Below are 57671 nucleotides of genomic sequence, written 5' to 3'. Positions count from 1 at the left end.
ACTCGATTTGAAGAGCTGAGTTTCCAGAGCTGTAGCACCATTTCAAATGCGATCGCAGAGGCCGCCACAGAGCCTGCGAACATCAGCAACACCTGTTCAGCCGATGCTGTATCGCGTATCAGAACGAGATTGTTGTAGGCATAAGTCTCTTTGCCCCAAACAAGAAAGCAGGCAAAAGCAAGCGCTGCGAGTGAGAAGATCAAGGGAGATTTGTTGCGTGGGAGAACGCGCGCCCGCCATTCGGTCGACTGGAAAAGCAAGAATCCCAGACAGAAGAACGGGAAAGTGTATCTTATCAAGGGCAATATCGAAAAGGTGACGGGCAAGATTGCGACCGCAATTGCAGACATGCCTATGATCCACATTGATCGACGACGGCAAATCGTTAGAAGGACCTTTATGACAAGGAAAGATGCAAATGCCGCCCATATGAACCAGTATGAGCCAATAAAATCCTTCAAAATGTCTGCGTAAGTTATACTGTTCGAAGGCGAAAATGCAGCTACCTTAGCTGTCTCCATAAAGGCGCACCAAAACAGCGTTGGCAGCAATAATTGTATCGCGCGCTCATTGATACTACGAATGAGCGATTTTCGCAGGAGAGCTCTCGAAGACAGATATCCGCTTATCGCCATAAACAGAGGCATATGAAACATGTAGATCGACTTGAAATACGGCGAATACCAATAATCATTGTTTCGGTAGATGACATATTGCAATAGATGTCCAACGATCACCAAGACAATGAGTATGCCTTTAGCAAAATCAAAGCTTAGATCTCGGTTGTCTGCTCCGGCTGAGTGCGAGCCGTGCCCCGTCGATAGAGTTGTGTGACAAAGCATAAAACCTCTAGACTTGGTTGTGCCCCTGTACGGTTAGCGGACGATTCGTTCTTTGAATATAGCTATGCGACCTCTTGGGCCGACTATGAAGCGGTGGGCTGTGTCAGGGCTTTCGCAACTCCGCTCGCTAATCGGTCCGGTCACGTGTCTCGTTTCTTCGCCATTGCGAGCGACGGTCCGCCAGCCGCTGCGACCTCGCAATGGATGATGGCATAGGCATGGACATGATCGGCGCAGGTTCCGCATACTAGGAGCGGCCTCGCACGCGCTAAGTGGGTGAGCAAGGACGTCTGCTTCGTTGCGGCGGCTCTGAAAACAAAATCGTCGAACATTGTTTGAGCTGGCAAAGAAGTTTCCCCTGCTCACCCGTGGCCATTTTCGCGCAATCCTGTCAACAATGGTTCGGACCGGGTGCATTGGTACAGCCTGCAGCGCACGACGCCACTGTTCGATCCGGCACGAAAGGACGAATGGTCGATCCCCGGCGAACTAGAATAGGGGCCTGTATCAAGCCGTGAAGCCAGAACGAAAGCCGCCAGGTTCGGGCAGCAGGGGCATGGCGGATGACGACAATCACGACCTGCGTGACCAGAGTCCAGCTTTCGACAAGGTCGAATGGTGCCCTAGTTGAGCTATGTCAGAGAAATAATCTCTCTTGCGGCAAGCGCATCTAGAACCTGATCCGCCAACTGTTCTGGTGGCTGGCCCAAGGTCTTCAAGTGTACCTCCGGCGCGCGCGGCGCTTCGAACGGGGCGCCGATGCCAGTAAAGTTCTCGATTTTGCCTGATTTTGCCCTCGAATAAAGTCCCTTTGGATCGCGTCGGACGCACTCATCTATTGGCGTGTCCACAAAGACCTCGACGAATTCGCGCTTCCCAACGAGCTTGCGTACCAGGTCCCGCTCGGTCATGTAGGGCGAGATAAACGAGCAAATGACCATCAAGCCGCTGTCGAGCATCAGTTTCGCCACTTCACCGGCTCGTCGGATGTTCTCGATCCGATCCGCGTCAGTGAAGCCGAGATCGCCATTGAGGCCGTGACGGAGGTTGTCGCCGTCCAGCAGCATCGTGTGATGCGACATCGCGAACAGCTTCTGGTCGACGATATTGGCAATCGTCGACTTGCCGGCGCCCGAAAGCCCGGTGAACCAGATGATGCATGGCTTCTGCTGCTTGAGCCCGGCACGCTCCTGCTTGCCGATCGTTAGCGGTTGCCAGGCAACGTTGCTCGCGCGGCGGAGCGGAAAATCAATCATTCCCGCGCCAACCGTTCGGTTGGTGTAGCGGTCGATCACGATGAAGGACCCGGTGCGCCGATTCACGTGGTAGGGATCAAAGCTCACAGGCAGAGTGGTCGCAACGTGGCAGAAGCCGAACTCATTGAGCCCGAGCGTCGTCGCCGCAAGAGGAGGCTCGCCGGTATTGACGTCGATCTTGTATTTGATGCGCGTGACGTTGCCGGAGGCAATCGATTGCGTGCCGATCCGAAATGCATAGGAGCGGCCCTGTACCATTGGCTCTTCATCCATCCAGATCAGATGAGCGGCAAACTGGTCGGCGACCGTAGGGCGCTGGGTTGGACCTGCGAGGACATCGCCGCGGCTGACATCGATCTCATTTTCGAGCATGATCGTTACTGCGTCGCCAGCTTCTGCAGCCGCAAGATCACCGTCATAGGTCACAATTCGCTTCACGCGCGAGCTGCGCCCCGATGCTGCCACGATAATTTCGTCGCCAACCGCGATGCTTCCCGAGGCGATCGTGCCCGCATACCCCCGGAAATCCAGATTGGGGCGGTTCACCCACTGTACCGGAAAGCGGAAGGGCAGGTCGGTCGTCTCGGACTGAATGTCGATAGTCTCGAGGCAATCCAGCAGAGACTGGCCGTGATACCAATCGGTGTTGCCGGATCGGTAGATGATGTTGTCGCCGTATCTGGCGGAGATCGGGAATGGAACGATCGACTTGAAGCCGAGCGCCGAAGCAAAGGCGACATAGTCGCGCACGATGCCGTCGAAGACATCTCTTCGGTAGTCCACGAGGTCAATCTTGTTTACGGCCAGGAGGACGTGCCGGATGCCCAATAGTGAGCAGATGAACGAATGGCGTTTGGTTTGCACCAGAATCCCTTTGCGCGCATCGATCAGGATGATGGCGAGCTGCGCGTTGGAGGCGCCGGTTGCCATATTGCGGGTATATTGTTCGTGGCCCGGCGTATCGCCGACCATGAACGATCGGCGCGGCGTGGTGAAGAACCGATAGGCGACATCGATAGTAATACGTTGCTCGCGTTCAGCTTCGAGGCCGTCGACCAACAGAGCAAAGTCGATGTCCTCGCCCGTCGTGCCGTGCTTGGCGCTGTCGCGCGCGAGTGCCCGTAGCTGGTCCTCATAGATCATCTTGCTGTCATGCAGGAGTCGCCCGATCAGCGTCGATTTGCCGTCGTCGACCGAGCCACAGGTGATGAACCGCAATTGATCTTTGCTAACGGCCTCGCCGAGGCAACCCGCAGCATCCGTATCCATCAGAAGTATCCTTCTCGCTTCTTCTTCTCCATTGAGGCGGCCTCATCCGTATCAATGATACGACCCTGGCGCTCCGACACTTTGGTAAGCCGCATTTCGGCTACGATGTCCTCGATGGTAGTGGCCTCCGATTCGATGGCGCCGCTCAGGGGGTAGCACCCAAGCGTGCGGAAACGGATCGTCCGCAACTCGGGGGTCTCATTTGGCCGGAGCGGGAGCCGCTCGTCGTCCATCATGACCAGGGTGCCATTCCGATGCACCACACGTCGCTGTTTCGCAAAGTAGAGAGGGACGACGGGGATGTTTTCGAGCATGATGTATTCCCAGATGTCGAGCTCTGTCCAATTCGACATCGCGAACACCCTCATCGTTTCGCGTTGCCGGATGCGTGTGTTGAACAGGTTCCAAAGTTCGGGCCGCTGGTTGCGCGGATCCCAGGCATGTCCTGCCGCGCGGAACGAAAATATGCGCTCCTTGGCACGGCTTTTCTCCTCGTCCCGCCGCGCGCCGCCGAATGCCGCATCGAATCCGTAGATCTCGAGCGCCTGCTTGAGCGCGTCGGTCTTCATAACCTGCGTATGCAGCGCGGAGCCGGAGTCGATGGGATTGATGCCGCGCGCAATGCCGTCCTTGTTCACGTGGACGATCAGATCGATCCCGATGCGCCTGGCCGTCTCGTCGCGAAAGGTGATCATCTCGCGGAACTTCCAGGTCGTATCGATGTGCATCAGTGGGAAGGGCAACTTCGCCGGATAGAATGCTTTCACCGCAAGGTGCAGCATGACGCTTGAATCCTTGCCGACCGAATAGAGCATCACCGGCTTCTTGAACTCTGCGACAACCTCGCGCATGATTTCGATCGACTCGGCCTCGAGCCGCCGCAAATGCCGCGGAAGCGTGCGCGTTTCGAGTCGAGCTAAGTTCTGCACGTTCATCTTGAACATCCTCGAGATGTGCCCCACGCGATGAGCTTGCCGTTGCGGATTCATGCCACATCTGAGGGCTTGACTATGGGATCAGTAATTCAGCGTGGCTCGCTGCGGTATCTCATCCTCGGTCGGTCCAAGCGGGGGATAGACGTCGGCGCATCGCCTTCGCCAAGAGCATAGAATTCTGGTGGGCGAACCTACGAGCTGTAAGATGGGAAACTGACTGACGGTCAATTCATTCCTTGGTTGCCGCCTCAACATACGCTGGTTTATCGTGTCGCAAAGCCGTTGCGGGTGCGCGCCGGCGCAGCGCGATCTGGCCGTCCTGCTGAAGGGTAGGGCATGATCCTCCACACGCTTTCGAGCTTGCGGTTGCCCTCGCCGCCGGTGTAGAGCTGGTCAGAGCTGCCGAAGGCCGCGCCTACGACCGGGTTGCCGTGTTTATGATGAGATACTCCTCGTAGTTTTCCCGACGGGAAAACTACCCTGTCGCTCAATGGCTGGCACTTTTCCTACCCGGCAGTAGGTGAGTTGGTGAAATCGATTTTTTGGATGTAGTGCATTCAGATCGCGGATAGTGACGCTTCCTGCGGTCCTGATCTCAATCTCCTGGTCGCATCCGATACTCTGATGAAAGTCTCACGGCGGCAACTCCGGTGGCCGGTGAGCGATGAATTAGGTGGTTTGCAGTGCCGCCCTTCATACAAGGCTTTCGTAGCCCGCAGACAGTCTCGTGCTGGACCAGCAAGACACCTGATTGGTCACTCGACCCGCTAGCCGGAGCAGTTAGCTCTTGGAAATTCAAGGTCTCAGTTGCCGTGTGAGCGATCTGTTCTCAGGCCTGTAGGCCCGCTACGATAGATTATGGAATATTTTTGCAATTCTTGGAATATGACTGAAGATGACTTCGGATTACCTTAGTATACTTTCTTCGGCACTTCATCCATCCCAGCCATATCATGCGGGGTCGCACGTTCGCTCCAAGCATGGCGAATGCCGCTGGACGTAACCACAACGGGTTTTTCGTCTGAGCCAAGACTCAAGAGCCTCGACGGCCTGCACGAGACCATCGAACAGATCGAGCTGCCGTCGACCGCGCCCACCGAGACGGCCCCATTCACGCACCAATGCGGTATCGCCAAAGAGCGTCGGCTCGATCGTAAGCACGTAGAACCGCGCCATGTTACGGGCCGGATCGCGACGCTCGAGCACGAGATATTGCACGGTGAGTTCGAACATGCATCAGAATCGCAACTACCGAATCGACCGTCCAATTAAATAAATGAATCAAGCAGGACCAACGATTCAGATATTTTATGCAGGTAACGAGACAGTCGAGGTCAGGCTCGCGATAGGCAACTGCGCTGAAGCCCGCAAGCTCCGGGCTCGCTGGGTGACGGCGCCCCCCGGAGGTGTCGTCTGAACAAGTTGCCACGCGCGTGCTCGACGGAGATCCCCTTCTCCGACCTCAGGCATTGCGCAAGACTTGCTCGAGCTGCGCGACGAGCTTCGCCCGGTGCTCAGCAGGAAGCTTGTCCAGATTGATCTGTTTCCAGCGCACCGCCGGCAGCTCCGCCGCGCCAGGGACGTCCAGCAGGCTCCAATCCGGCTCGCCGCGCTTGAACCCTATGAGGAAATCCTTGTGAGCTTGCGGCATTTTTCCCGCAAGTTCGGCGATCAGCGTCTCCCGGGCTTCGAGCAACTCGTCCAGGGTTACTTCATCGGCGGTCATGCCCTCGAAGCCGTGCGTGAATTCGTGCTGGATGTCCTTGCGGCGAGGAACCACCACAACCTCGGAAATCGGTCTGTCATGGATGATGAGGTAGACGATGAACGCCTTGCGGAGATTGTCCGTGATGCCTTCGTTGGCGAGCAGATCGCGGACATCGAAGAGGTCGCGCGGATGCTGCCGGTCGAGCGCCGCGACGAGCTTGCCGGCGTATAGATCGGCGAACGAAACGACTTTCATCTGTGCGAAGCCGAACGTTTCTTCGACGCTCGGCGACACGTCGCGCACCTCTGGCTCGAAGACGCTGCCCCTGATCACCGGCGTGACCTCGATCTTGATCTGCGCATCACCTTTCTGGACGGTCAGCTTGGTGACGATCTTTTCACGGGCGTTGACGACTTCCGTCACCCGCGCGCCCGGCAATCCTTTCCTGATGGCCGCCGCTATGCGCTTCATCGCCGCATCGATTGCGGCAAGAGATTCGGGGCGCGGAGCCACCGGCAGATATGTCAGGTCGATATCGACCGACAGGCGCGGCATGTCGCGGTGGAAGAGATTGATGGCGGTGCCGCCCTTAAGCGCAAAATCGGGCTCCGCCACGACGAACGGGACCGTCTCGATCAACAAGGCCACTTGATGCCGATATTTCTCAGACAGGGGCATTGAGGTCGTCTGGGATGGTTATGAGGTATTTGGTGTCGAGTTTGCCGCCCTTGACGAGCATGCGCTTTCCCGTGCCGAGATTGACTTTCGACTTGTCGATCTGTCTGAGCCAGGCGTGCTGATGTCGCTCCGAGAACCAGAAGAACAGTCGTTTGACCTTGACGCTTTTGCAGTCGGTCAGAAGCGTTTGCAGCCGCCGGGGACTCAGGCTCCTCAAGCCTTCCGCCAGTGCATCGACCTGATGGAAGCTTTCGTGGCGGGGCAATTCGTCGAGCAGTTCGAGGAACGCACGCTCGGGCGTCGATACCGTGAGAGGCCAGTCGAATGGTCCCGGTATTTCCCGCGTCGTTCCCGACTTTAATCCGGGCGGGCTCCCGTGCGTTTTGAATAGACTTTGCGTGCGGTGAACGCGGAATTTCTGTTTGAGCGGGAGTTTGCCGAGCCAGCCGGGAGCAGGCCGCGTTCCGTATAGATGTACGGTCGAAGGACCCGTCTGGCTCAGGTAGTGGCCGAGGCCTTGCGCTTCGATAGCGGTACGTCCGCCGACGACGAAATCGGAGCCGAGCAGTCGCTGGAGCGAAACGACCACACTCAGCCAGGAGAGTTCGCCGAGCGGGCGCTTGAAGGTCCCCCGCGCCGGCTGAACGAGCCAGCCAGCCGATACGTATTGGCTGCGCAGGCTGGTGGAATATCCATGCCGTTCCATCCAGGCAGCATCGACCAGAAGTCCCTGCGGGAGGGTCCTTTCGAGCTTGTTTAGCTTTCTGTCGTTTTGCTCAGCCATACTAAGTAAATTAGAAGTTTTTCAAACCAGACTCGAGGTTTAAAATATATCCACTTTCCGCAGCGAGACTAAGTAAAATCATCATAACACAAACTCACCTCGGGATCCAAAATTGACATCTTGTTCCTATTTTGTTCTATTCTAGGCTACCCTCCTGCGAGGCTGCTCGCGCAAGCGTTCGGGTAGATCGACGTGTCGGTGGAAAACCCGCCGGCCAAGTCGAAATCGACGACGCGTATGTGGACATTAAGCCGAGCGACATCGCAATCGCGCACAGATCATGTTGAATCCGGTTGCAACGATGATGGGGAGTTCATGAGTTTCAAAGCAACCGGCGCTTCGCACGAGGCGACCCTGCATTGCCCCAACTGCAATCACGAGATCCGGCTGACGGAGTCGTTGGCCGCTCCCCTCCTTGCTGAAACCCGTCAGCGCTTTCAACAGCAGCTGGCCAGCAAAGATGCAGAGATGGAGCGTAAGACCGAGGCACTGCGGCTGGAACGCGAGCAGGTCGCGAAGGACCGCGAGCAAATCGAGGACCACGTTGCGAAGCGATTGACCGCCGAACGTACCCAGCTGGTCGCGGCCGAAAGCAAGAAGGCGCGAGAGGCGGCCGCAGCCGAGCTGCAGGCGAAGGAAGCGGAAGCCGCGGAGCTGCGAGCCAACCTGCTTACCAACAACGCAAAGCTTGCCGAGGCTCAAAAGCAGCAAGCCGAACTGATGCGACAGCAGCGCGCACTCGAAGAGGAAAAGCGCGAACTCGACCTGACAATAGAGAAGCGCGTGCAGGCCTCAATCAGCGAAATCCAGATCAAGGCCAGGCAGGAAGCCGACGAGGCTGCGCGCTTACGCGTTGCCGAGAAGGACCAGACCATCGAGTCGATGTCTCGAACGATCGAGGAGCTCAAGCGCAAGGCCGAGCAGGGATCACAGCAATCCCAAGGGGAAGTACTCGAGCTCGAGCTCGAAGAGCTTCTGCGCGGACGTTTTCCGACCGATTCGATAGAGCCGGTTGGAAAAGGTGAGCTCGGGGCGGACGTTATTCAACAGGTGAATGGTGCTATTGGCCAATCTGCCGGCATCATCCTTTGGGAAACCAAGCGCACCAAGGCATGGAGTGACGGGTGGCTCGCTAAATTGCGTGATGACCAGCGTCGTTCCGGCGCCGATATCGCTCTGATCATCTCCCATGCGCTGCCGAAGCATATCGAGCAATTTGACTTGGTCGATGGGGTATGGGTGGCTCATCCGCGTTGCGCATTGCCGGTCGCCGTGGCGCTCCGCCAGGGTCTGATCGATGTGAGCAGCTCGCGCCTCGTTCAGCAGGGTCAGCAGACCAAGATGGAGCAGGTTTATCACTACCTGACCGGCACAAAGTTCCGCCAGCGCGTCGAAGCGGTGGTCGAGAAGTTCAACGACATGCGTGAGGACCTCGACAAGGAGCGCAAGTTCATGGGCCGTCAGTGGGCCAAGCGGGAGACGCAGATCCTGGCCGTCGTGGAATCGACGGTCGGCATGGTCGGCGACCTGCAGGCGATCGCCGGCAAGGCCATGCCGGAGATACCGAGCCTCGAATTGCCCCTACTTGAATCCTCGGCCGAGTCCGAACGGAGAGCGAGCTAGTTGGTCGCCCCGATTGAGAATTAAGTCGCTTCCCTCCCCTTTGGCAGCAGAGGGGAACGCGACGATGGCGTCGCCGCGATCCTGAGGTGGCCCGACCGCCAGCGCACAAGCGGCATGGATGATGTCGATGATCGCGCGGACCCGGGCACTAACCACGTCACCGAAGTGCCGCAGAATGCCGGATCTCTGACCTTTACCGAAACTTCGAAGCTTTCGAACGGGGACCCGAGCCAGTTGCAGGAGCCAATGGCCGCGAACCATCCGCCCCGTCCGTCGTCGCTCACCATGATCTTGGAATGCGATTCGGTGCTGAACATATGGACGACGATCGAGTCCGATCTGCTTTGTCGCCGATTGCCGCTTTGAGCTTTTCGGCGTGCGCGCGTGACGTCGCCTGCTTCTTCCGATCTTCGTCGAGCTCCCAGAATATGTCGATCCGCGCTCCATTTCCGGCGGCGTAAAAGAAGTCGGACAAGAAGTCGGCGGCGTGTTCGTTCAGGAATGTCGAATGGATGATCACCCCGTTCCCGTGCGTTCCTGATGGTTTTCGACAGGAAATTGCGGTGCGCGACGCCATCGACGATCAGATCCGTCTACCTAAAAACGCCCTCGGTGGGCCCGGCAGCGCTCTCGACCGCGGCGGATGCGGCACTCGCGGGCAGCCGGACACCGCCCGCGCTGCCGTCTCGCGAAGCCTCTCGTATGCGGTCTAGGAGAACTTGGGGTGCCCGAGATGTCAGACCGTCGATCTTTTGTGCATCCCTTACGCTGAAGACTCCCCGCACCTCGTCCATCAGATGATCAGGCGCGACGGTCTTCTTTGGAGCGAGCTCGTGGATTGGTGCCGTAGCGTTAGTCGAGGCGAGCCCCTCGACGATCCCGCACGAGAGCTGGGGCGACGATTGCGGATTTCGTTGGCTTCGGATGCCGAACGTGCGCTGTTCGATGAGTACCTCAGACTGTATCGCACCAAGCTTGGCGAGGCTTCGCCGGCGTGATTCCGCAGGTTTGTCTTCATATGACCCGGCTACCGTTAAATTACTGCGACACCGCACGGGCCTCCGCAGGCAGCGTATGGACTTCCTCCTCTTGCTGCCGAATAGCCGACGCGTGGTGCTCGAAGTCGATGGAGCACACCACTTTATCAACGAGCTCGATCCGGCTAATCGGCTCCCGGGTCTGCGGTTTACGTCTGCGGGTAGATTTGGAGAGAACCAGCCACTGTAACCATTCGAACCGGCTGGTGTTCGCATGAGCAAGCCAGCCAGCTCCTGTGAGAAAGTGGGCTTGCGGGACTCGCATCGATTAAAGGCAGCGAGTTCGTGTCGCGCGATCCGGTCCTGAGGACATGGTGTCGCCGGACTGCTTCAGGCCCGGCAAACCAACCGAAACCTGCAGTCTCTAGACTTAAGTGTATGAAACGGCTCTGCAGCGCGGGCGGCTCGGCAATGAGGGTGCTGCTCACCCCCCCATGCGGCGAGGTATGAGCCAAATGACTTCGCCGGTTGGATTGTTTCTGGTCCAGTGCGTCACCTCTGCTGTCCATCGCACCGTGTAGCGCTGCCCTGCGATCAAAACGCTTGTTTCTTCGCGGTATCTGTTAGGCAAGAGCCCGTCGCGGGCCAACGCTCCGATCAAGCCATCTGGAGCCTGTTGCCGACGATGGATGAAGTCCTCGCCGACAACTTGCCCGTAGTCCTGTCCATCGGCGTTTGTGCTGCTGCCCGGTCCGGATCGAGCGTAGTTTTGAAAATGCAGGATGTCATAATCAAAATACATATGGGAATCGTCCGGTGGCCGTGGCGCCGAGGGAACTGGGGGCCGATTTCAAGGGCTCCAACGGCAACCTCGCCTTCGCAGGCGTCCAGGATGAATCCAAGATTGATGCATTCGGCCTGCTCACGGGCCAGGTCGGCTATGCCTGGAATAACGTGCTGCTCCATGTGAAAGGTGGCGCTGCGGTCGTCCGCGACAAATTCCGGATCTTCGACTTTGCGACCGGGCTGTCAATCGACAACGGCAGCGAAACTCGTTGGGGCGGTACGGTAGGGCGGGCCTTGAATTTGGCTTCGCCTCTAATTGCTCCGTCGGCATTGAGTATGACCACTTGTTCATGGGCCGTCGGAACGTGGACTTCTTGTTTTCAGCCGGAATCGGAGGTGTTCCGGCGGGTGCTCGTGCAGGGACCGCCCGAATCGGTCAGGACGTCGACATCGGTTTGGTCCGTGTGAACCACCGCTGGGGTGACGCGGCCGCGAAATATTGATCTCGCCAGTAGGGACGGATTCCATCGCGCGGAAGCGGGAATGGAAGGTGGAAGTGTCGTGCAAGCAATCAAACGACTGTCCGCTAACGACAAGATAACTATCGGTAAATCCGTCTATCGCGTGATCGGGGCAAGATGAAGTTCTCGATCGCCGCGACGGCGTTGCATGCGATAGCTCGACCTCGCTCATCCATGCCGGTCCAGCAGGACTGGCGTTTGCGCGGATCTATCTCCAGAAGTTTGACGCCCTCCGGGACGCGGGCGCCGTCTCGCGCAATACCACGGAGAACTCCTCCGATGGGGGCCAGCACCGGTGTGCCGCTGAGACGGCCGAGCTGCATGTTTTTGGATACGGGCGTGCCGATATCGACCACTGTTCGCCAGATGCCGTGGCGGTGCGAGTATACGAAGCGCTCGCGGCCTGCCTCGCCGAGCTCCCGGGATCGGCCGTCCGCCGCCTTCGTGGCTCCTCGGGAGAGAATCGCACCGGTCTGGGCCGGATGGGTTTCGATGGCGGTGTGGCAGTTGCCGCCCACCTCGAAGCCGGGCCCGATGCCGACCGTAACCCGCGCAAAGCCGGAGAGGTCGGGAGGTGCCCGATGCTTTTGCATGCGCGCATCGACGATCACGGATAGTGGACGTAAGACGATGATGTCGGAGAGGTGCATTTCCGTCACTGCGACGCTGTTCGGATCGGTGTGAATTCGCACGATTTCCAAGAGGGTGTCGGCCCGTTTACCGACGACGCCTTCAACCTGGCTTAGCTCGCCGAACAGCGCGTCGTGAAACGACATGCGGCGGCGGATCACCGGCGGAAATGGGGCGTGGCTCATTACGACCGCAAAGGTCGCCTCGGTGAGCTTTGTTGCGATTGCGGATGCGATTTCATTCGTGCCAAGTACCAGTGCCAGACGTCTTGGCGCGCATGAATCCTGGGTCTTGGCGGCGTCTTTCATGGGCGAGCCTCGCATTACGGTTGGATCCCTAGCAAGGCACGCGCCAATCATGAATGCGTTCGACTGTCCAAACAAGGATGGTTCGTCCCGCAGCGGACGATCCAGCTGCGCCGAACCGCCGTTCGACATTGTCGTGCATGCAACAAAAGAGGTCCGGCTTCTGTCAAGCCGATGAGGCCACCGGATCGAGGCACCTGAACGCGACCAAGAGAAACAGTGTAGAGCCCCCGCCGTGATTCGTGATCAGCCGCTGTATGCGAAGTACGTGTCTTCCTTGTCGTCGAAGATGTGGGCTTCATTGCCCGTGACCTTCACCAAAAAGTGGGATGAGGTATCGTGATCGAAGCCGCCGAAGATTCCGAAGCCTTTCGGTTGGAGCATCAAATGCGACCGTTCACCGTGGTGGTACAGGTGCGGTAAGGCGCCGGTGACGTAGCAATGCCTGCCATGGTCATATCCGCTAACAATGCGCCCTCGCACGGACACGCTAATCCTGCATGACGCGGAGGTTTCGAATTCTCGCACGCGAGCGACACGACGTCCGAGAGTGTGAGCCAACGCAATCGCTGCCGCGGCCGCCCGAACGTGCGCCTTCATATATCCTCCTACCGATTGCCTCAGGGGGGCTGCCCGATGCCGCGATATAAGGGCCAAGACTGCGCCTACGTCGCGGGATACGGCTATGCTGCCTCCAACGAAGCAAGCTACGCGACGGGCACCATGGCGGCAGGCTGTAAACTGCCTGCCATGAGGCATTCCCAGATCTGCAAGGCCCGGCGCGCTGTGCAGTGCGGGATAGGCCTGGATGAAGGCAAGCGACCCGAGACGTTTTTCGGTGGCCAAGGCACCAATGAGAAGCCGTTCGAGCGTCACTCATCTCGAATGGTCAAGCGCTTCGGGGGCGTGAAGTACTGATATTTTCCGGTAAGCTTTCCATTGACAAACTGAAGGCCGTGATCGCCATAGATCATGTCCTCGCGTACGTAGCCGTCCGCTATGGCCTCTTGATTGTTGCCGCCAACCGTTCTCCGGGAAGTCGTCACGCCATGGCTGGCCGGCGGCGAGCCGAGCATTTCAATTATGGCTTCGCGCGGTGTGCCCAGTTTCAAGGTACTAAACTGTTTGGCAGGTATCATCCCGGCTGCCTTGATGGGCTCAGCCCTCAACCGCGGGAGATCTTCGGATCCAATTGGCCTACGGACCACGACTTTCTCGATGCAGTGCGAATGGATCGGAATGCCAGGATGGGAGTCCCATTTGATGTAATGATCGGAGCGCAAGATCTCCCAGCCGGCTTGTGTATAGATCGCCTCCAGCTCTCCACGTGCGAACGACTTCTTGTGACCAGATGCCAGCCCCTCCTTGGGAATAGGGTGGTCTGGTCGTTCGAGCGTGTTGGTGAAGCAATGAAATCCTCCAGGTCGCGTCCGATCGATCAAGGCCGTGACGAGCGGCTTCCAGACGCTTCGTTCGGTGAAATGCAGAACCGAATGGGCTATAAAGACGTCGTGGTAAGTAGGCGGCTGGAAATCTTCAACACGAACCACGCCGCTCGTTATCTTCACGCCAAGATCGCCTGCGAGCCGGTTCAGCTTGGAGATAGCGGCTTCAGAGATGTCGGTCGCGATCACTCGATGATCAAAATGGGCCAAATAGAGGGCATTGCGCCCTTCGCCGCAACCCAGCTCGACAACGACGCTTTTCGCGCGGAGGGCTGGTGCGATTTCGAAGATTTCGGGACTGGGACCACCCATACACGAAACCTCCGGGTTGGCGTAGCCCGCATCCCACCAAAGGCGCGGCATCTCTTGCATACTGAACCTCACGCTGCCTGATATTGCTCTTCGAGGGCCACCATCGTGCGCGAGTAAAACATTCGCGCCATAATGCTCGAATATTTGAATCCCGCGTGAGTTAGTTGATAAGTATCGCCGTCGGCGAAGTCGACGAGTTGCAGAGCCTCGAGCGCCTCGAGTTCTTTGCCGAAATCGACCGTCAATGCGCGTCCGAATACTGCAGCGTAGCGTCTTCTGCTGAGAGCTGACAATGTGAGTCCAAGCAGGACGTAACGACGCGCAAGATCTTCCTGTGTCAGTTTGATTCCGTGCGATGCGATCGCATTAGGATCGAAGGAGCGAGCTAAGAAGGCGCTGATGATCGGCGAAGCCGCGCTCCAGTCGACAGCATAATCGGTGCTGTAGTGATATCGGCCGAAATAGTTTCTGGCGCCAGCTCCCAATGAAATCCGATGCCTCCTGCCGGTAAGCGTGTCCGCCCGCGATCTTGGTGAAGCGGGTGAAGGATTCCTGGCGATAATTGTTGGCTACCATCACGGCAACGTTCTGGTCGTAGACCTCATACTTTTCCGCTTCAGAAAAGAATAATTCGGGATTGTGGGCCTTCGAGGTAATGATGTTTGTCATCGGACGAACAACAACGGGGTAAAGAGAGATCGTCTGCGGCTCATAGTCGAGCACGCGGCCAAGCGAAAAGATCCAGGAGTCACGGGTTTGACCACGCAGGCCGTAGATCAGATCGAGATTGACGTGGGAAAAGCGCTTGATGAGGGCTTCGATTGCTGCTTCTGCCGTCTCGACCGAATATGGCCTACCAGAGTGCGCAAGCTCGCCGGGTACCATGCTTTGGATGCCCATGCTCATTCGGTTGACACCAAGTGCCTTCAAGCAATCCAGAAGATTGTTGTCGAAAGTGTCCGGCGCGCTCTCGACCGTAATCTCACATTGCCGGCTTCGTGTTGGAAATGCAGCGTCGAGGGCGGCGAAGAGCTCGCCGAATTGATGCCGAGTTAGCAGGGTTGGCGTACCGCCGCCGAAATAGATACTTACAACCTCTCGATCTCCGAAGTATTCTCCATATCGCGCGACGTGCTCTACCAATCGAGCAACATAGGAGTCCCGCGTCGCCGGTTTAAAGCGCGTTGTAAGAAAGAGCGTGCAGTAGGCGCAGCGATAGCGGCAGAACGGGATATGGATATAGATGTTGATTTGCTTGGAACGGCCAGCCTGCTCAACGACATCAATTATGCGCAGTGGCTGCGGAAAAGCTCGATACGCTCGCTTGGAAGGATAGCCATAGACGTAAGTTGGCAGCTCTTTATTCGCTATATTTGTCCGAAGAAATTCCAGGCAATCCATGACCTAATCCGTTGATTGCCAAAGCTGGCGAATGTCCGAACGCCGTCTTTTAGAACGCCACAAGTTCATCCCTTATGATGATCAGCAGTTTCCAAGGAAGCTGCCAATCCGTTCAGTATGGCGTTTCAGCCGCTTGTGTTCTTAGATCTAACCGTGTGGCTTATGTGTAAGAGCCCAAACAGCCGCAGTTAAAGCTACCGCGGCTGCGACGCCCACGATTCCGCGAGTTATCCCTATAAGCAGCCAAGACCACCCTCCCGAAGCCTGCAAATGCTTCTTTGGCAGTTAGCTCGGTCACGCCGTAGACGGACATATCGGTCTTCATTATTGCCTCCTTCGCACATGAGAAGATCAGTCTGTGATGCCGGGCGGCGCCGGCCGTCGCAACGAGGGAAACTCAAGAGTCATGCCAACGCGCAGGAAGAGCCCTGAAATGCCGTCCTGCATTTGATTCAACAACTTAAATGTGAGGGCAGCAGCACATCGGCCGAATACCGTGTGTGGCGGACACGACAAACCCGACAACAGCGGGCGACACAACTTATGTCGGGAAAGCGTCAACGAGTAGGTGGTGCGCGACCTAGAGGGCCATTGATGTCAGGGGTGAGTCCACGAGACAAGCACTGCCAAATGCGCTCCGTCGCAGGGGCTGCCGGCGCGGACCGGTAGACTCCCGCTCTCACAGACTGGCCCAGCCGTACCTATCCCGTCGAGACACAACTGCATTCGCCCCGCGGCCTTGAACTCAAGCCCTTTGGGCGTGGCGAGCGGCGGCCGTCGTCGAGCCGTGGTAACAGGACGATCTACACGCAGGACGCTGGTCCGTCATCGCGCTAATTGAGCTCTAACGTGTTGGCGGAAGGGGACGCCGAGGACGGCTTCTTTGCTTAGCCTGGACCTTTCGAGCAGAAGGTCGGGAGTGATACGGCGCGCTCTGCAGCAAGACAAAAAGTGCTCTGTTGGCATCATAGCTGGCGGCGGAGCGGGTGCCTCTTGAGCCTGTCATCATGAGCGCGCCGTCTCTCGTGCAGACCCACCATATCCAACTCCGTCGACGCTGCTGCAAGACAACATCGAAGGTTGGAAAACGATCAGACATGGCTAGGGCAACGCGCTATTTCACACGATTGTACTCCGTTCTTCAGAACCACAGAGCGCAATTCAAGCGAACCCTCTCTGCAGACGATCTCTGAGCGCGTAAGTCGGTTCGCCAAACTCCGTCGATGCATAAACGGCGAACTCACAAAACGATTCATTGCATAATTCCAGTGTGCAGCGACGCACCGCACAGCTGTTTATACGCTCTGTGCGTCAATAGCCGGATGGACTTGAGGTCGTCTGCTGACAGTTTAGCCGCAGAAAACTGCTGTTCTCCAGCCGCTCTAATGGGATCGTTATGAAAGAAGGTAGACTGCACCCATTTCAACCATCAGGTCAAGCCGAACACTACTTCTCTGTCCAGCTCCACTACACGCCAAGACCATTCACTGTGATCCGGGCATGCCGCACCATCTCCGTAGAATTGAAGAACGACCGCCAGCCACAAACTTTAATAGATTGGCGCTCGCGCATGTGCCGCTGGCCTCCATTCCGGCTGTGAGGCAGTTGTGGACGGCTCAGTCATTCAATTAGAACGGTTCCATTAACGCAAATCAGAAATACGGGCAATGCTGTCCGCAATGGCAACTCATAAGCTCCCACCCTTCGACAGTAGTTCCCGATTACGTTATGGCAGATTGCGACCGCCAATCAGACGGGCCGCATAGTGGAATCCATCGAAAACTAGATTCCAGCGCTGAATTTGCGCGTCGAAGGTGGCTTCATTGCATTAATTAATTCCGAGACGTCGTTACTACTATTTCACTTGCGTGGTGATCCGTATGGAAACTTCTGGCAAACGCGCGCGATCTGGGCGCTGGACTCTGCGATAGCGGTTCACATGTTGGTTGCGTGCAGTGTCGGATCTTCGGGGACGGCCTCGATCAGCGACGATGCCTGCAAGGTGAATCCGTACGACGGGCGCAAGATGACGGGGCCGGGCCGACGTGCCTTCTGACCGAGGTAGGGTTCGTCGCCACGTGGTAGGCATCGACGCGGCGCTGGCTTCCGTCGCGCGACGGCGTAGAGCCGCGTCGCGCGCGAAAGACGATCAGGACGTATCGAAGCTTATCGGCATCAGAGGCATGCTCAGCTCCCGCTCATCTTGTAAGCAATAAAGCAAAGCAGGGCGATCGACGCTGCCCATAGCGCGAGATGCTTCCACCAGGGCAACTCGCGCCCGGAAGTATCGCGTGCGATCACGGCAGCCAGGCCGCCCAAGGACACCCCGGCCATGACCATTGAGAATAAATCAAAGCCTTCCATCGGCGCGCCTAGCAACGGTGCATGAAACTCTTGCCATCGTGCTTCCTGGGGTCCTTTGCGTGTTATGGGGGAGCGTGTTGAAGGGTTCTACGTTGAGATCTGGAGTCTCACCGCGAGGCGTCATAGCCGGTTGCGCCTGTCGAACACAAACTCATCCTCTGCTCGCTACACTGAAACATCGGAGCTCAAGGTGACCGTTACCAGCGCAGGTAGGACATGACGGATACAAAGAGGTGATCGCTGCGAGCGCGCACAACAAAGGACTGTCAAAAGTCCAGGCCAGAAGACTGGAAAAGGCCTGCTCAACTCTGTCCAGCATGAAAGGATTCCAGGATAGCACGCCAAAGGCTGGCGCAAACGTGAACGGAGACTCAAGACCGGCAGCTCTGTCACGAAAGAAGGCGATACAGCGAGCTGGATCAAGAGTCGCCTCCAGTTTGTTTAGCTTGATACAATTCCTACAACTTGACGCTACGGGCGATTCAATCCCCTTGAACAGAATTCTAGGCAATTCCCCACTCTGGGGCGGCACATGGCTTGCTTGGTTTAAGGCAGCATCACCGCCACCCAGCCTGGTGATGTAGGGGCGGCTTGGCGCCTTGCGGGTCTTGAGGCGTCGGTCTCCAAGCGTCGATCCGCCCCGCTGTCTTCTCTGCGGCAGCGGGCAGGGGACGATATGAATTGTACATAAGAGCGAGCCACCATGTTGGTGAAATCCATCGCAATACGGCGCTCGGTCGCCGGACTTCGACGTCAATGCGGAAAAGATTGCGTTAATTCATACGCGCTGATCACTATTATGCAGTTTGGAGCTGAGCTGCTTCACGAGCGGGCCGGGAGGCAAGAGCGAAGCAGGCGAATTGATCTCGCTCAGCGGAATGGCAAAGGGAGCGAGATATGCCTCGCCATTTGTACCGCCTCTGCAAGGGCGCCTATGTTGAGGCGTTATTTCGGCGTAACGAGCAGGACAAGGTCCAAATGATCTGGCTCCAGTACAACCTGATGCGGCTCGGAAGCGAAATCGTCCGGTCCGAGCACGGCTCCAGCGTGATTGACCAGCCGGTACGGCATGCGCGCGCCGAGCAACAGGCTGTCTCAGAGTTTCGCGCTTGAACTCAGGAACTCGCGATCCCTATGATCTTCCTTTTCGAGGAGTGGGGAGATCTCAAAATGCTGGGTGCCGATACCGCCGAACTGTTACGCGCGGTCCTCGATGAGGTCTGCGCGAGCATTTCCCCGTGCGAGACTGGCATCCGGGCGCATGTTGCCTCCAAGATTCTGGAGGCTGCGATAGGAGGTGAAAAGACGCCCGAGCGCCTCAAACAGATCGGCCGTAAGGCGCTTTGCGAAGCGCCGACGATGTGGCGATAGGATCAGGCAATATGATGTTCTCATTCAGGTGAGCTTCCAGCTTGCTGTCCAAAAAAGCCTGCGGAATGTAAATAGACTTCAGCGGCCAGGCGCGACAATAGCCATGAGAAGCCATTTGTCTCGAAAGTCACCGGTGAAAAAGAGGACGATCACGCGATTGGGGAGAAATGAACTTTTCTACCGCAGCGACGACATTGCATCCTATGACTCGCCCCCGTTCATCCATGCCGGTCCAGCAGGCCTGGCGTCCGCGCGGATCGACCTCAAGCAATTTCACGCCCGTCGGTACCTGCGAGCCGTCGCGTACAATGCCGCGGAGCACTCCCGTGATGGGCGCTCGTATGGCTTTTTGGCCGAGGCAACCCAGTTGCAAGCCTTTGGATATGTCCGCGCCGATATCGACTGAAGTGCGCCAAATGCCCTCGCGCTCCGAATCAACGAAACGCTCGCGCCCCGCGCCGCCGATCGCGCGGGCCCGGCCATCTGCCGCCTTGGTGGCCCCTCGCAAGGCAATTGCACCGGTCTGGGCGGGATGCGTCTCGATGGCGGTGTCGCAGTTGACGCCCACCTCGAATCCCGGCCCGATTCCGACCGTAACCCGCGCGAAGCTGCGAAGATCTAGAGGTGTCCGATGCTTCTGCATGCGTGCATCAACGATCACGGAGAGCGAGCGCAGAGCGAGAATGTCGGGCAGGTGCATTGTGGTCACCGCCACGTTGCTTGGGTCGGCGTGAATTCGAGCAATCTCCGCCAATGTATCGGCCCGCTTGCCAACGGCGCCCCCGACTTCGCGCCGTTCACCGAACAGTGCGTCGTGAAATGACATGCCGCGGCGGATCACCGGCGGGAAGACATCGTGTCTCATGACCACCGCAAACATCGCCTCAGTGAGTTTTGCGGCGATGGCTGAAGCGATTTCGTTCGTGCCAAGCAGCAGCGTGAGGGGTCGTGATGCGCGCGGAGTCCGGATCATGAAGGCGAGGCAATGGGGGCGGTTCGCGTTACTGGGCGACCGAGCAAACCTCGCGCCAATCGCGAAACAGGCCTTAAAGGGCAGAAAGACGGGTCGCATTGCCGCCGACGGCGCTGTAATTCGCTACAACATGTCATAGGCTATTGTCGACAATACAACGAACACGGGGCGGACCGACCTCAAACTGCTGTTGCCTCACGGCACTCGAGTAACCAGCCACCATCCATACATGAACGAGCAAGCGCAGGGTCCCAGGAGCCATGCGGCGAAACGCCGTCGCGCACCACCAAGCAGCTTGCGCGTCCGGTTTGGTCAGGCGCTGTATGCGAAGTACAGATCTTCTTTGTAGTCGAAGAGGTGAGCCTCGCCGTCCGTCACTTTCACAGAGAAGCAGGTAGCCGTATCGTGATCGAAGCCGCTGTAGGCTCCCGATCCGGTCGGTTTGAGCATCAAATGTGAACGCTCGCCGTGGTGGTACACGTTCGGTAGCGCGCCAGTGACGTAACAATGATTGATGTAGTCGTATCCGCTAACTATGCCGTCCCGTACGGAGATGCTGATCCTGCAAGGCGCGGAGGTTTCGAAATCGTGCACTCGAACGACGAGCCGTCCGAGACTGTGGGCCAACGCAACCGCAGCCGCGGCTGTCCGAATGTGCAGTTTCATATCTCCGTCCTATTGATAGGCGTCATAAAGCAAGGCGGGGCGGCCCGACGCGTGGGTGGAACGCGCCGAGGCCACCCCTGCATCACCGGGGCGGTTTGGTGATGCTGCCTCGAACGAAGCAAGCAGCATGCCTATTCAGGGACAGCAGCATAGAGGAACCATTCTTGTGGGTCCTGCACCGCGGCCCCCCAAGCGCGTCGCCACGCATGACGCGCAGGATAGTTCTGCCCCGCCCGGATTTTGCCAAACGCGCAGGTACTGCGGCCTCATAAGTTCACGCAGCTCGTCGAAGATGCCGAGCTTCTCAAAGTCTGCCGGTGTGGCGTAGGTCGAGACATTCATTTTGAAGTACACCCCGTTGTTAGGTCGGACGTTCGCAGGTGCAACTCTTCCGCCACGGGGTACTCCAGGACCGAAGGATTATAAGCTGTGCCAGTATACGGATCATAATCCGACTTGCCGTTCCTCGAGCCTACGTTCGTGGTACGACCCAGGTTAGAATTGTGCAACACGACAAAGTCCCCCGACTTGTTGGATCGGAGGCCGATCTCCGAGCATTCGATTTGGTCATCCGAAGCGGTCTGCATAGCAGCCCGGGAGTTCTGAGGAACATCCTTAGCGTGGTTGATCTCTCTGTTCCTGCCAACAGACATGCCGTACAAGCCACGATGCGCGCACACTAAGGTAAAGTCCTTGCGTGAGTTCTTCAGCACGTCCCCGATTTTGTCCGTATTGTATTCGCTCGCTTGCGTCGTCGCCATCATCAAGGTTAAGGCCAGGGTGGCCTTGACCAGTGCCTCGGTCGACGCGGAGGTCGAATGTTTCATATGAATTGTCTTTTCTCGCATGGAGATCTCGTGTCCGACAGCGGAAAGTTCCGAGAAGCCGCGCCACGCCCGCGCGCACAACGGAGCAAATGCTTGGCCAAGCGTAGCCACGTAAAGTCTGCGATTCGGTCCTACTCAAAATGCGTTGTTTTATTCAGCTTCGAAAATAGCATTGAAGAAAATCGGCCCAGCGCTCGCGCGCAACAAAGTCGATGACGTGATCCTTGTTCTCCTTCACATAGCCCTGCTTGTAGAAATCATCGTCGAAGTCGTACCTGCTCGCAGGAAAGTAAATGGCAATTCCTCTTGAGCCGGTATTCCACGCACTGAAAGCTGAAGCATAGTTGGTCAGAACAGTCCTCTTCGTGGCATCAAGCGCAAACTGCGCGTAACTGCGCGTGTTGGGATTTGACGTTGCGGCAATAATATAGTTTTCGAGGAAGGCCACCAGATCGATCGAAGTGAAGATTCCGGCGCCGTAAGGAATAAGCTTCGACCTGGCTATCTCGATTCTTATTCGTTCTGCCTCCAGCACTTTGCCGATTTCGTCCGCCAATGCGCTAATGGCGGCCGCTGCGGCGTCAATCGTGGTCAAGTCTATGACCGAGAGCGTCGTCATGTGGAAGTCGCCATAGCGGTCCTTGTATGACGCGACAATTTGATTGGTGAGTTCAAGAGGCGATATAGCAGGATTGGCGACCAGAGGTGTCAATGCTGCGGCGTAGTTCCAGCCGGCGGCGGGCTCGGATTCCTCGCTCGCGATCATAAGCGTGGAGGAGCCTCGAAAGGCGTAAGCTGTTTCGATCATCGCCATCATGCCGGCATCAAAACCGATCACGTCGAGCTTTCGATTCAACTTTTGGGCGAGCGATCCGACGCTCTCCTGCACGTCGCTAATGTACAAGAATGATCGTGTCTCTTCGTCAAAGGATACGGCGCGATATCCGCCGACTTTTGGGACGCTCTCGGACGCGGCCGCCAACGTGGCAGAGCGCGGTTGGCCGCCAAGTTGCTCAGGTATGGCGATGCGCTTCTTCGACTGGTCTGCCACCTGGAAGCGCCAGCCCTGACCATGATTCCAGATGACCAGCATGTACTTTTTGGCTGGGAATTTGTCGACAGACCAGTTGACGAAGTCATCGAGTGCGCGCCGCGATCCAAGGTCGGAGACACCAGAGGAGTTTCGCAAATCGGCAACTGCAGCAGAAGGAATTGGCTTCTGCCCCTTCTTTACGAGGAATCTCAGAACTCCGGACCATGCCTCGGCCTCGCTCGTGTAGTGTCTCTGGGGGCGGCCCATCTCGACGACCAGATTGACTTTTGCTGTGCTGTCGACGCTTGCGATGTCCCGAAAAGTGGCAATCGCGTCGGCTTCCAGATTATTTTTGGCGTTCATGAACACCATGATCGTCCACTCAGCCGTGCCGCTAGCAGTTTCGGCGGCGCCGGAAGGGTGGATCAAGAGAAGGCCAAGCGCTAGCAAAGAGGATAAGCACTGTTTGAGCATCATGGCCCTTCAAGCGGCTTGTGCTGGGGAGGTGTCAGGACAACAGTCGCGTCCATCGTCTTCAGCCAAGGGTTTGCAACGGCTGTGCCAGTTGCGACCAGAGCACAAATGAAGGTGTGTAAACGGGTGCGAGCGTGCACCCCAGATCGGGCGCTGTCGCAAGCCCAACACTATTGGGTTGTTTCGAACAAATGATCGACCGACAAGTGGCGCCCTGTCGCTCAGGCACTTCCAAATGCCGGGCGTGATGGTGCCAATTGCTTGCAAAAGATCACTGCCACGAAACGCACGTACGTTTTCGACGCCGTGTTTAGCCTCCATCGCCATTTCGCTCTCCCGGGGCTTAACAAATTGCGGCCCAATAGACGTTGATGCGTTGCTTCAGGGCGTCGACCGCGACCATAAGGTTCTGCCCGACGTAACAACGGCAGCATTTGAGCCTGCAGAACGCGGCGCGAAAGCTCTACCGAAAAACATCGTCCGCAAAGGTGACGCCGGACCTCTGCGCTGTTGAGCCGCATCATTCACGACCTTGGAAGCTGTCGGCAGGCTTAAGGCTTGCGACACGCATTGTCGTATCTTCGACGCGGGTTGAGAATCATGTCGATACTTAAGACGCGGCTGTCCGGCCGATCTGCTGCAGCAAGTTTCAGTGTGACACTGGGGTGTCCCCCACTGGTACGACACTTGCTGGTCTGCTCAGTGTTACTCCGGTTTGGAGAGTTTCATGCACAATGTCGTCTGCATAAAGCAGGTTCCCGATTCCGCGCAGATTCGAGTGCACCCCGTGACCAACACCATTATGCGCCAGGGGGTGCCGACCATCATCAACCCTTACGATCTCTTTGCCATGGAGGCTGCGCTGGAGCTGCGCGACAAGGTCGGCGGCGAGATCACGGTGTTGACCATGGGGCCGCCGGCCGCCGAGGAGTCGTTACGAAGGGCCCTGACATATGGTGCCGATCGTGCGGTGTTGCTCACCGATCGCGCTTTCGCGGGCGCCGATACGCTGGCGACCACTTACGCGCTTGCGACAGCCATCCGCAGAATTGGCGAGGAATACGGCCCGCCGGACCTCATATTCACCGGCAAGCAGACCATCGACGGCGATACAGCGCAAGTCGGGCCGGGCATCGCAAAGCGACTTGGGATTGGGCAACTCACTTATGTCGCCGAGATCCGATCTCTAGATCTAAAGATGCGGACCATCGAGGTTGGAAGGCGCGCGGAGGGAGGCCTACAGGTGTTGCGTACAAAGCTGCCGTGTCTCATCACCATGCTGGAGGGGACAAACGAGATCCGGCGCGGAGGTATGATGGACGCGCTGCGGGCGGCGCGCACGGACATAGTAAGGTGGAGTGCCCAGGATGCCGGAGTGGAGGACATCTCGAAATGCGGCCTCAAGGGCTCGCCGACGATCGTGAAGCGGGTCTTTGCGCCATCGACCCGTGCCGAAAAGGCAGTGCTCGTGGAAGCTGCCGATGAACCGGCGTCAGCTCTGATCGATGCGATATTCCAGCACCGGCCTAAGCTTGAGGCTGAGCTAGCAGTTGTGGCGCGTGTTGGTGACGTGGGCAATTCGCCTTCGCAAGGAGCCGTCCGATGACCTCCACGCGTCCCAAGCCGAGCGGGCGGCAGCACGAGATTGCGGAACAATCCAGGGCCGGCAAGGAGCCCTGGCATGGAGGCGATCAGGTCGCCCCTGCATCTTAAGATCGATCGATCGTGCCAATTGAGGAGGAAAACGTCCTCCTCCACGCGTCATAAAATCGAGAGGAAGCAACACATGCAGCAGTGAATGACCGGCCCGATACAAGCCCTCTGCCGGCCCAACTGAGATTGGGTGTGAGTGGAAGGGACAAAAAAACCAGTGGGAGGAACAATGACATGGCCGACGGGAAGGCAAGCGGAGCGCCCATCGCACCGCCGCAACGCGCAGGAAGAGCTTGGTACAGGGTCCTCTATATCCAGGTGCTGATCGCGATCGTGCTCGGAGTGACGATTGGCTCGCTATGGCCGGATCTAGCCAGGAGCGAGTGGATCAAGGCGCTGGGCGACGGCTTCGTCAAGCTGATCAAGATGGTGATCGCGCCGATCATCTTCTGCACGGTGGTCTCCGGAATTGCGCACATCCAGGACGCCAAAAAGGTCGGCCGTATCGGCGTCAAGGCGCTCGTCTATTTCGAGGTGGTATCCACGTTTGCGCTCCTCATCGGCTTACTCATCGGCAATCTGGTCAAGCCCGGTGCGGGTTTTGGTAGCGCCGCCGCCAGCGCGCAAGCGGTTGCCAAGTTCGCCGATCAGGCAAAGACGCAGAAGACCGTTGATCTCCTCCTACACATTATTCCTGATACGGTCGTCGGTGCATTTTCGCAGGGTGAGATCTTGCAGGTTCTGCTGTGCTCAGTGCTGTTCGGCTTCGCGCTCATGAGCCTTGGCCAGCGAGGCCGCAAGATCCGTGCCTTCATCGACGACGCCTCACAAGCCGTGTTCGGCGTTATCTATATCGTGATGCGCGCGGCGCCGATCGGCGCGTTCGGCGCGATGGCGTACACCATCGGCACGTTTGGCACTGGTGCGCTCCTCAACCTGATCGGCTTGATCGCGACGTTCTACGTCACCGCGTCGCTGTTCGTGTTCGTCGTGCTCGGCTTCATCGCGCGCTTTGCCGGCTTTTCGATCTTCAAGTTCATAGCCTACATCAAGGACGAGCTGCTGATCGTGCTCGGCACCTCGTCTTCCGAGAGCGCCCTGCCGTCCTTGATGGAGAAGCTCGAGCGCCTCGGCTGCTCGAAGTCGGTGGTTGGCCTCGTGGTGCCCACGGGTTATTCGTTCAACCTCGATGGCACCAACATCTACATGACGCTGGCGACGCTGTTCATCGCGCAGGCTCTCGGTTACGATCTCACTTTCGGCCAGCAACTGACCATTCTGATCGTCGCCATGTTGACCTCGAAGGGCGCCTCCGGCATCACCGGCGCGGGCTTCATTACCCTCGCGGCGACGCTCGCCGTGGTCGATCCGCGCCTCGTGCCGGGTATGGCGATCGTGCTCGGCATCGACAAGTTCATGAGCGAATGTCGCGCGCTGACTAATCTCTGCGGCAACGGCGTTGCCTGTGTGATCGTCGCCTGGTGGGAGGGCGAGCTCGACCGCGACAAGCTTAAGGCGGCGCTAGGCCGGTCGATCGATCCGGTCGATATGGAGGCAGCCGTGACAATGAAGGAGCCATCAAGCGCCGTCAGTCATCATGGGCCCGACAATGGCCAGTGCGACTCCGGCCGGTTGGATTCGACCCGCCATTTGAGGCAGCCCGGCAAGCCGGTCTTGCGGCGCTGGCCTGACGCGCCGAGAGCACAGGACGGGCCTCGACAAGAGGGGCGGCTCAAAGACCTGGGCAATGACCGATCGCGACACGCTGGTCCCTAAACGCCGCAGCTAAGTGCGGGCAGTGCGGGGCACGGGAGAGCTGGCTAGTCGGAATGCGGTTTCTTCGGCAGGCCGACTGATCGATGATCCCTGACCGGGCGACGGCGCCTGGACATCGACCGACGGACCGTCATCAGGACGGAGCGGTCCTGATCGTGCCGTCGTGGGGACGAACTGCTTCGGTCGGGGCGGTTCAAATTACTTCCGGAGGAGATTTGTCAGGGCTTCGATGCCCTCAGCCGAGGCGCAAATATTATCAAGTTCGCGGCAGAGCATGATTGCTCTTGCCCTCGCAGGCTCGATCTCCGACAGATACCGAATATGACGTTCGATTTCAGTGAGCCGCCTATTCAGTTCTTCGAGTTGAGTCCGAAGGCGCCCCATCTCCACGTCGCGATGCGTGCTCGCATCGAGGACCCAAGCGCGGCGCGTTGACATGATTTTGTTCCCCTGCGTTAGCCACTTCTGCGCAACATTCGTGGCCGGAGTAGGGAAGCGTCTATCGTCGCTGTAGCTTCTTGAGATCTTGCGAAAACGCTCCTTCTCCATCGCAAATCCAGCTCTTCTCGCACGGCCAGCCAAGTGCGGCAATTGGCAGATCCTGTGCAGGCCTCCAGGTGAGAGAGTCAGCTAATCCAATGGGAATGGCTTGAATCTTACGTAGCGTCAGGATGTAGACGTCCCGAATGTAGCGAAACCTGCAATTGGGCATCGTGTCGGGTTTGGCTTGCATGTGTCGGCCGTCCACGGAGTTCACGCTCGACGGCTTGCATGAACAGGGCAGAACCAGCCAGGAGGAGTTTCATGATCATCCGGACTCTCGCGCGCCGGCCGTATCTTACCAAGCTTGTCGGAAATTCGAGGAATGGAGTGAGGCGAGGCCGCTACACTTGAGAGGTATCTTCCGGCTAAGGCCGAGTTGATCCGAGTGATCCCGACAGCTCGCATTCAGGCGAGCCTGAACGGACTATCGTCCGCCACACTAAACACAGGGTTCGCCTGGCGCGCGAGGAAAACTGGACGCGTGGCCGGATGGGCGTGCATCAGAGCTATGGAGAAAACGGGCTGGCCGACGATTGCGTACAACCAGCATAGGGTCGGAGCCGAATTGTCGTACCCGAAAATCACGCAATAGCGGCGATTGCGCTCGACGCAAGCTCTCTGAGCAGAAAGCGATCGGCATCGAATTGAAAATTGGCTGTAGGAGCAAATATGAGAGCGCAGATCATCGACAAGCTTGAGGCCGGTCGGCTACGCCACGGGCCGTTTGCCAGCGCGCCGGGCTCAGGCCCCTGCGGGCTTTTCTATGTGCAGGGACCGTGTGGCTGCCAACTCAAGATCATCGGATTGCGTCGCCCACGATGGGAGCATGTCTCCGTCTCGACGTCCCGGCGCTGTCCGAACTGGGAAGAAATGTGCTTTGTCAAGGATCTGTTCTGGGACGAGGAGGAGTGCGTGATGCAGCTCCATCCGCCCCATTCCGAGTACGTCAACAACAGTAGTTACTGTCTGCACCTATGGAGGCCGACTGATCAGGAGATTCCAACGCCCCCACCGGCTTTTGTCGGCATCGTTGGGCTTGGCCCATCCGAAGCGGCAATCTTGGCTGCACAGATGAAATCGCTACGCTAATGGCTTCGAACCAATTGTCCTCGATGAGGGAACGTCAAAGGTCCATCGCGAAATCAAACTACGTCAGTTAGGGGGACGCTAGGCACGCAAGCGAACGTCACGTTGCCAAGTACTATGCAGGGAAACGATCGAGAATGCCCGAGAGCCGCCACCTCTCAGGACGCGCAGCTCGGGACAACGTCCACTAGCGTGTGATCTGATGAGACCCGCCGTTGCGTCGAGCCACCATCAGGCTCCGGCGAGCAGCCACTGGCATGAGGATAAGCTCATCGGATGCGATCCCCGCTCCTGAGCTCAATTGTTGCTTGCCGGCGACCGTCCAAATCGACTTCAGTGTCTCCTCGAAGCGCTTGCGGAGTTCAATGAGTGGCTGACGGTATTGCGCGCCCCGGCGCGGCCGTTCGCCCGGTCAGTACAGAGCTTCTGCCGCTGGTACGATCTAGCGGTTGCTAGGCGTTGCGTCGGCGGCGTCGCGCAGGGGATTGATCGGCCAGGAAATCGGCGAGCTTTCGACCGGCACGAAGTTGGGCGCTGAGCCATCGTGGCAATTTGCCGCGCCAGGACCAGGTCTCTGCACTGTTTTTTGGGTTTCGGTACCTCGGGGTACAAACGTGTGCGAGCGGCTGGGACGAACGAGTTTGTCGGTTGCTCGGATCTTCTGCAGCCGCTGGTCTAGCCGCGTTCGATCCGCTGTCATGCGCTGCGTCAATATGAGGACGACGTTCTCGTACAGCCGCCACAAAGCCTCGGCAGACATTGAATTCAGGTTATCGGGTTTCATTCGGAACCGTTCATGATGCTCGAATCGTTGCATGCATTAGTCGTGCCGTGCGCGATAGGAAAGTCGCGTGTTAAGCGGTGGCTGAGGACTCCCGATCCAAACCTTGTATTGCAAACGCGAATAGGGTCGCTATCGACAACTTGCCCACGTCGACGTCGTGTATGCGGGGTGTGGCGACCATTCGCCGGATATCAATCAAGGGCCAACGGTCGGCGCAGCACTATCAGCCGCGCTGGTATCACTGTGCAACACCGGACGACGACCTCGCGGGAGGTTGCGATTCGCGACTATGCATTATTGATCTGCTCATCAAGGAACATGCGAAAGCGAAGCCGCGCTGAATGACGCGGGGCGATCAAACAGGTCCGCCGGGCCGAAGAAACATCCGAGCCCAGGTGCCAAGCGTTCGACCAGAACGGGTCAACTGATCAGAGCAGATCGGCCACCGTACTCGCGAGACCTTTCGGCTAGACCGATGTCCGGTGCCAATGGACAATCATGGCGGACAGGTAGGCAGATCGATCGTGGGTATCATTTGCGGCAGACGAGCATTCGCTCGATCGAGCTACTGAATCGTTAGTACGGATCCACACCTCGTGCCGAGAAGCCGTACTCCGCGAATGATATAGCTCCCACGCGGCGGCTCGGCGTAGTTGAGCCCATCGATCCAGAAGCCCATTTCATCGGCGGCAACCTGTGAGTTGTAGGCCCAACCAGTCTGGAGAGATCTCACGGCGGCGAAGGCGCCACAGGGCGCAGACGAGTCGGGGATAACGACCTCCGCATCCGGTTCACATCCCGACAAAAGCTCAATGAGTTCTCGGACGTTCATGTCTCAGCTTTCGCCTCGAAGTGGCCTGTCCTGAACCGCCAAAAACAGCCCTCTGACGAAGGCGGTTGATCCATGCTGACCTGAACCCAGCCGAGCATCAGAACGTGACTGAAGCCAATTCCAAGCAAGAGCGGCATTTTCACGTGCATGCCGTGAAAACACCGTGATGAATTGCTCCGCTGCGGCAGGTTTAGCCATGTGCGAAGAGGGCGACGCGTCGCTCCAAAGGGGCTCGGTGGCCATTGCTGTTCCGCGATGAAAAGACCCACTGTTCCGACATGGTGATGTTGTGCGTCAAGCAACGAAGTAGGGTGGTACAAGTGAGGCGGTGATGTTTCATGCCATAGAATCGAGCCTGCTTCCTGCGATCGTTTTGCACTTGAAACGCACGTTACGTTAAGTTGTACAACAGACCAAGCTGTCTTTCGTCGCCGCACGAAGATGCCTTTCATTCCCTCGCGCGTCCGAAGAAGGTGCACGCGTTTCCCAACCAAGATCTTCAGATGGCCCTATTCCTGATTCTACTTCCGATTTGCTTCCTGAGCGTTGGAGGGACGTGCGTCATGCGCGCATGGCGTTTTCAGAAGCGACGTGACCGCTATGGTTTTGAGCCGTCTTCCGGAGAGCCTCGCGCCCGATCGATGGGGCGCCCAATTCAAATGCCCAAGCGACGCGCATTCTAGTGGGTTAGTGGATTGATAACCGGAGACGACCGGCTTGCGGAGCTCTCGACTTTTGGCCGATGGTGCAGAAGCGCATAGCCGTCGTCGGCACGAGCGTACGACACCTGTCGACGGATTGGCGGGGAAGGGACGTGCCGTGTCCCTGGCGGCCGCGACGAGCTTACGACGGCATCTCGTACCTGGTCTCATCGTCGCCAAGAACGCAAGGAACGGGCATCGCAAACCGACCTAGTCGAATGCTATGGCGCCCTTCGGAAGGTCACGAGACCCGCTGCCATCCGCCGATGCCTTCGGGAAATCCCATCTTGGATGGATCGCCGGCCGAGGGCCAGTAACAAGCTCCATTGGCCAGAGCCTCCGCCGCCGCTGCCGGTGAATTGCGGTAGTCCAACGTCTCACCAGCAAACACGATTGCGAAGCCCTTCGGGGTTGGGACGATCTGAGCCTTTCCCGCGCGTGTCCTAAAGATCCATTTCACCATTTGTAGTTCTCCGCAAATCTGTTCTGTTGCGCCTTTGGCTCTTGAATTTCTAGAGCAAGGCCGCGCGATCGACCGTGTCTCGGTAGGTTAGTTGCATGGACAAGGGGGGCTCGCCGATTTATTGGTTTTGAAGAGCGGCCCTAGCTCGGGCGTGAATACGACGTGGAGCGGAGCTCCGAGTTCGCTCTCTTCCCGCCGGTACTGCGACAGCGGTTTGATCCGATGTGCGCGTCGTTTCGGCCGCAAGACGTTGAAGCCGCGGCTCGCGATACGCTAGCGAATTGCCGCCGTCGAGCCGAAGAGGCACGTGCAAGCCGTCGAAACAAGATTGTCAGGGGGAAATTCGACATTGGCTGGCGACCGCGATGCGAAAGAATGTCCTTCAAGCCTCTGCCGCTTGTGCTCACCCACGCAGCAGCGGCTCGCCCACGTCAGCAGGTTGAAAAGCTGTTGCCGGATCGGAAGTTTCGAGAACTTATCGAACATGCAGCGGGCAGCCACTGGACAGACATAGGCGCTATTCGTCGTCATCTTAGCACGCATTTCTGGGGCTCGGCGCCCCTCAATTCAAGCAGTGTACAACCTGACGCGACGTTCGGATCAAGCTCTTTCCGTGTCGTCCGGGCGATGTCGTACTCGGCACAATGCGAAGTGATTGCGACAAACGACAACAATGTAGTCTCAAAAGGACCGAGAGGGAAAATCGTGCCTGCCAACGGCCCTGTGTGGAGAATCGAGTTCTCAAGCTGAAGGATGGGCAGTAGACCATCACTGTTAGCTTGAGTGCGCGTTTTGGTGAAGCGCCAACGTTGAGGGCGGATCTGTTGCTGCGCGCTAATATTTGAACACCTCCAGACGGACCTCAGCCGCTTTCAGAGATCACTCTGCGCTAAAGCGTCATTGAAGAGCCGCATCGGGAGTGGCGCCATTTTTGCAGAAGCGATTCGGTCGGAGTGCTCAGATGCGGTGAGCAGGCCGTTTGTCAGAGCACAAGGGACGGAGAGCGGGCTGCCATGAAGCGTCTGAGGGATGACAGAGATATGCCTGCCATTGAGACCCTGCTTTGCCATCTCGGCCGTACGCCGGCTGAACATGCTGGCATGGTGAACGTGCCGGTCTACCGAGGGTCAACCATTCTGGCCGAGACCCTGGAAGATTGGGAGAAGCAAAACAAAGATTATCCGAGCTACGGGCGCTTCGGCTCGCCGTTGTCGCGGGCGCTTGAAGCCGCCATCTGCAAGTTGGAGGGCGGCTATCGCTCAATTCTCTTCCCATCGGGGCAGTCTGCGTGCACCCACGCGCTGCTTGGCTGTTTAAAGGCTGGCGACCGTGTACTGATCAGCGATGGCGTCTATACGCCCGTCCGGTCGTTTGCCGATGAGGTCCTCACCAAACTGCAGATCGAAGTCCAATATTTCTCTCCGACTGAGCCATCGGATCTGTCGGCCAAGATGAACGCGAAGACCAGGGCCGTCTATCTGGAGTCACCCTCGTCCTTCACTTTCGAGGTTCCGGACGTGCCCGCACTTGCCGCAATTTCCCATCGGGCAAATGCGCTTGTGATCATGGATAATACCTGGGCAACCCCTCTGTATTTCAGGCCGTTTGAGCACGGCGTTGACATTTCCATCCATGCTGCAACGAAATACATCGTGGGTCATTCCGACGCCTTCTTAGGGGTTGCGACCGCGAACGAAGCCGCATGGCCGTTGATCGAATCGAGTGCGCATCAATTCGGCGAGCTTGCTGCGCCAGACGATATTTATCTCGCGTTGCGTGCCCTGCGTAGTCTAGCTGTCCGCATGGAGCGGCATTGGGAGAATGGACTGAAGCTCGCACAGAGCCTCCAAGTGCATCCGGCTGTCAATAAAGTCTTGCACCCGGCTCTTCCAAACGATCCCGGTCATGGGCTTTGGAAGAGAGACTTTTCCGGCGCCAGCGGGCTCTTCGGAATCGTTCTCAAGCCGATATCCCGGCGCCAGCTCTCGGTCTTGTTCGATAGCTTACGCCTCTTTGGCATCGGCCTGTCTTGGGGCGGATATGACAGCCTCGCTCTGCTGGTTGATCCACCGAAGCGAACGGAACCGTCCGTCGCTCGTGCTCCCGGGGCCGCTGATTCGCATTCATGCGGGTTTGGAACGGGTGGGCGACTTGATCTCGGACCTGCATCAGGCGCTGCAGGCAGCATACGACGCCGGGACCGGCGGAGCAGTCGAGCGACGAGAAGAAGAGCTCATCAATTGATTTCTGACAGCCACTCGGCCCGGATGCGCTTCGTCCGGCGCAAGCGCGAAGAGGTGTTTTGGGGGTGACAGCGTTACATGTCGGAAAGTTCGAACGCCGTCGGAGAGATAGCGGCACCCCCGCATCATTTCGGGTACGGCGCGCATGATCAAACCGAGCACTCGCAGCTGGGAGTCCTGAAAATGAGCGCCTTTGTCGAAAGGTGTTGTCGCCCTCCATGTAAGCCATATACGCGCTGCTAATGAAGGTGAGTCTGACCGGCGGAATGAGGCGGACGTTCCGAGGACAAAGGCGTGCACACTGGCGCTCTCAGTAGCGAGGAGTGAGTTTTGAGGCCGATCAGTCGCCCACTTCCTCGGCGGAGACGTTGCCAACTCGGTATGTTGAGAAAGATGGAGCAGGTGCTTTCGCCGATCGCAGACGTCACGCGTCGTCGTGTTGCGCCGCGTCGATTCCAGCACCGAAGGATTCTGTATGATGACCTGTACGCCGTTGGTCAGTCTCTTTTTTGCCCTAACACGGACAAAACCGCTTGCAAGGTGCCGAACCCTTCGCGAAGTGTGACAGGAGGGTGGCGCAAGTGCTGCGGGTAATCAGTGGTGTTTATGATCCAGAAGATCTTTCTGCATTGGGCAAGATTTTTGATGACGCAATCAGCGCGCTGCCGCAAAGCATGCGAACCCCTGCCAATCGAGCAGAAATCGCCAAGCTCATTCTGCGGCGCGCGGGGCAGGCTGAAGTGGACGTCCTGAGAAAATTGATGGCAGCCATCGCTGCCTAGTTGAACGCCGTCCACACGCCCGGCAACGTCAGCCGATAAAATCTCACGCGGCGGGCCGTTGGGTGCATCTTTCGGTGTGCGCCCGGCGCGCGCAGGTCAACTCGATGACGAGATCAGGTAGGCCTTGCGCTACGAAAAGGTCGTCACAAGATCACTACATCATCAAAATCGCTTGAACCTTACGCGGCGTCAGGTTGTAGCTCGGTACACATGACCAGACCAACAACACTCAGGCGTCGATGGAGACGCATCGGTGAACTTGCAGAGGCGACGGGCGTAACCGTTCGTACGCTGCGTCACTATGAGGAAACGGGGCTGCTCGCTGCCTCGCAGCGGACAGACGGTGGTCACCGGATGTACGACCGGGAAAGCGTCAGAAGGGTGTGTCACATTCTGGCGCTTCGCGAGCTTGGATTCTCTCTTCAGGAGATTCGACAGGCGGTGGAGGGAAAGACCTCACTTCCTGCCCTGCTCAACGAGCAGTTGGAGCGAGCAGAGCGTCAAGTGACGCGCGCAACGGTTCTTCGGGATCGGTTGCGCGATATCGCAATGAATTCCGAAGCAAATGTCAGCGTGGACGAACTGCCTGAGCGACTAGATGCAATGACGCGGCCCGACAATTGTCCCCAGAGCCGGCCGCGTAACCGCACTGACGACGACAACAAGTGACGCGGATGTTGGCAGCGACGTGGAGCGCGTCGTGCCAGCGATCGCGACCGCGCAGTATGTCCTGCGCGCGAGTGGATGAGCACCGCAAGGCTTGGGAGGAGCGGACGAGAGGCGCACCAGGCAGATCAGTTGCGCCTGCGAGCTCGGCTGTTCTCGCGTTGAGGAGACATGCGAGCTGCCTGCTCGAGCAACAACTGTCGCATCCAGATGCTTGCTGGATCGGTATTGTGAAGCGCCGGCCATTGGACGGCTTCGGTGAAGCCGGACAGCGGCAGTGGAAGTTTGATGAGCCGAAGGGGCATCGTTTTCGCGAAATGCTTGGCCAATGTCAGGGGCATCGTGGCAATTCTGTCAGTATCCAAGAGTAAGGGTGGGACCATGCTGAAGCCTTGGACGATGACTTCGAGCCGCCTCTTGAGGCCGTGATCGAGCAGAAACCATTCCTCTATGGAGGGGATTCGCGTGCGACCAAATTGGACCGCAACGTGCCCCATTGACATGTACCTCTCGAACGTCAACTGCCGCGATAGCTGCTTGTTCGCGCGACAACCAACGCAGACGAACGTCTCTTCGTAAAGCCTCGCCTTTGGATGGCCGCCTGTCATGTAAAGCTCGGGCAGGATGAGAAAATCGATCTCGCCACGCTGAAGAGCCTGATCCGGATAGTCCGTGAGACCCATAAGTTCGAAGCTGACGGCTGGAGCGTCTCGCGCAACGCGCTCTATGACGCTCCGAAGAAACACGAGCGTCGCGTAGTCGGAGACGCCGATCTTGAAGCAGCGGTCGGATTGCGCCGGGTCGAAGGCCTCCCGGGAAGCGATGGAGAGCTGGATGTGAAGCAGGGCTTCGCGGGCCGGAGCGGCGAGCGCCTCTGCGCGAAGCGTAGGGACGAGCTCACGTCCTCTCATCGTAAAGAGCTCGTCGCGAAAGTAGGAACGCAACCGCGCAACGGCTGCGCTCATCGCCGGTTGGCTCAAATTTATGCTGCGCGCCGCTGCCGTGAGGTTGCGCTCGGTCATCAAAGCATCGAGCGCGACGAGGAGATTGAGATCAAGGCCTCTAAAACCCATGTCCGTCACCTATCCATAGGCCAGATGCATTTAATCCAAACAATCGATTGTACCAATCCCCGCGACGTGACGTAGGGAAATCGTACGTGATTTTGAGAGTTTGTAGGTTTTGGAGAAGCGCACTTGGCACAGCAGTTCATAAAGATTGGTTATGAACTTTCGCCTGCGGTGACGCCGGCCGCCGTGGCGAGGTTGGCGCAAGCCCGTAATCGCATTTGGAGGCATCTCCGCCACTCCAACTGTGGCCAGTGTGGTCGACGACGTTCAGGTGACGAACGCGAGGGTTGGGTCGCTGCATTCGGCAGGGCCATTTCGGCTCAGCGAACGCTTGGGCTCTCCTGTCAGACGTTCCGGCGCGCAGATCAGCTGGTGACGGGCGCAGGGGTCTCCGTGACTGCGAGGGTCGCGTTCAGTGTGGCTGGCGGCGCGCTCCACCGATGCAGTCCTAAGTGCCGCGATGCGTCCTCGCGAAGCAAGCCGCCGTTTGAAAAGCTCCATGTCGCCATCGCAAGCAGTGTAGCTCGCTGTGCGGGGGGACGACGGTCCGAACGTGCGAGAGCTTGCTCGAAGCGGGGCCAGGTGAGGCCACGCGGAGCGTCGGCTGGGGCCGATGCGATTACGAAAGCTGGAGATGATCGGACGCGCGGCGGTGACGACGCTCACTGCAATTTGGCTTCGATCGAGCTTCCCGGCGCCAACGGTTATGGCGGCCGCCAGCAAGTGGGGATCGTTGAGACAGGTTCGTTCGCGAAGCCGGAGGCGCGAGGGACCAATTGCACGATGGGCCAGCATCCGCGATCGCGAAGAGACGATCGGACGTAGATAGACGGCAATATCGATCGAAACGCGTGTTGTGTCCCGGTAGGACGAGGAAGAGGAGAGATGTCCATGCGCTCTGAAATGCGCTGGAGGCTATGCTGGGAAAGCGAGCTCGAGCTCGCAGACCACATCGAACTGTCCGAGTTTTTCCGAAAGGCGTACGGAGCCAATGGTGAGTTCAATGCAAAGCCGTTCGAGGGCGGCCGGAGCTGGGCCGGTGCAAGGCCCGAGCTGCGCGTCATCGCGTACGACTCTCAGGGTATAGCGGGCCATGCCGGCGTACTGCGCCGCTTCATCAAGGTTGGGACCGTCGACGTACTGGTCGCCGAAATCGGATTGTACGCGGTGCGGCGAGATCTTGAAGGGCGGGGAGTCACCTATCACGGCGCGATCCACTTCATGTATCCGACCCTGCAGGAGCTTGGCGTACCTTTCGGATTCGGTGGGGTTCGGCCTGCAATGCAGAAGCACGTCGAAAGGATCGGCCGGCACGGTTTCGCGACGGTTTTCACGGGCATGCGCGTGCGGTCCACCCAACCGGATATCTATCTCAACGTGCCCGCGACGCGGGATGAGGACGTACTGGTCGTAGTCTTGCCGATTGCACAGTCGATGGGCGATTGGCCCGCGGGTACGACAATTGCTCGCAATGGGCCAGAGCTATGACACATTTCTATCGCTTTTCGGAAGTGCGTAGCGAGTACGCGAGCGGCAATGCCGATCGCAACGTTTACCTCACGTTTGACGACGGCCCAGATCCATTTTGCACGCCGGATATTCTGGACGTCCTGGCAGATCATCGAGTTCCAGCGACGTTCTTCGTCATCGGCGCGTACGCAGTGGATCATCCGAAACTGATCCGGCGAATGATCACCGAAGGGCATGGTGTCGGAAACCACACCATGACCCATCGGGAGTTCTCCAGATGCGATCCCGTCGAAGTACAAGATGAAATCCTGACGGCGAGCGCAGCCATCAAGACGGCTTGTCCGCTCGCCTCACTGCGGCACGTGCGCGCGCCCTATGGGATTTGGACCGATGAAGCGCTTGCCGCGTCGGCTAATGCTGGACTGGCCGCCATGCACTGGTCGGTAGATCCAAAAGACTGGTCGCGTCCTGGCGCTGAATCGATTGTCGAGGCGGTGCTCACTGCGGTTCGGCCGGGCGCAATTGTGCTGCTACATGATGGATGTCCTCCCGACGAGCGGGAGCGCGGCATTCATGCCTGTCGAGACCAAACCCTCAAGGCTGTGTCCCAGCTTATCCCGGCATTGCACAACCGAGGGTTTTCAATCCGTTCGCTCCCGCAAGTTCACTGAAACGCCGAGTATCACATGGACCTTCTTGCCACGACCAGCATCGTCGCTGTGTCTTCTTACGCGCTGCTCTCCACGGTCTATAAGAGTGTACAGGCGCTTTACGCTGTGTCCCCGGATCCATCGTCCGCGCCTCATGATGCGTCCAGTTCCTACATTCCGCCGAGTGTCGATGTCATCATTCCCTGCTTTAACGAGGATCCGCAGACGTTATCGGCGTGCCTACAGTCCATCGCAAGCCAGGACTACGCGGGAGAATTGCGGGTCTACGTGATTGACGATGGTTCTACAAACCGCGGCGATGTTGCGCCCATCCATCAAGCCTTCGCGCGCGACCCGAGATTCGAGTTCATTCTGCTGCAGAAGAACGTTGGCAAGCGCAAGGCGCAGATCGCGGCGATCCGCCGTTCATCCGCAGATTTCGTGCTCAACGTCGACTCTGACACGAAGCTGGCGAACGACGTGGTCACAAAGCTTGCAGGCAAGATGCAAGACCCAGCGATCGGCGCGGCCATGGGGCAGTTGACGGCCAGCAACCGGACGGAGAGCTGGCTGACCCAGTTGATTGATATGGAGTACTGGCTGGCATGTAACGAAGAACGCGCCGCGCAGGCTCGGTTCGGCGCCGTTATGTGCTGCTGCGGCCCCTGTGCGATGTACCGCCGTTCGGCGCTGGATCTACTGCTCGATCAGTATGAGACACAGTTCTTTCGTGGAAAGCCAAGCGACTTCGGCGAGGACCGTCATCTCACGATCCTGATGCTGAAAGCCGGGTTTAGGACGGAGTACGTTCCAGACGCGGTCGCGGAAACGGTTGTGCCGGATAGCTTGGCCCCGTACCTGCGGCAACAACTCCGCTGGGCACGGAGTACATTCCGCGACACGTTGCTTGGACTGCGCCTGCTTCCCGTTCTCGATCGCTATCTTACGCTCGATGTTGTGGGGCAGAATCTAGGCCCACTGCTGCTTGCCCTCTCGTCACTCTTGGCGATTACCCAACTGCTGCTCACAGCCACGGCGCCGTGGTGGACAGGATTTACGATTGCGTCGATGACCATGGTTCGCTGTAGCGTGGCAGCAATTCGCGCTCGTCAGCTTCGCTTTCTTGCCTTCGCGCTCCACACGCCCATCAACATCTTTCTACTCCTTCCAGTGAAGGCGTATGCGCTGTGTACATTGAGTAACAGTGATTGGCTGTCACGCAAGGGCGCCAATGCGCCAGATCCGGATGAAGACAAAGTCATTGCGCGAACCCAGATGGTAAGCCGGAAAAACGCCCTCGAGCGCCCGTGTGATGACGCTTGTGCAAGCCGCAACCTCGATCCCCGAGGCTCGGCCTTGATGGCATCTGACAGCCCTTGCAGTGGCGAGTGATCATTTCAAGCGACCCGAGGAGAACGGCTCGTGAGCATGGACATGACCTATCGATCGTTAGACCGGGAACTGACTGCCGAGGATCCGTGGCGTCTCGATGGCAATCCGTTCGAGCGGAAGCGTCACGCCGAAATGCTTCGGCTGTCGCTGACCCGAGGTGCGATCAAGAACGCCCTCGAAGTCGGATGTGCGGCCGGTGCGTTTACCGAAATGCTCGCTCCCCACTGCCAGCGACTCACCGTCGTCGATGTTGTGCCGCGAGCAATTAGTCGGGCGAAGGAGCGGACGAGGCAATGGTCTCATATGGTATGGGTCGTCTCGGATATCCAACGTTTCTCGGCGGCAGAATCGTTCGATCTGATCGTCGTGGCGGAAGTTCTCTACTATCTGGCTGACACAGTGGAGATGCGCACGGCAATACGCAACCTGGTGGGAATGCTCGCGCCGGAAGGACTTCTGGTTTTCGGATCGGCGCGCGATGCCAACTGCCGGCGCTGGGGTCACGCTGCTGGTGCGGAGACCGTTATCGCGATCTTGAAGGAAACTCTGATCGAAGTCGGCAGGGTGCACTGCCAGGGTGAGTCGGTCAACGAGGATTGCTTGCTCGCCTGCTTTCGCAATTCAATTCAACCCAACTGACGACCTTGGAACGGGGGAACTATGCGCATCTGCGGTATCAAGTTGACGCATGACGGGGCGATTGCCCTGATCGAAGATGGACGCTTGGTCTTTTGCGTCGAGCAGGAGAAGCGAAGCAACAATCCGCGTTATCAAGCGATCGACAATCTCGACACAGTCGTCGCTGTCTTGGCAGAGCACGGTCTCGATCCACAAGACGTTGATCATTTCGTCATCGACGGCTGGGACGGAGAGTTCGAATCACAGTTCCAGCTACTCAGCGGGACGACACCTATCACGCTTCGAGGGGCGCCGTATGTGGAGCGGGATCCCGAAGGCCTCCTCACGGCGCATAAGGGCCTCAAGCTCATGCTTGACGGCAGAAACTTCCCGTACACAAGCTATCCGCATGTCACAGGCCATGTGGCATCCGCGTATTGCACCAGCCCTTTCGCCAAAGCCGGAGAACCCTCATTTTGCCTTGTATGGGACGGCTGCATCTTTCCACGTCTGTATTATGTAGAGCCGCACAGGGCTCGGTTCGTCGAGACGCTGTTTCCGATGATAGGCCATGCCTATGCCGCTGCAGGCCATCACTTCGGTCCGTATAAGCAGACCAGCCGGACCAATTGGGATCTGGGCACAGCGGGCAAGATAATGGCCTTCATCGCGCTCGGCTCTGCTGATGAAGACATTGTGGAGGTATTTCGGCAACTCTACGAGGAACACTTTGCCGCCGAGACGGAGCGTGCTCGCCGTTATCGTGCGGACATCCATAACGCGGAGTCCGCGTTGGCCGCCATGCATGAGTTCTTCGAGGCCAGCGCGCTCAGGCTTGTAGACAAGCGAGCCGAAGATGTACTCGCATCATTTCATTGCTTTCTCGAGCGTCTCCTTGTCGAACAAATAGCGATTGCCTTGCTGCGGCACTCGGGCCCGGGATCGCGCAATTTGTGTATAGCCGGTGGCTGCGGTCTCAATATCAAGTGGAACAGCGCCCTGCGTGCAACGGGCTTATTCGATGCCGTCTGGGTGCCTCCGTTTCCGAATGACAGCGGCTCGGCAATTGGTGCAGCGTGCGCCGCCATGGTGTCGGACAAAGGCTTCATGCCTCTGGAATGGTCGGTCTATAGCGGTCCAGCCCTGCGTGATGGCGCCGTATCGTCCGAATGGGAGGCGGCGCCGTGCAGCATGCACGAACTTGCCGCGATCCTCGCGAGCAACAAGCCCGTCGTGTTCCTCGCTGGACGAGCCGAGCTGGGGCCACGCGCGTTGGGTGGCAGAAGCATCCTAGCAGCGCCGACATCGGCGGAAATGAAAGACTATCTCAACGATATCAAATTTCGCGAACATTTCCGGCCAGTGGCGCCGATATGTCTTGAGGATTGCGCGCCGAAAATGTTCGATCCAGGGACGCCAGATCCTTACATGCTGTTCGATCATCAGACGCGAGAGGGCTGGCGCGACAAGATTCCCGCCGTTGTACATCTCGATGGGTCCGCCCGGTTGCAAACGATTCCTCGAACCTCTTCGCATAAGGTCGCAGAGTTGCTCGTTGAATATGAAAAGATCACTGGCGTTCCGCTCCTCTGCAATACCAGCGCCAACGAGCATGGACGTGGGTTCTTCCCGGACGCCGAAGCGGCCTGCCGATGGGGGCGCGTTGAGCACGTATGGTGCGACGGGCTATTGTGGACGAAAAAGCTGGCCTCCGTCGAAGGGGCAATAGCAGGCGAGCTGACTCCATGTCCAGCGTAGCGCTCGAACTTTCCGACGTAAAGAAGTCGTATGGCCAGAAGGCGGCCATCAATCGCCTGTCGTTCGCGGTGAGGCCGGGGGAGTGCTTCGGGCTGCTGGGACCGAACGGCGCAGGAAAAAGCACCATTGCGCGTATGATTCTCGGCATGGTGCGGCCTGACGCGGGCAAGATCACCGTGCTCGGCGAGCCCGTGCCGGCTCGCGCTCGCCTGGCGCGGATGCGAATAGGCGTCGTCCCGCAATTCGACAATCTCGAGCCGGAGTTCACCGTTCGCGAAAACCTGCTGGTATTCGGGCGCTATTTCGGAATGAGTGAACGCAAGATCAAAGCGGTCGCGCCAGAACTGCTCGACTTCGCGCGCCTCGAAGGCAAGGCAGATGCGCGCGTCCGTGAGCTATCCGGAGGCATGAAGCGTCGCTTGACCTTGGCGCGGGCTCTGATCAACGACCCCGACTTGCTGGTCATGGACGAGCCGACCACGGGTCTTGATCCGCACGCGCGCCATTTGATTTGGGAGCGTCTTCGAGTTCTCCTGGCGCGTGGCAAGACGATCCTCTTGGCGACGCACTTCATGGAAGAGGCGGAGCGGCTGTGCGATCGCTTGTGCGTGCTTGAGTACGGACGAAAGATCGCCGAAGGCGAGCCCCACATATTGATCGAGCGAGAAATCGGCTGCGATGTCGTCGAAATCTATGGCGGCGATCCGCAGGAGCTATGTGCGCTGATCAGGCCGCATGCGCGGCGCGTCGAAATAAGCGGTGAGACGCTATTTTGTTATGCGCCGCATCCAGACCAGGTGAGTGCGAAGCTCCACGGGCGGCCGGGTCTTCGACTGCTGCAGCGCCCGCCGAATCTCGAGGATGTCTTTCTGCGGCTGACTGGGCGGGAGATGGAGGATGCTTGAGGGTTATGCGACGGCCATGCCTGCCAACGCCTACAACTGGATCGCGGTATGGCGACGCAACTACCTTGCGTGGAGGAAAGTCGCGGTCGCCTCGCTTCTCGGAAATCTCGCAGATCCCATGACCAATTTGTTTGGTCTCGGCTTTGGCCTCGGAGCCATCGTAGGGCGTGTTGAGGGCACGTCATACATCGCCTTCCTGGCCGCTGGCATGGTCGCGACGAGCGCGATGACGTCGGCGACCTTCGAGACGATTTACGCTGCTTCCGGGCGCATGAACGTTCAACGGACCTGGCAGGGGATGCTGTGTACGCAGCTCACGCTCGGCGACATCCTGCTCGGCGAATTGGCGTGGGCGGCCAGCAAGGCGGTCCTGGCCGGAACAGCCATTGCGATTGTAGCCGCAACGTTGGGCTATGCAGCGTGGTCGTTTCTTCTCTACGGGCTGCCAGCGATTGCTCTTAGCGGATTTGTCTTCGCTAGCCTGGCGATGGTGGCCGTGTCGCTCGCGCCAAGTCACGACTATTTCGTATTCTATCAGACGCTTATCGTCACCCCGATGGTGTTCCTTTGCGGTGCGGTCTTTCCGGTGACGCAGCTGCCTGCCGCCTTGCAGGACGTGGCTGGTTTGCTGCCTCTGACCCAGTCGGTCGATCTCATCCGGCCAATGATGCTCGGTCACGAAGGGGGCAGCGCAGCTTTCCATATCGGGGCGCTGTGTCTCTATGCAGTGTTGCCGTTCTTGTTGTCGGCGGTACTTCTCCGTCGACGCCTGATGAGCTGACGCCAGTTGCGCCGAAATAGGAGACCGAAGATGCAGCGTCGTGAATCGGGTAGCAACGGGATGAAGGCGAGTACGCTTGCCGTGAGCAGGGCAGAGCAGACGACCAAAGTCCTGGCGAATGAGCAGCTGGGAGCAGCGCTGAGCACCGGTATGAGTGTGATCGACACCCCCGAGAAGGATCTCGTTTCGTCTCGCAAGACCAAGCATGGAATTTCAGAGCGATCTGACGGTAGCTGTCTTCGCAAGCCCCGCCGCAACCAAGACCAAGACATGGTGCTTACGACCAAAGCTTCGGCTGCTGCTCGACCAAGCAGAGCGAAGTTGCCCGGAGCCCCTGAACCAAGCGAGCCAGAACTTTCGGCAGAGCGGGTACGTCGCTGGCGGGCGTTATGGAGAATTCTTTCAGGGGCCGTAACGCCTGGTTGAGGTTCGTAGCGGCAAACGACGGTAGGCGGTGGTGAAATAGGACGGTCTACGGCCGGTAGGCGTCCCAGTTATTTTGGAGAGTGACATGCTGTGTCTCGGATTGAGTGGTGGACTGGACAAAGTATACGAAAACACGGTCGGACCGCAAAATACGTTCATGCATGACGGCGCTGCCGTTCTGGTCCAGGACGGCCGTGTGCTGGCGGCCGTCGAAGAAGAGCGGCTTAATCGAATTAAGCACTCCAACAAATTCCCAGGACGCGCGATTCGATACTGCCTTGCGACCGCGGGCGTGCAGCTTGGCGATCTCGATCGTATCGCGTTCTATGCGACAGAGACCTACTGCAACGCCATGCTCGAAAGCATGTTTGCCTCGCAACCGAAGGCCAATATTCCGCTTGATGCCAAACTATTGCTAAGGACGTTGTTGGCGCAGGAATTCGGCACCGAAGTTGATGCCTCGCGGCTCTCGTTCGTTGGTCATCATCAGGCCCACGCCGTAAGCGCATTTGCGATGTCAGGCTTCGAGGAGAGTCTCGTTCTCTCGATCGACGGCGGAGGGGATTTCCTGTCCGGCATCTTGGCGGTCGGGTCTGGAACAGAAGTGAGGCAACTCGAGGCCTTCCCCGAGCAGAATTCCTTGGGACTCTTCTATCTCGAGACGATCCGGTATCTCGGTTATGGCTTGTTCGATGAGTACAAGGTCATGGGCCTTGCGCCCTACGGGGATCCTGCTGTCTATCGCAAGCTCTTTGAGCAGTTCTATGAATTGCACCCGAACGGGGGCTACCGGGTTTGCCTGGAAGGCATCGGTCCCACCTTGCTCCGCAATATCCAGCCCCGCAAAAAGGGAATGCCGTTCACCCAGCAGCATCGAGATGTGAGCGCTTCACTGCAAGAGGCGCTGGAGCGGATTGTGTTCCACCTACTCCGGCATCATCGGGAAGCGACGGGCCTGAAGCGGCTTTGTCTGGCTGGAGGGGTCGCTCACAACTGCACGATGAATGGTAAGCTTCTGTACTCCGGGCTGTTCGAGGATATCTTCGTGCAGCCGGCGGCGCACGATGCGGGGTGCGCATTGGGCGCGGCGCTGATGATGTCTGACGAAGTGGGTCGCCCCGCGCCGCGTGAACGGCTGAAAGAGGTGTACTGGGGACCCGATCTCGCGTCTGAGCACGAGTTGGAGCAGGAACTAAAAGCATGGGCCGGGCATCTCGAAGTCGAGCGCTGCGACGACGTGGCGGGCCGGGCGGCGGACTGGATGGCGAGCGGCGCCGTGATCGGGTGGGTGCAGGGCCGATCGGAGTTCGGGCCACGTGCACTTGGCAATCGGAGCATTCTTGCCGACCCCCGGCCTGCAGCGAACAAGGACCGCATCAATGCGATGGTCAAGAAGCGCGAGGGCTATCGACCGTTCGCGCCATCGGTGCTGGAGGAGGATGCGCCAGACTATTTCGAGCTGCCAAATGGCGCGCGTGAATTCCCGTTCATGAATTTTGTCGTTCGCGTGCGTCAGTCCAAGCGGGACCTGCTGGGCGCCATTACCCATGTCGATGGAACGGCGCGGTTACAAACGGTATCGTGCAACTCGAATCCAACTTATTGGGCGCTCATCAATGAGTTCAAGAAGCGAACTGGAATTCCCGTTCTGCTCAATACCTCCTTCAACAACAATGCCGAGCCTATCGTGGATACGATTGCAGATGCAGTCGCCACGTTCCTGACAACTGAGCTGGACGGTCTAGTGGTAGGTCCATTTCTCATAAAGAAGCGGACCGCAACGCTTGAAGATTGGTCAGCGCTGGCGGTTTCGCTGCCGCCTTACGCATCACTCCATCGTGTCCGCTCCTTTACAGCGCCCGATCGTCAGGAGACGGTCTCTCAGATACGTACGAACGCTTCCGCCGGAGATGGGTTGCGGATTTCGGATGACTTGTTCGATCTCCTGATGCGCGTTGAAGGGGAGGGTGTGCTCGGACATCTCCTGGATGTAGTGACGTCGGATATGGCCAGGCGTGAAGCTCTGGTTACGGAGCTGCGCGGACTTTGGGAGCAGCGACGCATTCAGTTGCGTCCCTCAACGCGGCTCGCATCCACGGCCGCGACCAAGCAGCGATCTCGGGATGACCGGCACGCAATGAATATGGCTTGAGTCATGTCCCCAACCAACGATCGACGGCGCGAGCTTGGTGGTGAGCCGATGCAAAATCGGTTTGTGATTTCGAGACGGCGCACCGGCTTCGGTGATTGCCTGTGGTCGCTGGCGGCGGCCTGGAGTTACGCGCAACGGACCAGAAGGATGCTCGTCATTGACTGGCGCGGCTCCTGCTATCTCGATCAGCCCTTCACGAACGCTTTTCCGGTTTTTTTTGAGCCGGTTGAAGACATCGCCGGCGTACCGGTCATTTGCGATGATCGGATCAATCGGGTCGCATTTCCGGGTCCCTTCTTTCCGTCCTGGTGGAATAGGCCGCACATCGACTGCGCCTACCGCCCGGATGAACAAATTTTTAAAGAGCGAGACGAGCTTGGTAAGCTTTTCGAGTCCCAAGCGGATTGCGACGCTGGCACCGTGGTGTGCGATGCCTGTCTGATGTGGCGATGCGATCAGGATGCAGAACGACAGATCTTTCGGCAGCTTAGGCCGACACTAGAGATTCGGGAACGGGTTGAGGCAATCTACGAGGAGCACTTTAGAGGCTATAACGTTATCGGAGTTCATGTTCGGCACGGTAACGGTGAAGATATTATGGGGCATGCGCCCTATTGGGCCGATCCGGAGTGTGCATTGCGGCAGATACGCGATGCCGTCGACATGGCAAAGGCACGGCCGGATCCAAGACCTGTGAAGGTGTTCTTGTGTACTGATAGTACGTGGGTCCTCGATCGGATTTCAGATGTGTGTCCGAATCTCTTCACTGTGCCAAAGCGCTTCCAGGCGCATCAGGCCGGACCATTGCATAGTGCCATGCTCGGTTTTGAAGGCGGCTGTTCCGCTCTCGTCGAGATGTATCTCCTTGGTCGTTGCGAGACCCTGATCCGCTTTCCGCCGACCAGCGCCTTCACGCGGTATGCGAGCCTGTTCGTGCCACGCGTTATCGAGTTTGATTTGAATAATCCGGCTCGTTTGATCCTGAAAGAAGAACAGTTGAACGAGTGCTCTGGTGCCTCCGTCGAACATCATGTCGTTCGACAATCTATTTAACGAAGCTGTCACTCACGCTTGGGGGCCTATTCGGCCTATTCCAGTGTCGCTGCAGATCCAAGAGTGTCTCGCGGTCGGCTCCGGACAACAAGGTAAGGAATGATGATGCGTAATCCCAAGGCGTTCCCCGAGGTTTGCTTTCTTCTCGGTCTTCCCCGCTCGGGAACGACGCTGCTCGCGCATTTGCTGCAGCAGCATCCTGACATATTGGCCCCGCCAGAGCCTTGGCTACTGTTAGCCCTTGAGGCGATGGGTACGGTGGACCACCGCCACCCGGCGGGCTCGTCCCTGATTCGGGCCGCGACTTCCGAGTTTTTCGGTCGAACAGACCAGTCAAGTGTCCATCGCGCCTTCGCCGATGAAGCTTACGGTCAGTATTTGGCGGCGGCGAGCAAACGCATCTTCATCGACAAGACGCCGCGCTATTGGATGGTGCTCGGCTTCCTCGAGGCCCTCTATCCAGAAGCGCCACGGATCCTGCTGATCCGCAATCCATATGCGATTGCCGCATCGCTCAAATCGACATGGGGAATTCCCCTCCACTCGGCGAGCTGCCCGTCCGCCATTGGAGCCTGTCTCGCCGATCTTGTGCGCGGCCAGCCGACGCCGGCTATCGCATCCTCCCTCGCAGATCTCGTTCTTGGCCTTCCCGCCCTTGCCGAGCAGCGCGGCCACCCTCAGACGCAGGTAGTTCACTACGAACGTCTGGCGGCGGGGCCCGACGAGGAAATCCAGCGCTTGATCGCTTCGCTTGGCTGCGATCCAGCAGCTATTGAATCGGGGGCGACCGAGAAAACGGACTACCTGCAATCCGGCAGCTTCGGAGACCGAAACATATTGGAGAGAACAGCAGTCGGTTCTCGCTCGATCCAGGCTTGGCAAACGGCACTGAGCGTAGAGGAGATGCAAGCGGTAACTGATCTCGTTGGGCCCGAACTCCTGCTGGATCTCGGGTATGAGGAAGAACTGCAGTATGCGCGCAAAGCCGGCGTTTTGGATAGGGGACGGGCAGTAACCGAACGCTATCGTCGGCTATTTCGAACCGGCTGGAATATGCTCGGCGGCACGAGAGGAACATCATTCGACATTTCGGCTCAATCTGTGGCGGGCGCAGCTCCGAAGCAAGCTGAAGAGAGCTCGTCACCGGCTCTTGATCCTTCCGGGGCGGATGGGCCAGAGCATACCGGCAAATCCAACGTTGAGGAGAATCTGAAGCTGGTCAATTCGGTGGTTCGCGACTTGGAACAGGCGCTCGCGGCTTCGAAGGTCGATCAGCGGTCGTGAGGCGTTTTTCAACCGGCGCATTGAATTGTCAACGAAATACCGCGGCTTCTCGGAGCCAGACCAAGGTCTATCCAGCGGACTGCAATGGACGTTTCGAACGCATGAAGGAGAACTTGTCTTGGTAACAGTACATGAGCACATCATCTCGCTTCTTCAAAAGCCAGATCCTGTCATTCTGGACATCGGCTGCAATGACGGAACAGATAGTCGATGCTTTCTCGAGCTGTGTCCGGAGGCCAAGCTCCATTGCTTTGAGCCGGATCCGCGAGCGGCAGCGCGGTTCAAAACGAAGATGGAGCCGCACCTCGACAAGGTCGCGCTGTTTGAGGTCGCTATCAGCGATCGAAATGGAACCATCGACTTCCATCCAAGCAATGGAGAGGGCGAGGCCAAAGAGTGGGATCTATCCGGCTCGATACGTCGACCGAAGAAGCATCTTGTCGAGTATGATTGGGTTCGATTTGATCGCCCCATTCCGGTTGAGACTCGGAGGCTGGACGATTGGTGCGACGAAGCGGGTCTGAAGAAAATCGATCTCATTTGGATGGATGTACAAGGGGCCGAAGCGGACGTCATCGATGGCGGCAAAGAAATCTTGGACAAGACTCGGTTTCTCTACACGGAATACAGCGACAAGGAACTCTATGAGGGGCAGCTCTCGCTACAGGCCATTCTCCGACTGTTACCCTCGTTCGAGGTTGTGATCCAATATCCCCGGGAAGTTGAGGGGGATGTATTGCTCAGGAATACGAGCCTTTAGGACGCATCGTTCTGCTCCCGTCCAGCGACAGGCGTGCTTGCCACGCTGGTACGCCTGGCAGATGCGCGAGCGCTCACCAAATGCGCTCGCGAGCCGTCTTTAAAGTAAATGAGACGACGCGATCGCCTTGCCGAGCAAGCAATGTCAAGTTTTGACGGGTCCTCGACGGCTTCCCGATTTCGGGCCTTTGAATTCGCGCGCAGACACCCTGGCTTATCCCAAGCCGCGTGAAGCCCGCCTAAGCAAGCAAAAGGCCGAGACCTCATCTGGCTATCGACCAGTTCGAACATTTGCGTCGGGCTCTGGTGCATTGTTAGCGTTCATCTTAGGACAAAGCGGAGAGAAAGATCGGCTTGGGCAATGCGTGAGCGTATCGCTTTAATCACCGGAGTCACCGGACAGGACGGGGCCTATCTCGCCGAATATCTGCTGTCGCTCGGCTATGTCGTGCACGGGATCAAGCGGCGCTCGTCCTCCTTCAACACCGCGCGTGTCGATCATCTCTACCAGGACCCGCATGTCGGCAACGTGCCGTTCCTGATGCATTACGGCGACATGACGGACTCGACCAATCTGATCCGCCTGGTGCAGCAGATCCGGCCGACCGAGATCTACAACCTCGCCGCCCAAAGCCACGTCGCGGTCAGCTTCGAGAGCCCGGAATACACCGCCAATGCCGACGCCATCGGCGTGCTGCGCCTCCTGGAAGCGATCCGCATCCTCGGCATGGAGAAGGAGACGCGGTTCTACCAGGCCTCGACCTCCGAGCTCTATGGCCTCGTCCAGGAGATCCCGCAGAAGGAGACGACGCCGTTCTATCCGCGCTCGCCCTACGGCGTCGCCAAGCTCTACGGCTACTGGATCACGGTGAACTACCGCGAAGCCTACGGCATGTTCGCCAGTAACGGCATCCTGTTCAACCACGAGAGCCCGATCCGCGGCGAGACCTTCGTGACCCGCAAGATCACCCGCGGCGTCGCCCGTATCGAGGTCGGTCTGGAACAGACGCTCTATCTCGGCAATCTCGAGGCCAAGCGCGACTGGGGCCATGCCAAAGACTATGTCGAGGGCATGCACAGGATCCTGCAGGCCGACAAGCCCGGCGATTTCGTGCTCGCCACCGGCGAGATGCGTTCGGTGCGCGAGATGGTCGAGCTCGCCTTCGCGCAGGTCGGCCGCCGCATCGAATGGCGCGGCAAGGGCGTCGAGGAGACCGGCGTCGATGCCAAGAGCGGCAAGACCGTGGTGAAGATCGATCCGACCTATTTCCGGCCCACCGAGGTCGATCTGCTGGTCGGCGATGCCAGCAAGGCGCGCGAGGTGCTCGGCTGGACGCCGAAGCGCACCTTCGCGCAGCTCGTCGAGGAGATGGTGGCGGGGGACCTGGCGGAAGCCAAACGAGACATCGCAAATGGCCAGCGCAGCGTTTGAGCTGACGGGCAAAAGCGTCTACGTCGCCGGTCATCGCGGCATGGTCGGCGCTGCGCTGGTGCGCCGGCTCGCGCGCGAGGATGTCAAGCTCATTACAGTGGATCGGCGCGAGGTCGACCTCTGCAACCAGGCCGCCGTGTTCGACTGGTTCGGACGCGTGCGGCCGCAGGTCGTGTTCCTCGCCGCGGCCAAGGTCGGCGGCATCGTCGCCAACAACACGCTGCGCGCCGAGTTCATCTACGACAACATCGCGATCGCGGCGAACGTGATCCATGCCGCGCATCAAAACGGCGCCGAGAAGCTGATGTTCCTCGGCTCCTCCTGCATCTATCCGAAGCTGGCGGCCCAGCCGCTCCGCGAAGACTCGATGCTGACCGGCCCGCTGGAGCCGACCAACGAGCCTTATGCCATCGCCAAGATCGCCGGCATCAAGATGGCGGAGGCCTATCGCAGCCAGTACGGATGCGACTTCATCAGCGTGATGCCGACCAATCTCTACGGCCCCGGCGACAATTATCACCCCGAATTGAGCCACGTCGTCGCCGCGCTGATCCGGCGCTTTCACGAGGCCAAGGTTACGGATGCAAAAAGCGTCGTGGTCTGGGGCACCGGCACGCCGCGCCGCGAATTCCTCTATGTCGACGACATGGCCGATGCCTGCGTGCACCTCATGAAGACTTACTCGAGTCCCGAGCTCGTCAACATAGGCACCGGCGAAGACATCACGATCGCCGAATTCGCTCGCGTGGTCGCCGACATCGTCGGCTATCAGGGCGAGATCACCTTCGACGGCTCGCGGCCTGACGGCACGCCGCGCAAACTGCTCGATGTCAGCCATCTCGCTAGGTTCGGCTGGCGCGCGCGCACGTCGCTCGATGAGGGCATCAGGCGCACATATAAAGCGTATTTGCCGAGAGATGGCTGACACCGGATCTGGTTAGCTGTTTCAACTTACTGAGCCCATCTTGTGAGGGATGACAAGCGAGGTGTGAGTGGAATGGTCCCGTTCATGGGGGTGACGTTTTCCCGCCAGCGATCGAACCAGCAGTTCTTTCTGTTGCGGGCCAGCTGGCCGAGCGGTGGATTGGGCTTGCCGCCCACAAGTCTTTCGCGACGGGCAGCGGCGCTATCTGCATGTCGGCCCACCACGCCCTCTCGTTGCCGCGCCGATGCACGGTAAACTCGTCGCTGACCTTGCGACCGAGAGCCCTGGGTTTGGCAAACTTGAGATGATGGGCCTCGCATGGGGTCTGCTTGCAGACAAGGCAGGGCTGTTCCCGGACGACGGCCGGTGGGCTTTGCTGTACTTGCGGGGAGGGTCCTTGGGAAAGGCGAGCCCCACCTTCTGTGTGTCGGTGCATTCCCTCACTGCGATGCGTAAATCTCACGTGTGGTGATCATCACGTCAGATTCTTCATCGCTAGAAGTGACGTGTAATTCGCATGGGCCCTCTGTGCGAAACCAGACGCGCGTGATGTATGAAATCCGCCGATGTTTGGAGTCCGACAAGAAACTTGCGGACGCGACATTGGGTCGCAAAGCACCAAGACTTGAACTGGATCGTACGGAATGTAGAGAATGGCACGCTTACGTGTTTAGCGCCGCATCAGGCAGGTGTGATATCTCTGCGAAGCGTTGGTGCGAGATGGACTGTCAGATGGAAGGCGATACTCCGAAGTTTGAACGAGGTGCCTGGCAGAATGATCAGTGCGAAGAAGGCGCCGTCGAGACGCAGGCCACTTCCGAATGCGAGCGACATGAAGCCGAGACCGGCCGCTCCATCGTGGTCGCGTTGAACGAAACCGCACTGAGGGGCCTCGTCGAAATAACGCAAATACTCGCCAGTGCGTCTCGGCTTGAGGTTACGCTGGCGAATGTGGTCGACCTTCTGCAATCCTTCCTGCAGATGAGACATGGTGTGATTTCTTTGCTCGCAGATGATGACGAGCCCGAGATTGCGGTCGGTCCGGGATGGAGCGAGGGGAGCGATGAGCGCTACCGCATGCGCCTTCCGCAAAAAGCCATCGAGCAGATCGTTTCCACTGGCGCTGACTTTGTGGCCGAGAACATTGCCACGCATCCGGCGTTCAGTGCGGCAGATTTGGACGTGCTCGGCGCTTCCGATTACACGCGGGTGTCGTTCATCGGCGTCCCTATTGTCAATGATGAAAAGGTGGTGGGAACGCTGTCGATCGAGCGTGTGACGAACGACGAGCCAATGGTCCCACTCGAGCCCGACGTCCGCTTGCTCTGTATGATTGCCAAATTGGTTGGACAGTCAGTGAAGTTGCATCGCCTCGTCGGCCGGGACCGCAAACGTCTCATGTCAGAAAGCTATCGTCTTCAGAAGGAACTCTCCGAATTCAAGAACCAGAGGCGGGAGCGTAGGAAGGTGCATATCGACGGCATCATTGGCATCAGCCCGCCGTTACGTGGGCTTCTCGATAAGATCGCGGTGGTAGCAAAATCCAACGCAACCGTGCTGTTGCGCGGCGAGTCCGGAACCGGAAAGGAGCTCGTCGCCAAGGCTATCCATGAGCTATCGCCGCGTTCGAAACGCCCGTTCATCAAGATGAACTGCGCAGCGCTCGCCGAGACCGTGTTGGAATCCGAACTATTCGGTCATGAAAGGGGAGCCTTTACCGGTGCTCTCAATTCACGCAAAGGGCGTTTTGAGCTTGCTGACAAGGGGACGCTGTTCCTTGACGAGATCGGGGAAATCTCGGCCGCCTTTCAGGCAAAGCTGTTGCGCGTCCTGCAGGAGCAGGAGTTCGAGCGGGTGGGTAGCGCGCAGACCGTCAAGGTCAATGTCCGCGTGATTGCTGCGACCAACCGTGACCTCGAATTGGCCGTGGAAAAGAACGAGTTTCGCGCCGACCTGTACTATCGCATCAGCGTGGTTCCCCTGCTATTGCCTCCCTTGCGTGAGAGGCGCAGCGACATTCCCTTGCTTGCCGCGGAGTTTCTAAAGAACTTCAATCACGAGAATGGGCGTACGCTGACCTTTGATCCAAGTGCCATGGAAGTGCTGATGAGCTGTGGCTTTCCCGGCAACGTTCGCGAACTCGAAAATTGCGTGCAGCGTACCGCGACGTTGGCGCCCGGACCGTCCATTCTCAAGGACGATTTTGCCTGCCGTCACGGCCAGTGCCTTTCCGCGCTGCTATGGAAGGGCGGATCCAACGGAATGGCTCCGCGATCGGTACGGTGCGGAGAGCCTCCGGCAAAGCCGGTCATCGCGCCGGTTGAGGCGGGTCCGTTACTTCCTGGCCCAGCCCAGACGGGCGAGAATGAACCGGTGGCCTTGATGCCGGGTAATACCTCGCTTCTAAGGAGCGCGAACATGGCAGATCGTGATACCCTCATCGCCGCGATGGAAAAATCGGGCTGGGTGCAGGCAAAGGCGGCCCGTCTGCTTGGATTGACGCCGCGTCAAATTGGCTATGCGCTGCGGAAGTTTGGCATAGAGATTAAGAGGTTCTGAGCAGGCGACCAAACAAGCTTGGCCATTTCGGGACACCTCGCGCTGGGGTAGCGTGTTGAGCGGCAAAAGCGCGCGCCGAGATGTAGGGTCGGTAAACAGTTTTGCGTGGCGCTTTCCAGGCTGGAAGGCCTTCTAATCGCCCGCCGTCACTCGAAATCGGTCGACGCTCCCAATGCGGAACTCGGTGGACGAGGGCGAAGGCTGTCCCGAGTGCACGAAATGTGATCCAGGGGCCCCTCAAGACGACAGCAAGATGTTTGTTTCATCTCGATGCGCCTATAGCGGCAGATCCGAAAAGAGGGGAGAAGTCGTTGCGTGCGGCGTGGCGTCAGCTGCCGGGCCGCCGTCCCAACTCATTGCGTAGATTCCAGATGGCGCTGTTTGCCAGTTGAAAAGGATTTTGTTCGCCACTCCGCGATGAGCGCTCAAGATGGGCGCGCAACCGCGCGCGCAACACGTCCCTCGCATTGTGGGTCAGGAACGGATCTTTCTCCACGAAGCGCCATGACTTCTCAAATGCCGCGCTCAGGAGAGGCTCGGATGTCCGGTTTCGTTCAGGCACAATGTCATCCATTCTAGCAACTCCAGCGAGACACTGTCGTCAACCACCACACCTCGCCTGGCCGAGATGTCGGAATTCGAGCGCCCAAATGTCAATAAAAGCGAGGTGTCCTGGTGGCCCTCAGCTCATTGACAGGCATCGATGCGTCGAGGGTTTATAGGCGCTTATTGAAGCGCTGATGACTGCGTCGCTATCAAGTGAGGCGAGTCTCACGTGGCGTGGCACTGCGGCAGTTTTATTTAGAATTGAAGCAGCTCTACTCGGCAGAGAAATCGTCTGCAGCTTCGCATCTGTCGCGATTTCGAACGATTGGCGTCCTCGCGTTCTGGGTGAGCTCTGCGAAATCGAACGCCAAGAGAGATTTCCTTCTTCTGCATGGCATTCTTTTGGAATTACCTTCTGCCTATCATTCTGTCCTCAGTGCTCCGAATGACTGAAAAGCTGTGAGCGCTGTGAGTGCCCGGCGGTATCGAGTTGGGATGTGTGCCATCGCCTTCAGAACGCGACTTCGCGATCGCCTCCGGTTCGGCAGGCGTGACTATCTGATGCGTCCAAAACGGCGCCTGTGATTGAGCGGAGTTCGTAAGAAGCTGCCTGGCAGTCTCTTGGCCTTCCGCTTGCATGCGTATCTTCATGGCATCCAAGCAACCATTCTATGGTCCGCAACATTGGCGAAGTCGCGCCGAAGCGACGCGGTCGAAAGCAGCCTCACTGACCTGCCCCAAATCAAGGCGCAGGTTACTTAGGATCGCGGACGAGTATGAGCGGCTGGCCCGGCGCGCAGAAGAATCGATATTCGGATCAGATTGGGACATGGATTCCAGCAATTACTCTTAAGTTCATTGAACCCGCGTCGTATCACGGCCCCCGCGCAGTCTTCGAAAAACAAAACGCATCATTCATGAATCGGCCAAGCTCTGCAAATGAACGGTCCCCACGGCACGGCGAGATTCCGAAAAAGTGCGTCTTGAGGTTTCTCTCCGATGCACGTCGGTCCATGCCGTCGCGTATTGAGAGAGATAGAAGCAGAAGTCTCGTCACGAGTTGATCAGCGACCGGAATTCATGGCTGTATGGTGAGGCTGACGCTTCAAACGTGCCAACGCACTACCCCGAACTTTAGGGTGGGACACCGCCAAGAGACCCAACCTATTGTCGATGCGAGCAAGCGCGAGAAGCCGTGACCCACCGGATCTGGTAGGCGCAAAACAGCTTGAATCTCACGTAACGTCAGGGTGTAGCGTCGTCGCACAATAGGCCAAATTGCGGCCAAACTGCGGCCAAACTGCGCATGCGTCGACAGCGAATGTTCGCTTGTCTGACGCGGCCAGCTCACACAGCATGAATGAAGTACACAGCATGACGACGGGAGCAGATCCCCTCATTGAAGAGTCTCGTTGGTTGACGGCAGCGTTGCAGGAGCGCGCTCACGAGATATGGATTTGGTGTTTCTCACCTCGTGAGCGGATCGATTACATTCGAAAGAACCGCTCGCAGTTCGAGTTTCATAGCTACGGGCACCTGGTCGATGTGGTCCGCGGTCGGTGCTTCAATGGTTGTGCGTTGAAGCTGATCAATTGGCGCAATCGAGTAAGAGTCAACATGTGGCGTGCGGCCTCGGCATTTTGCATTGCCACTTGGTCGCTCATCATCTTCATTGCTATTTGGCTGCTAAGTTAGCTCAGGCCAGCGAGCAGCTGAAGTGCCGGGCGGAAGCCCTTGATGATACGGTGGTGAGGCGGGTAACGAGCATATCGATCGCTTGAGCTGGAGCTATGCGGAATTTTGGGTGACGAGGCGATCAGGCGGCGTGGTTTGCCGGCACTTGGATAACCTCGATGCCGTCGTTGAATCTGACACCTGCGATGAGCTTCGGCAACTGATTTGTGCCCTTGAGCCGTCGCCAGGTTTTTGATGCAGCCATGACCAGCTTGAACACCATCAGCCTGGCGGTGGTCGGCGACAACGAACCCTTGGTGCGCACCGTCCGGTGCCGCACGGTGGCGAACACGCTCTCGATGGGATTGCTGGTGCGCAGGTGATCCCAATGCTCGGCAGGAAAGTCGTAGAAGGCCAGCAGGACGCTGCGATCCTTGACCAGACATTCGACCGCCCGACCGTACTTGGCACGGTATTTCTCGGCAAAGACGTCGATCGCTGCTTCGGCGGACGCCCGGTTCGGCGCCCAGTAGACCTCGCGCAGGTCCTTCTTCATGGTGGCCTGCACCGAGAGCGGGACCTTGTCGAGGACATTCACGGTCTTATGCACCCAGCAGCGCTGGTGCCGCGTGCCTGGAAAGACCTCCTCGAGCGCCTTCCAGAAGCCGAGCGCGCCGTCGCCGACGGCAATTTCGGGCGCGATCTGCAATCCGCGCTGTTTGACGTCGATCAGGAGCTCACGCCAGCTCTGCGCGCTCTCCCGCACCCCGACCTGGAAGCCGATCAATTCCTTCTTGCCTTCCGGCGTCGCGCCGATCAGCACTAGCATGCACTCGCCGTGGTCTTCCATGCGGGCCTGCAGGAAGACGCCATCGGCCCACACGTACGCATATCGGCGCGCCGACAGATCGCGCCTCTGCCAGCGCTCGTACTCGCCTTGCCACTCGGCCGTCAGCCGGGACACCACCGCGGGCGATAGGTTCGGCGCGTCCTTGCCCAGCAAGGCCGTCAGCGCCTCCTGGAAATCGCCGGTCGAAAGGCCGCGCAGGTAGAGCACCGGCAACAGCGCATCCAGGCTTCGAGTCCGCCGTGCCCACAGCGGCAGGATCGCCGAGCTGAACCGGATCCGCTCGCCATCGCCGGCCGCTCCGCGATCCCGAATCTTCGCCCGCGCCACCTCGACCGGGCCGATGCCGGTCGCAATCGTTCGCGCCGGGCCGTAACCATGCCGCACGACACGGGCGCGTCCGTCGGCAAGCTTCAAATCCTTCACTGTGGCAAGAAAGGTCTCGACTTCGGCCTCGACCGCCTGCGCCAGAAGCTGCCGCGCACCGGCGCGCAGGATATTGGTCAGTGGATCATCGATCTCGTCGGGCTGACGCAGCGCGACAATGTTGCTAGGCTCGTTCATGGCGTATCGCTCTCCTTGAGAGGTTCTGGCAGGCTCGACACCCGCCTCGATACGCCGCCTATCTCAGGCCGTCATCACCCACTTTCCCGCATAGCTC

The 57671-nt window shown here is 58.3% G+C and carries 47 protein-coding genes and 1 pseudogene (1 of these 48 running past the window's edge); 26 read left to right on the top strand and 22 right to left on the bottom strand.

Going from position 1 to position 57671, the window contains the following annotated elements:
• From nolL to AXW67_RS25095, 6 genes are all read right to left on the bottom strand, one after another.
• Window positions 1–842, bottom strand: partial view of a nodulation factor fucose acetyltransferase NolL gene (gene nolL, locus AXW67_RS25120; protein WP_063680026.1) — the 5' portion only. 271 nt of this gene lie to the left of the window's left edge; 842 of the gene's 1113 nt are visible here — the first part of the coding sequence; the start codon lies at window positions 840–842; its stop codon lies off the left edge, out of view.
• 632 nt (window positions 843–1474) lie between these two features.
• Entirely contained in the window at window positions 1475–3367 is a 1893-nt protein-coding gene (gene cysN, locus AXW67_RS25115; RefSeq protein ID WP_063680025.1) for a sulfate adenylyltransferase subunit CysN, read from the bottom strand.
• A complete protein-coding gene (gene cysD, locus AXW67_RS25110) occupies window positions 3367–4302 on the bottom strand; it encodes a sulfate adenylyltransferase subunit CysD (RefSeq protein WP_063680037.1) in 936 nt (311 codons plus the stop codon). Before cysD ends, cysN begins: the two co-directional genes overlap by 1 nt.
• Window positions 4303–5253: 951 nt before the next feature.
• Window positions 5254–5535: a WGR domain-containing protein gene (locus AXW67_RS25105; protein ID WP_063680024.1), complete on the bottom strand. Its 282-nt coding sequence runs from the start codon at window positions 5533–5535 to the stop codon at window positions 5254–5256.
• A 229-nt stretch (window positions 5536–5764) separates the two neighbouring features.
• On the bottom strand, window positions 5765–6688 hold the full coding sequence (locus tag AXW67_RS25100; RefSeq protein WP_063680023.1) for a nucleotidyl transferase AbiEii/AbiGii toxin family protein: 924 nt from the start codon (window positions 6686–6688) through the stop codon (window positions 5765–5767).
• Window positions 6675–7472, bottom strand: a complete 798-nt coding sequence (locus AXW67_RS25095; RefSeq protein WP_063680022.1) for a type IV toxin-antitoxin system AbiEi family antitoxin domain-containing protein — start codon at window positions 7470–7472, stop codon at window positions 6675–6677. The genes AXW67_RS25100 and AXW67_RS25095 overlap by 14 nt, the downstream gene beginning before the upstream one ends.
• A 315-nt stretch (window positions 7473–7787) precedes the next feature.
• Here AXW67_RS25095 and AXW67_RS25090 point away from each other — a divergent pair, with 315 nt between their 5' ends.
• Both AXW67_RS25090 and AXW67_RS25085 read left to right on the top strand, forming a co-directional pair.
• Window positions 7788–9095 carry a DUF2130 domain-containing protein gene (locus AXW67_RS25090; RefSeq protein ID WP_063680021.1) on the top strand — a complete coding sequence of 436 codons (1308 nt, stop codon included), beginning with the start codon at window positions 7788–7790 and terminating at the stop codon, window positions 9093–9095.
• A gap of 114 nt (window positions 9096–9209) precedes the next feature.
• The gene (locus AXW67_RS25085) at window positions 9210–9461 is read left to right on the top strand and encodes a hypothetical protein (protein WP_063680020.1); all 252 of its coding nucleotides are present in this window, start codon (window positions 9210–9212) and stop codon (window positions 9459–9461) included.
• Window positions 9462–10556: 1095 nt separating this feature from the next.
• Here AXW67_RS25085 and AXW67_RS25075 read toward each other — a convergent pair.
• Window positions 10557–10874 carry a hypothetical protein gene (locus tag AXW67_RS25075; RefSeq protein WP_063680018.1) on the bottom strand — a complete coding sequence of 106 codons (318 nt, stop codon included), beginning with the start codon at window positions 10872–10874 and terminating at the stop codon, window positions 10557–10559.
• A 14-nt stretch (window positions 10875–10888) separates the two neighbouring features.
• Between AXW67_RS25075 and AXW67_RS25070 the strand changes: the two genes are divergently transcribed.
• The gene (locus AXW67_RS25070) at window positions 10889–11326 is read left to right on the top strand and encodes an outer membrane protein (RefSeq protein WP_063680017.1); all 438 of its coding nucleotides are present in this window, start codon (window positions 10889–10891) and stop codon (window positions 11324–11326) included.
• A 133-nt stretch (window positions 11327–11459) separates the two neighbouring features.
• On the opposite strand, the gene AXW67_RS25065 is transcribed toward AXW67_RS25070, so the two are convergent.
• The 6 genes from AXW67_RS25065 to AXW67_RS42820 form a co-directional block, all read right to left on the bottom strand.
• Window positions 11460–12317, bottom strand: coding sequence for a hypothetical protein (locus AXW67_RS25065; RefSeq protein WP_063680016.1), 858 nt, complete (start codon window positions 12315–12317; stop codon window positions 11460–11462).
• 243 nt (window positions 12318–12560) lie between these two features.
• Window positions 12561–12914 carry a hypothetical protein gene (locus AXW67_RS42165; protein ID WP_145927848.1) on the bottom strand — a complete coding sequence of 118 codons (354 nt, stop codon included), beginning with the start codon at window positions 12912–12914 and terminating at the stop codon, window positions 12561–12563.
• Window positions 12915–13186: 272 nt separating this feature from the next.
• Window positions 13187–14131: a class I SAM-dependent methyltransferase gene (locus AXW67_RS25060; protein WP_063708981.1), complete on the bottom strand. Its 945-nt coding sequence runs from the start codon at window positions 14129–14131 to the stop codon at window positions 13187–13189.
• A gap of 8 nt (window positions 14132–14139) precedes the next feature.
• Entirely contained in the window at window positions 14140–14316 is a 177-nt protein-coding gene (locus tag AXW67_RS42825) for a hypothetical protein (protein WP_161491287.1), read from the bottom strand.
• A gap of 121 nt (window positions 14317–14437) precedes the next feature.
• Window positions 14438–15472, bottom strand: coding sequence for a radical SAM protein (locus AXW67_RS25055; RefSeq protein WP_082908040.1), 1035 nt, complete (start codon window positions 15470–15472; stop codon window positions 14438–14440).
• Between the two features lie 2187 nt (window positions 15473–17659).
• Window positions 17660–17836 carry a hypothetical protein gene (locus AXW67_RS42820; protein WP_161491286.1) on the bottom strand — a complete coding sequence of 59 codons (177 nt, stop codon included), beginning with the start codon at window positions 17834–17836 and terminating at the stop codon, window positions 17660–17662.
• Between the two features lie 897 nt (window positions 17837–18733).
• On the opposite strand from AXW67_RS42820, the gene AXW67_RS25050 reads away from it, so the two are divergent.
• Window positions 18734–18949, top strand: coding sequence for a hypothetical protein (locus tag AXW67_RS25050; protein ID WP_063680014.1), 216 nt, complete (start codon window positions 18734–18736; stop codon window positions 18947–18949).
• Between the two features lie 57 nt (window positions 18950–19006).
• On the top strand, window positions 19007–19207 hold the full coding sequence (locus AXW67_RS25045) for a hypothetical protein (RefSeq protein ID WP_063680036.1): 201 nt from the start codon (window positions 19007–19009) through the stop codon (window positions 19205–19207).
• 127 nt (window positions 19208–19334) lie between these two features.
• Here the strand turns inward: AXW67_RS25045 and AXW67_RS25040 are convergent, their stop codons facing one another.
• The 4 genes from AXW67_RS25040 to AXW67_RS25025 all read right to left on the bottom strand — a co-directional run bounded on the left by AXW67_RS25040 (window position 19335) and on the right by AXW67_RS25025 (window position 23183).
• The gene (locus tag AXW67_RS25040) at window positions 19335–20180 is read right to left on the bottom strand and encodes a hypothetical protein (protein ID WP_063680035.1); all 846 of its coding nucleotides are present in this window, start codon (window positions 20178–20180) and stop codon (window positions 19335–19337) included.
• A 312-nt stretch (window positions 20181–20492) separates the two neighbouring features.
• Entirely contained in the window at window positions 20493–20846 is a 354-nt protein-coding gene (locus AXW67_RS25035) for a hypothetical protein (protein ID WP_063680013.1), read from the bottom strand.
• Window positions 20847–21184: 338 nt separating this feature from the next.
• Window positions 21185–21694: a hypothetical protein gene (locus tag AXW67_RS25030; RefSeq protein WP_136624381.1), complete on the bottom strand. Its 510-nt coding sequence runs from the start codon at window positions 21692–21694 to the stop codon at window positions 21185–21187.
• 133 nt (window positions 21695–21827) lie between these two features.
• Window positions 21828–23183 (bottom strand): clostripain-related cysteine peptidase, encoded by a 1356-nt coding sequence (locus tag AXW67_RS25025; protein WP_063680011.1) that lies wholly within the window; start codon window positions 23181–23183, stop codon window positions 21828–21830.
• A gap of 724 nt (window positions 23184–23907) precedes the next feature.
• Here AXW67_RS25025 and AXW67_RS25020 point away from each other — a divergent pair.
• Both AXW67_RS25020 and dctA read left to right on the top strand, forming a co-directional pair.
• Window positions 23908–24786 carry an electron transfer flavoprotein subunit beta/FixA family protein gene (locus AXW67_RS25020; protein ID WP_063680010.1) on the top strand — a complete coding sequence of 293 codons (879 nt, stop codon included), beginning with the start codon at window positions 23908–23910 and terminating at the stop codon, window positions 24784–24786.
• Window positions 24787–25067: 281 nt separating this feature from the next.
• Window positions 25068–26399: pseudogene (gene dctA / locus AXW67_RS25015) on the top strand (C4-dicarboxylate transporter DctA); the annotation flags it as partial.
• A gap of 408 nt (window positions 26400–26807) precedes the next feature.
• Here dctA and AXW67_RS25010 read toward each other — a convergent pair.
• Window positions 26808–27158 (bottom strand): hypothetical protein, encoded by a 351-nt coding sequence (locus tag AXW67_RS25010; RefSeq protein WP_063680009.1) that lies wholly within the window; start codon window positions 27156–27158, stop codon window positions 26808–26810.
• A 663-nt stretch (window positions 27159–27821) separates the two neighbouring features.
• Between AXW67_RS25010 and AXW67_RS25005 the strand changes: the two genes are divergently transcribed.
• A complete protein-coding gene (locus tag AXW67_RS25005; protein WP_063680008.1) occupies window positions 27822–28241 on the top strand; it encodes a DUF7694 domain-containing protein in 420 nt (139 codons plus the stop codon).
• Between the two features lie 439 nt (window positions 28242–28680).
• Here the strand turns inward: AXW67_RS25005 and AXW67_RS40845 are convergent, their stop codons facing one another.
• On the bottom strand, window positions 28681–29055 hold the full coding sequence (locus AXW67_RS40845) for a hypothetical protein (protein ID WP_430641435.1): 375 nt from the start codon (window positions 29053–29055) through the stop codon (window positions 28681–28683).
• Between the two features lie 2976 nt (window positions 29056–32031).
• Here AXW67_RS40845 and metC point away from each other — a divergent pair.
• The 3 genes from metC to AXW67_RS40840 all read left to right on the top strand — a co-directional run bounded on the left by metC (window position 32032) and on the right by AXW67_RS40840 (window position 34712).
• Window positions 32032–33330, top strand: coding sequence for a cystathionine beta-lyase (metC, locus tag AXW67_RS24995; RefSeq protein WP_245315715.1), 1299 nt, complete (start codon window positions 32032–32034; stop codon window positions 33328–33330).
• 512 nt (window positions 33331–33842) lie between these two features.
• Complete coding sequence (locus AXW67_RS24990) at window positions 33843–34043, top strand: hypothetical protein (RefSeq protein WP_245284093.1); 201 nt, start codon at window positions 33843–33845, stop codon at window positions 34041–34043.
• A 210-nt stretch (window positions 34044–34253) separates the two neighbouring features.
• Window positions 34254–34712, top strand: a complete 459-nt coding sequence (locus AXW67_RS40840) for a MerR family transcriptional regulator (protein WP_082905716.1) — start codon at window positions 34254–34256, stop codon at window positions 34710–34712.
• A gap of 125 nt (window positions 34713–34837) precedes the next feature.
• On the opposite strand, the gene AXW67_RS24985 is transcribed toward AXW67_RS40840, so the two are convergent.
• On the bottom strand, window positions 34838–35782 hold the full coding sequence (locus tag AXW67_RS24985) for a LysR family transcriptional regulator (RefSeq protein WP_063680006.1): 945 nt from the start codon (window positions 35780–35782) through the stop codon (window positions 34838–34840).
• A gap of 888 nt (window positions 35783–36670) precedes the next feature.
• On the opposite strand from AXW67_RS24985, the gene AXW67_RS24980 reads away from it, so the two are divergent.
• The 14 genes from AXW67_RS24980 to nifA all read left to right on the top strand — a co-directional run bounded on the left by AXW67_RS24980 (window position 36671) and on the right by nifA (window position 53943).
• Window positions 36671–37267, top strand: coding sequence for a NodA family N-acyltransferase (locus tag AXW67_RS24980; protein WP_063680034.1), 597 nt, complete (start codon window positions 36671–36673; stop codon window positions 37265–37267).
• The gene (gene nodB, locus AXW67_RS24975) at window positions 37264–37920 is read left to right on the top strand and encodes a chitooligosaccharide deacetylase NodB (protein ID WP_063680005.1); all 657 of its coding nucleotides are present in this window, start codon (window positions 37264–37266) and stop codon (window positions 37918–37920) included. Before AXW67_RS24980 ends, nodB begins: the two co-directional genes overlap by 4 nt.
• A gap of 15 nt (window positions 37921–37935) precedes the next feature.
• Window positions 37936–39291: a chitooligosaccharide synthase NodC gene (nodC, locus tag AXW67_RS24970; protein WP_063680004.1), complete on the top strand. Its 1356-nt coding sequence runs from the start codon at window positions 37936–37938 to the stop codon at window positions 39289–39291.
• Window positions 39292–39327: 36 nt separating this feature from the next.
• On the top strand, window positions 39328–39930 hold the full coding sequence (gene nodS, locus AXW67_RS24965) for a nodulation methyltransferase NodS (RefSeq protein ID WP_063680003.1): 603 nt from the start codon (window positions 39328–39330) through the stop codon (window positions 39928–39930).
• Window positions 39931–39951: 21 nt separating this feature from the next.
• On the top strand, window positions 39952–41667 hold the full coding sequence (gene nodU / locus AXW67_RS24960) for a nodulation protein NodU (RefSeq protein WP_063680002.1): 1716 nt from the start codon (window positions 39952–39954) through the stop codon (window positions 41665–41667).
• On the top strand, window positions 41583–42572 hold the full coding sequence (nodI, locus tag AXW67_RS24955) for a nodulation factor ABC transporter ATP-binding protein NodI (RefSeq protein WP_201723711.1): 990 nt from the start codon (window positions 41583–41585) through the stop codon (window positions 42570–42572). Before nodU ends, nodI begins: the two co-directional genes overlap by 85 nt.
• Complete coding sequence (locus AXW67_RS24950; protein ID WP_063680000.1) at window positions 42565–43353, top strand: ABC transporter permease; 789 nt, start codon at window positions 42565–42567, stop codon at window positions 43351–43353. The genes nodI and AXW67_RS24950 overlap by 8 nt, the downstream gene beginning before the upstream one ends.
• 511 nt (window positions 43354–43864) lie before the next feature.
• Window positions 43865–45931, top strand: coding sequence for a carbamoyltransferase family protein (locus tag AXW67_RS24945; protein WP_063679999.1), 2067 nt, complete (start codon window positions 43865–43867; stop codon window positions 45929–45931).
• 48 nt (window positions 45932–45979) lie between these two features.
• Complete coding sequence (locus AXW67_RS24940; protein ID WP_063679998.1) at window positions 45980–46984, top strand: nodulation protein NodZ; 1005 nt, start codon at window positions 45980–45982, stop codon at window positions 46982–46984.
• A 99-nt stretch (window positions 46985–47083) separates the two neighbouring features.
• Window positions 47084–48268 (top strand): nodulation protein NoeE, encoded by a 1185-nt coding sequence (gene noeE, locus AXW67_RS24935; RefSeq protein ID WP_063679997.1) that lies wholly within the window; start codon window positions 47084–47086, stop codon window positions 48266–48268.
• A 118-nt stretch (window positions 48269–48386) separates the two neighbouring features.
• The gene (locus AXW67_RS24930) at window positions 48387–49028 is read left to right on the top strand and encodes an FkbM family methyltransferase (RefSeq protein ID WP_082905714.1); all 642 of its coding nucleotides are present in this window, start codon (window positions 48387–48389) and stop codon (window positions 49026–49028) included.
• 360 nt (window positions 49029–49388) lie between these two features.
• Entirely contained in the window at window positions 49389–50459 is a 1071-nt protein-coding gene (gene gmd / locus AXW67_RS24925) for a GDP-mannose 4,6-dehydratase (protein ID WP_063679996.1), read from the top strand.
• Complete coding sequence (gene fcl / locus AXW67_RS24920) at window positions 50440–51384, top strand: GDP-L-fucose synthase (protein ID WP_063679995.1); 945 nt, start codon at window positions 50440–50442, stop codon at window positions 51382–51384. The genes gmd and fcl overlap by 20 nt, the downstream gene beginning before the upstream one ends.
• A gap of 732 nt (window positions 51385–52116) precedes the next feature.
• Window positions 52117–53943, top strand: coding sequence for a nif-specific transcriptional activator NifA (gene nifA / locus AXW67_RS24910; RefSeq protein ID WP_082905717.1), 1827 nt, complete (start codon window positions 52117–52119; stop codon window positions 53941–53943).
• Window positions 53944–54271: 328 nt separating this feature from the next.
• Here nifA and AXW67_RS40830 read toward each other — a convergent pair whose 3' ends face one another.
• Window positions 54272–54517: a hypothetical protein gene (locus tag AXW67_RS40830; RefSeq protein ID WP_082908038.1), complete on the bottom strand. Its 246-nt coding sequence runs from the start codon at window positions 54515–54517 to the stop codon at window positions 54272–54274.
• A 1346-nt stretch (window positions 54518–55863) separates the two neighbouring features.
• On the opposite strand from AXW67_RS40830, the gene AXW67_RS24905 reads away from it, so the two are divergent.
• Window positions 55864–56184, top strand: coding sequence for a hypothetical protein (locus AXW67_RS24905; protein WP_136623778.1), 321 nt, complete (start codon window positions 55864–55866; stop codon window positions 56182–56184).
• 121 nt (window positions 56185–56305) lie between these two features.
• On the opposite strand, the gene AXW67_RS24900 is transcribed toward AXW67_RS24905, so the two are convergent.
• Window positions 56306–57574 carry an IS256 family transposase gene (locus AXW67_RS24900; protein WP_063679989.1) on the bottom strand — a complete coding sequence of 423 codons (1269 nt, stop codon included), beginning with the start codon at window positions 57572–57574 and terminating at the stop codon, window positions 56306–56308.
• Window positions 57575–57671: the final 97 nt, after the last annotated feature.

It is taken from the genome of Bradyrhizobium neotropicale (assembly GCF_001641695.1).
Classification (GTDB): Bacteria; Pseudomonadota; Alphaproteobacteria; order Rhizobiales; family Xanthobacteraceae; genus Bradyrhizobium; species Bradyrhizobium neotropicale.
The sequence above is the reverse complement of the archived record's forward strand: the minus strand, read 5'-3'. Positions and strand labels throughout refer to the sequence as shown.

What these genes read in the sequence shown, in the direction of transcription:
- cysN (WP_063680025.1), bottom strand. Translation starts at nt 3,367, where the DNA reads ATGGATACGGATGCTGCGGGTTGCCTCGGCGAGGCCGTTAGCAAAGAT.
- cysD (WP_063680037.1), bottom strand. Translation starts at nt 4,302, where the DNA reads ATGAACGTGCAGAACTTAGCTCGACTCGAAACGCGCACGCTTCCGCGG.
- AXW67_RS25105 (WP_063680024.1), bottom strand. Translation starts at nt 5,535, where the DNA reads ATGTTCGAACTCACCGTGCAATATCTCGTGCTCGAGCGTCGCGATCCG.
- AXW67_RS25100 (WP_063680023.1), bottom strand. Translation starts at nt 6,688, where the DNA reads ATGCCCCTGTCTGAGAAATATCGGCATCAAGTGGCCTTGTTGATCGAG.
- AXW67_RS25095 (WP_063680022.1), bottom strand. Translation starts at nt 7,472, where the DNA reads ATGGCTGAGCAAAACGACAGAAAGCTAAACAAGCTCGAAAGGACCCTC.
- AXW67_RS25090 (WP_063680021.1), top strand. Translation starts at nt 7,788, where the DNA reads ATGAGTTTCAAAGCAACCGGCGCTTCGCACGAGGCGACCCTGCATTGC.
- AXW67_RS25085 (WP_063680020.1), top strand. Translation starts at nt 9,210, where the DNA reads ATGGATGATGTCGATGATCGCGCGGACCCGGGCACTAACCACGTCACC.
- AXW67_RS25075 (WP_063680018.1), bottom strand. Translation starts at nt 10,874, where the DNA reads ATGTATTTTGATTATGACATCCTGCATTTTCAAAACTACGCTCGATCC.
- AXW67_RS25065 (WP_063680016.1), bottom strand. Translation starts at nt 12,317, where the DNA reads ATGAAAGACGCCGCCAAGACCCAGGATTCATGCGCGCCAAGACGTCTG.
- AXW67_RS42165 (WP_145927848.1), bottom strand. Translation starts at nt 12,914, where the DNA reads ATGAAGGCGCACGTTCGGGCGGCCGCGGCAGCGATTGCGTTGGCTCAC.
- AXW67_RS25060 (WP_063708981.1), bottom strand. Translation starts at nt 14,131, where the DNA reads ATGCAAGAGATGCCGCGCCTTTGGTGGGATGCGGGCTACGCCAACCCG.
- AXW67_RS25055 (WP_082908040.1), bottom strand. Translation starts at nt 15,472, where the DNA reads ATGGATTGCCTGGAATTTCTTCGGACAAATATAGCGAATAAAGAGCTG.
- AXW67_RS42820 (WP_161491286.1), bottom strand. Translation starts at nt 17,836, where the DNA reads ATGGAAGGCTTTGATTTATTCTCAATGGTCATGGCCGGGGTGTCCTTG.
- AXW67_RS25050 (WP_063680014.1), top strand. Translation starts at nt 18,734, where the DNA reads ATGCCTCGCCATTTGTACCGCCTCTGCAAGGGCGCCTATGTTGAGGCG.
- AXW67_RS25045 (WP_063680036.1), top strand. Translation starts at nt 19,007, where the DNA reads ATGCTGGGTGCCGATACCGCCGAACTGTTACGCGCGGTCCTCGATGAG.
- AXW67_RS25040 (WP_063680035.1), bottom strand. Translation starts at nt 20,180, where the DNA reads ATGATCCGGACTCCGCGCGCATCACGACCCCTCACGCTGCTGCTTGGC.
- AXW67_RS25035 (WP_063680013.1), bottom strand. Translation starts at nt 20,846, where the DNA reads ATGAAACTGCACATTCGGACAGCCGCGGCTGCGGTTGCGTTGGCCCAC.
- AXW67_RS25030 (WP_136624381.1), bottom strand. Translation starts at nt 21,694, where the DNA reads ATGCGAGAAAAGACAATTCATATGAAACATTCGACCTCCGCGTCGACC.
- AXW67_RS25025 (WP_063680011.1), bottom strand. Translation starts at nt 23,183, where the DNA reads ATGATGCTCAAACAGTGCTTATCCTCTTTGCTAGCGCTTGGCCTTCTC.
- AXW67_RS25020 (WP_063680010.1), top strand. Translation starts at nt 23,908, where the DNA reads ATGCACAATGTCGTCTGCATAAAGCAGGTTCCCGATTCCGCGCAGATT.
- AXW67_RS25010 (WP_063680009.1), bottom strand. Translation starts at nt 27,158, where the DNA reads ATGGAGAAGGAGCGTTTTCGCAAGATCTCAAGAAGCTACAGCGACGAT.
- AXW67_RS25005 (WP_063680008.1), top strand. Translation starts at nt 27,822, where the DNA reads ATGAGAGCGCAGATCATCGACAAGCTTGAGGCCGGTCGGCTACGCCAC.
- AXW67_RS40845 (WP_430641435.1), bottom strand. Translation starts at nt 29,055, where the DNA reads ATGCAACGATTCGAGCATCATGAACGGTTCCGAATGAAACCCGATAAC.
- metC (WP_245315715.1), top strand. Translation starts at nt 32,032, where the DNA reads ATGAAGCGTCTGAGGGATGACAGAGATATGCCTGCCATTGAGACCCTG.
- AXW67_RS40840 (WP_082905716.1), top strand. Translation starts at nt 34,254, where the DNA reads ATGACCAGACCAACAACACTCAGGCGTCGATGGAGACGCATCGGTGAA.
- AXW67_RS24985 (WP_063680006.1), bottom strand. Translation starts at nt 35,782, where the DNA reads ATGGGTTTTAGAGGCCTTGATCTCAATCTCCTCGTCGCGCTCGATGCT.
- AXW67_RS24980 (WP_063680034.1), top strand. Translation starts at nt 36,671, where the DNA reads ATGCGCTCTGAAATGCGCTGGAGGCTATGCTGGGAAAGCGAGCTCGAG.
- nodB (WP_063680005.1), top strand. Translation starts at nt 37,264, where the DNA reads ATGACACATTTCTATCGCTTTTCGGAAGTGCGTAGCGAGTACGCGAGC.
- nodC (WP_063680004.1), top strand. Translation starts at nt 37,936, where the DNA reads ATGGACCTTCTTGCCACGACCAGCATCGTCGCTGTGTCTTCTTACGCG.
- nodS (WP_063680003.1), top strand. Translation starts at nt 39,328, where the DNA reads ATGGACATGACCTATCGATCGTTAGACCGGGAACTGACTGCCGAGGAT.
- nodU (WP_063680002.1), top strand. Translation starts at nt 39,952, where the DNA reads ATGCGCATCTGCGGTATCAAGTTGACGCATGACGGGGCGATTGCCCTG.
- nodI (WP_201723711.1), top strand. Translation starts at nt 41,583, where the DNA reads ATGGTGCGACGGGCTATTGTGGACGAAAAAGCTGGCCTCCGTCGAAGG.
- AXW67_RS24950 (WP_063680000.1), top strand. Translation starts at nt 42,565, where the DNA reads ATGCTTGAGGGTTATGCGACGGCCATGCCTGCCAACGCCTACAACTGG.
- AXW67_RS24945 (WP_063679999.1), top strand. Translation starts at nt 43,865, where the DNA reads ATGCTGTGTCTCGGATTGAGTGGTGGACTGGACAAAGTATACGAAAAC.
- AXW67_RS24940 (WP_063679998.1), top strand. Translation starts at nt 45,980, where the DNA reads ATGCAAAATCGGTTTGTGATTTCGAGACGGCGCACCGGCTTCGGTGAT.
- noeE (WP_063679997.1), top strand. Translation starts at nt 47,084, where the DNA reads ATGATGATGCGTAATCCCAAGGCGTTCCCCGAGGTTTGCTTTCTTCTC.
- gmd (WP_063679996.1), top strand. Translation starts at nt 49,389, where the DNA reads ATGCGTGAGCGTATCGCTTTAATCACCGGAGTCACCGGACAGGACGGG.
- fcl (WP_063679995.1), top strand. Translation starts at nt 50,440, where the DNA reads ATGGCCAGCGCAGCGTTTGAGCTGACGGGCAAAAGCGTCTACGTCGCC.
- nifA (WP_082905717.1), top strand. Translation starts at nt 52,117, where the DNA reads ATGGAAGGCGATACTCCGAAGTTTGAACGAGGTGCCTGGCAGAATGAT.
- AXW67_RS40830 (WP_082908038.1), bottom strand. Translation starts at nt 54,517, where the DNA reads ATGGATGACATTGTGCCTGAACGAAACCGGACATCCGAGCCTCTCCTG.
- AXW67_RS24905 (WP_136623778.1), top strand. Translation starts at nt 55,864, where the DNA reads ATGACGACGGGAGCAGATCCCCTCATTGAAGAGTCTCGTTGGTTGACG.
- AXW67_RS24900 (WP_063679989.1), bottom strand. Translation starts at nt 57,574, where the DNA reads ATGAACGAGCCTAGCAACATTGTCGCGCTGCGTCAGCCCGACGAGATC.